We start from the raw sequence: 56,814 nt of genomic DNA on the forward strand, positions 1-56,814 counted from the left end.
CCGGACCTCGACGCCGCGCTCCTGCGCGAAGAGCGGTGCGTTGACGTAGCTGACCGTCTCGTCGACGACGTCCTCGAACACGCCCTTGAGCGCGGAGAGTTCGAGCACCTTGACGTCGTGCTGGGTGAGCTCGCCGTACACCTCGACGTCGAGCCGGACCGCGACCTCGCCCGCGAGCGCGGTGAAGATCCGGCCGAGCTTCTCGGCCAGCGGCAGACCCGGCTTGACGTCCTCGGCGATGACGCCGCCCTGGACGTTGACCGCGTCCGGCACCAGCTCGCCGGCCAGCGCGAGCCGTACCGACTTCGCGACCGCGATGCCCGCCTTCTCCTGCGCCTCGCCCGTGGAGGCGCCCAGGTGCGGGGTGGAGACGACGTTGTCGAACTCGAACAGCGGGGAGTCCGTGCAGGGCTCGGAGGCGTAGACGTCCAGGCCGGCGCCCGCGACGCGGCCCTCCTTCAGCGCGGTGGCCAGCGCCGCCTCGTCCACGATCCCGCCGCGCGCGGCGTTGACGATCCGGACCGACGGCTTGACCTTGTGCAGCGCCTCGTCACCGATGAGACCGAGCGTCTCGGGGGTCTTGGGCAGGTGCACGGTGATGAAGTCGGCGGTCTCCAGCAGCTCGTCGAGCGTCAGCAGCTTGACGCCCATCTGCGCGGCGCGCGCGGGCTGTACGTACGGGTCGTACGCGACGATCTTCATGCCGAAGGCGGACATGCGCTGGGCGACGAGCACGCCGATGCGGCCGAGGCCGACGACGCCGAGGGTCTTCTCGGAGAGCTCGACGCCGGTGTACTTCGAGCGCTTCCACTCGCCGTTCTTCAGCGCGGAGTTGGCCTGGGGGATGTTGCGCGCGGTGGCGATGAGCAGGCCGCAGGCGAGCTCGGCGGCGGTGACGATGTTGGAGGTCGGGGCGTTCACGACCATCACGCCGGCCTTGGTGGCGGCGGAGACGTCGACATTGTCCAGGCCGACGCCGGCGCGGGCGACGACCCGCAGCTTCTTCGCGACCGCGATCGCCTCGGCGTCGATCTTGGTGGCGCTGCGCACGAGGACGGCATCGACATCGGCGATCGCGGGCAGCAGCTCGGCGCGGTCCGCGCCATTGCACTGCCGGATCTCGAAGTCCGGTCCCAGGGCGTCGACGGTGGCGGGCGACAGCTCTTCGGCGATGAGTACGACAGGTTTACGGGACGAAGCAGTGCTCACGTGGTCCTCACTAGTCCTTTGCGGATGGCCGTCCCGACGGCCCAAGGCGGTGAAGGGGGGCAGCCGCGTGGAAGACGCACGACGCTGTGAGCCTACGGCGTTTGTTGCGGAGCAGTGTATCGGTGCTTGTGGCTCGCGCCGGTGCGGATGGGGGAACGTCACCCGCTCGGGGCCGGACATGTGGGCGCAGTCCGGGCGCGTGTCGCCCCCCGTCGACGGGCGGACGCGATCCGCCCGCCCGGCGACCGGGGGCAGCGGGGAGTCCCGGGGCGGTGGCCCCGGGACTCCCCGCACCTCGTCGGAGGTGTTACTCCTTGTCGTCCACCCAGCTCATCAGCTTGCGGAGCTTCTTGCCCGTGGTCTCCAGCAGGTGGTCCTCGTCGGCCTTCTTGTACTCGTTGTACTTCGGCAGACCGGCCTGGTACTCCTTCATCCAGTTGTTGGCGAAGGTGCCGTCCTGGATCTCGCCCAGGACCTTCTTCATCTCGGCCTTCGTGGCGTCGTTGACGATCCGCGGGCCGGTGACGTAGTCGCCCCACTCGGCGGTCTCGGAGACCGACCAGCGCATCTTCTCCAGGCCGCCCTCGTACATCAGGTCCACGATCAGCTTGAGCTCGTGGAGGCACTCGAAGTACGCGATCTCCGGCTGGTAACCCGCCTCGACCAGGGTCTCGAAGCCGGCCTTCACCAGGGCGGACGCACCGCCGCAGAGCACGGCCTGCTCGCCGAAGAGGTCGGTCTCGGTCTCCTCGGTGAAGGTGGTCTTGATGACACCGGCGCGGGTGCCGCCGATCGCCTTGGCGTACGAGAGGGCCAGCGCGAACGCCTTGCCCGTGGCGTCCTGCTCGACGGCCGCGATGCACGGCACGCCGCGGCCCTCCTCGTACTGGCGGCGGACCAGGTGGCCCGGGCCCTTGGGGGCGACCATGCAGATGTCGACACCGGCCGGGGCCTTGATGAAGCCGAAGCGGATGTTGAAGCCGTGACCGAAGAACAGCGCGTCGCCGTCCTTCAGGTGGTCCTTGACGGACTCCTCGTAGACCTGGGCCTGGATCGGGTCCGGGACGAGGATCATGATGACGTCGGCCTCGGCCGCCGCCTCGGCCGGGGTGACGACCCGCAGGCCCTGCTCCTCGGCCTTCTGCTTGGACTTGGAGCCCTCGTGCAGGCCCACCCGGACATCGACGCCGGAGTCGCGCAGCGACAGCGCGTGGGCGTGGCCCTGGCTGCCGTAACCGAGGACCGCGACCTTGCGGCCCTGGATGATGGACAGGTCGGCGTCGTTGTCGTAGAACAGCTCGGCAGCCACGTGAGGTATCTCCTTGTTTCCGGGTTTCCGGTTGTACGTCCCACCGTATGACGGGCGGGTGAGGGGGGGTAGCGGGAAGGGGGCTTCTGACCGGAACGGGTCTTCCGGCCAGGGGGCGCGTCAGGCCGACCGGTCCAGGGCGCGCAGGCTGCGGTCGGTGATGGACCGGGCGCCGCGCCCTATGGCGATCGTCCCGGACTGCACCAGCTCCTTGATGCCGAACGGCTCCAGCATCTTGAGCATCGCGCCGAGCTTGTCGCTGCCGCCGGTGGCCTCGATGGTGACGGCCTCCGGGGAGACGTCGACGGTCTTGGCGCGGAAGAGCTGGACGATCTCGACGATCTGGGAGCGGGTCTCGTTGTCGGCGCGGACCTTCACCAGCACGAGCTCGCGCTGGATGGCGTTGCTGTCCTCCAGCTCGACGATCTTCAGCACGTTGACGAGCTTGTTGAGCTGCTTGGTGACCTGCTCCAGCGGCAGCGACTCGACGTTGACGACGATGGTGATGCGGGAGATGTCGGGGTGCTCGGTGACGCCGACCGCGAGGGAGTCGATGTTGAAGCCGCGGCGGGCGAACAGGGCGGCGATCCGGGTGAGGATGCCGGGGGTGTTCTCCACCAGGACGGAGAGCGTGTGCTTGGTCATGTCTGACTTCCTCGTCGTCCTCAGTCGTCTTCGTTGTCGCCGAAGTCCGGGCGGACGCCGCGCGCCGCGAGGATCTCGTCGTTGGAGGTGCCGGCGGCGACCATCGGCCAGACCATGGCGTCCTGGTGGACGATGAAGTCCACGACGACCGGGCGGTCGTTGATGGAGTTGGCCTTCTCGATGACCGCGTCCAGCTGGGCCGGGTCCTCGCAGCGCAGCCCCACGCAGCCCATGGCGTCGGCCAGCTTCACGAAGTCCGGGACCCGCGTCCCGGCGTGCGACTCGGTGCCGTCGGACTCCGGGCCCGCGTGCAGCACGGTGTTGGAGTAGCGCTGGTTGTAGAAGAGGGTCTGCCACTGGCGGACCATGCCCAGGGCGCCGTTGTTGATGATGGCGACCTTGATGGGGATGTTGTTCAGGGCGCAGGTGACCAGTTCCTGATTGGTCATCTGGAAGCAGCCGTCGCCGTCGATGGCCCAGACCGTGCGGCCGGGCGCGCCGGCCTTGGCGCCCATGGCGGCGGGCACGGCGTAGCCCATGGTCCCGGCGCCGCCGGAGTTGAGCCAGGTGCGGGGCTGCTCGTAGTCGATGAAGTGCGAGGCCCACATCTGGTGCTGGCCGACGCCGGCCGCGTAGATGGTGTCCTTCGGCGCGAGCTGTCCGATGCGCTGGATGACCTGCTGCGGGGAGAGGCTGCCGTCGTCGGGCTGGTCGTAGCCCAGCGGGTAGGTCTCGCGCCAGCGGTCGAGGTCGGCCCACCAGGCGCTGTAGTCGCCGGTGTGGCCGTCGGCGTGCTCGGCGTGGATCGCGACGATCAGGTCGGCGATGACCTCGCGGGCGTCGCCGACGATCGGCACGTCGGCGGCGCGGTTCTTGCCGATCTCGGCGGGGTCGATGTCCGCGTGGACGATCTTGGCGTACGGGGCGAAGGAGTCGAGCCTGCCCGTGACGCGGTCGTCGAAGCGCGCGCCGAGGGCGACGATCAGGTCGGACTTCTGCAGGGCGGTGACGGCGGCGACGGAGCCGTGCATCCCCGGCATGCCCAGGTGCTGCGGGTGGCTGTCGGGGAAGGAGCCGAGGGCCATCAGGGTGGTGGTGACGGGGGCGCCGGTCAGCTCGGCGAGGACCTTGAGCTCCGCGGTCGCGCCGGCCTTGAGCACGCCGCCGCCGACGTAGAGCACCGGGCGGCGGGCCTGGGTGATCAGCTTGGCGGCCTCGCGGATCTGCTTGGCGTGCGGCTTGGTCACCGGGCGGTAGCCGGGCAGGTCGGTGTGCGGGGGCCAGCTGAAGGTGGTGCGGGCCTGGAGGGCGTCCTTGGCGATGTCGACGAGCACCGGCCCGGGGCGGCCGGTGGAGGCGACGTGGAACGCCTCGGCGATCGTGCGCGGGATCTCGGCGGCGTCGGTGACCAGCCAGTTGTGCTTGGTGATCGGCATGGTGATGCCGCAGATGTCCGCCTCCTGGAAGGCGTCGGTGCCGATCGCCTTGGAGGCGACCTGGCCGGTGATCGCCACCAGCGGGACGGAGTCCATGTGGGCGTCGGCGATCGGGGTGACGAGGTTGGTGGCGCCCGGACCGGAGGTGGCCATGCACACCCCGACCTTGCCGGTGGCCTGCGCGTATCCGGTGGCGGCGTGACCCGCGCCCTGCTCGTGGCGGACCAGGACGTGGCGGACCTTCGAGGAGTCCATCATCGGGTCGTACGCCGGGAGGATCGCACCGCCGGGGATCCCGAACACGATCTCGGCCCCGACCTCCTCGAGCGAACGGATGAGGGACTGCGCACCCGTGACGTGCTCGACGGTGGCGGGCTGGTGCGCCGCGCCGCTACGGGCCCGCGGCTGCGGATGGTGGGCCCCGGTGGCCTGCTCGGTCATCGACATTCTCTTCTCGAAGGATTCGACGGATGATTCGACGGATGAGGATTTGGGCGGTTCTGCGTGGTTCCGCGTAGTTCTAGTGCAACAAAAAACCCCTCGTGCCGTGAGGCAAGCGAGGGGAGCGCGCCGGGAGTGGTCAGCAGGGCCTGGGAGGGTGCCTGCTTCAGCCGACGCGCTTTCCAAGTACGAGAATTCGGGTGCGCATGGCTCTGACCCTCCACCCGGCGCACATGGAGTGTCAAGTGGGTGGGACGGGCGTCTCATTATTTGAACGCAATGGAGCATGGGCAAGCGATCCGGCGCCGCCTCCGGACCCCGAACGGACGCTCGACGGCAGCCCGGCCTTGACCGGCAGCACACCGCCGACCAGCACGTTCGTGCCGCTCGCGGCCGCGCCGGGCACCGGATAGGCACCCAGGTCGAGGGTGTGGCGCAGGCGATGCTCGTCGAGGGGTCCGGAGAACGCCGCGCCCAGTCCGTGGGTGCACCCCATGGCCCGCAGGGCGAGCGCCTGCTCGTACGCGTCGACGCCGTCGGCCACGGACTGCATGCCGAGGTCGGTGGCGATCCGCAGCAGCCCGGCGGTGATCTTGTGCAGCCGGGCGGACTCGACCACGCCGTCGACCAGCCCGCGGTCGAGCTTGAGTGTATCGATGGGCAGCCGGCGCAGGGCGCTGATCGCGGCATAGCCGCTGCCGAAGCCGTCCAGGGCGATCCGTACGCCCAGTCGGCGCAGGGCCACGAGCCGCCGCTCCAGCTCGTCCAGCGGCACCCGGGGGTCGCTTCCGGACAGCTCCAGGACGAGCGAGCCGGAGGGCAGGCCGTGCCGGATCAACAGCCCTTCGAGGTACTTGGGCGGCAGCGACTTGTCCATCAGGCGGGTGGCGGACAGGCGTACGTACACGGGCGCGGAGTGGCCCGCGCGGCAGCGCTGGGCGGCCTGCTCGACGGTCTTCTCGATCGTCCAGCGGCCCAGCTCGGCGGCGCGCGCGCCCTCGTCGCCGCGCTCGCTCTCGGCCACCCGGAGGTACTCGGCGGGGGTGAACAGTATCCCCTGGGTCGAGCGCCAGCGGGGCTGGGCGGCGACGGCGGTGATCAGGCCGGTCTCCAGCTCCACGATCGGCTGGTGGAGCAGTGCGAACTCGCCTTCGTGCAGGGCGGTGCGCAGCCGCGTGGCCAGCTCGGCGCGGCGCACCACGTCGGCCTGCATCTGCGGGGCGTAGAGCTCGACGCGGCCCTTTCCGGCCTGCTTCGCGCGGTACATCGCGAGGTCGGCGTTGCGCATCAGGGCGCCGGGGGTGATGCCGGGCTCGGCGAAGGCGACGCCGATGCTGGCGGCGACGCGGACCTCGGTGCCTCCTTCCACGCGGTAGGGCTGGGAGAGGGTGAGCCGCAGCCGGTCGGCGATCTCGTGGATGCGGTACTCGCGGGCGGCGGGGTCGCGGGTGCCGTCACCGATGATGAGCGCGGCGAATTCGTCGCCGCCGAACCGGGCGGTGCTGTCACCGGCCCGTACCGAGTCCTGGAGCCGGCGGGCCGCCTGGACCAGCAGCTCGTCGCCCGCCTGGTGGCCGACGCTGTCGTTCACCGCCTTGAAGCCGTCGAGGTCGATGAAGAGCACGGCCGTGCCGGCGTCGGTCGCTCTGCGGCCGGTGAGGGCCTGCTGGACGCGCTTGGTGAACAGGGCCCGGTTGGGCAGGTCGGTGAGCGGGTCGTGCTCGGCGGTGTGCTGGAGCTGGGCCTGGAGCCGGACCCGCTCGGTGACGTCCCGGCTGTTGAAGATGAGGCCGCCGTGGTGGCGGTTGACGGTGGACTCGACATTGAGCCAGTCGCCGTCGCCGGACCGGAAGCGGCATTCGATCCGGGTGGTCGGCTCCTCGGCGGGTGGCGCGGCGAGGAAGCGCCGGACCTCGTGGACGACCCTGCCCAGGTCCTCCGGGTGGATCAGCGAGGCCAGTTCGGAGCCGACGAGGTCCTCCGCCTCGCGGCCGTAGACACCGGCGGCGGCGGGGCTGACGTAGCGCAGTATGCCGGTGGGCGCGGCGATCATGATGACGTCGCTGGAGCCCTGCACCAGGGAGCGGAAGTGGTTCTCCTTCTGGGCCAGTTCCTGGGTGAGGGAGATGTTGTCGAGCAGCATGATGCCCTGGCGGATGACCAGGGCCAGGACGACCGTGCAGCCGGTGAAGAGCACGACGCGGTCGACGCGGTGGCCGTCCAGGACGTTGTAGAGGATGCCCAGGGTGCAGACGGCGGCGGCGAGATACGGGGTGAGGGCGGCCAGCGAGCCGGCGATGGGCCGGCTGGGGTGGTGCGGGTGGTGGACGGCGCGGCCGGACTTGGCGGAGTCGTCCTCCTTCTCACGGGCCACCCAGGGGGCGTACGCCATCAGCATGTAGCCCGCGAACCAGCCGGCGTCGAGGATCTGGCCGGAGCGGTACTGCTCGCGCAGCAGGGGTGAGGTGAACAGGGCGTCGCACAGGACGGTCAGGGCGAGCGCCGCGATGGCGGTGTTGATGGCGGAGCGGTTGGCGGTCGAGCGCCGGAAGTGCAGGGCCAGCACCATGGACACCAGGGCGATGTCCAACAGGGGGTAGGCCAGGTTGAGCGCGGCCTGGGCGACGGTCTCGCCCTGGAAGTGGGCGGTGTGCGCGAGGGCCAGGCTCCAGGAGAGCGTCAGCAGCGAGCCGCCGGTCAGCCAGGCGTCGAGGGCCAGGCAGACCCAGCCGGCGCGGGTGACGGGCCGGCGGGCGAGGACCAGCAGGCCGATGATGGCCGGCGGCGCGAAGAGCAGGAAGCAGAAGTCGGCCGGGGACGGGCTGGGGACCTCGCCGCCGAGAACGACCTCGTACCAGCCCCAGATGGTGTTGCCGAGGCCGGCCATGGCGGAGGAGACCGCGAACAGCAGCCAGGCGAGCCGGAACCGGGTCTTGCGCGTGCGTCCGTACCAGAAGCAGGAGACGGCGGCGAGGGCGGCGGCGCCGCCGAGGCCGAAGTCGCTCATGGCCTTGGCCAGCTCCTTGGAGCCCCAGCCGAGGGCGGCGCCTGTCGCATAGCCACCGCACACGAGGGCGAGCAGCATCTGGGACGCGAGCTGGGGTCCGCCGGCGGGCCGGCGGGGCAGCGCCGCTCCGGGGGCGCTCACCGCGCCGCCGTCCCGGTCGAGGGCCCACCCCGGGGCCCGGTCCAGGAGCGCCTCTGCCGTGGGAGCGGGATCGCCGCACAGCGATGCCCTGGTCGGTGCGTGAGCCGCGTCGGGTTGATCGTCCATTGGCCGTGCATCGCCCGTCGCCCCCCTCGAGTTCCGGTACTTCGCTGCGGCCGTACGGTGCGCGGCCCAGCCCCCGTCGGGACGATACACCAGAGTCGTCACTCAGGGACATAGCTCATATACGTAGCGTAATCGCCGAGGGCGTTATGGACACTCAGTGCAGTCGAACGGTACCTCTACGTGGTAACTAGGGTGCGGCGACTACGACATTTTGCAGGGGCGCGTCCAGGGCGAATCTGGCCAGTTGATCGTGCAGCAGTCGCTTGGCGCGGGGCAGGAAAGCCGAAGAAGGTCCACCCACATGGGGGGTGATGAGCGCTCCCGGCGCACTCCACAAGGGGTGTCCGGCGGGCAGCGGTTCGGGGTCGGTGACGTCGAGGGCCGCGCGCAGCCGGCCGCTCTCCAGCTCGGCCAGGAGGGCCTTGGTGTCCACGATGGCGCCGCGCGCGATGTTGACCAGCAGTGCGCCGTCCCTCATCCGGGCGAGGAACCCCTCGTCGACGAGACCGCGGGTGTCCTCCGTGAGCGGCGTCGCGAGGATCACCACATCGGCGTCGGGCAGCAGACCGGGCAGGTCGCCGATCCCGTGGACGGGACCGTGGTCGCTCTCGCGCGGGGTGCGCGCGACGCGCGCGACCCGCGCGCACTCAAAGGGCGCGAGCCGGTCCTCGATGGCGCGGCCGATCGAGCCGTAGCCGACGATGAGCACGGACTTGTCCGCGAGCGCGGGCCGGAAACCCTGTCGCCACTCCTGCGCGTCCTGCGCCCTGACGAACCCGGGGATGTCCCGCAGCGAGGCGAGCGTGAGGGCCAGGGCCAGCTCGGCGGTGCTCGCGTCGTGCAGGCCACGGGCGTTGCACAGCAGGGTGCCGCTCGGCAGCAGGGACAGGGACGGCAGGATGTGGTCGAGACCGGCGGTGAGGGTCTGCACGACGCGCAGGCCGGTCATGGCCGCCAGGGGGCGCACGCACACATCGGAGCGGGTGACGTACGGGGGGACGTAGAAGGCGCAGCGCGCGGGGTCGGTGGGGTAGTCCGGTTCGCCGTTCCAACAGGCGTACTCCAGGTTCGCGGGGAGCCCTTCGATCTCCTCGGGTGGGATGGGCAGCCAGACCAGGGGGCGGGCAAAACCGCTGTCATCTGCATTCATGCCTGGAGGCTATGCGAAGCGGGCCGGCCGGCAGAGGTTAGTTTGGGGGCGAGGAACGGGAGGGGTACGGCCGGTGGAGCGCAGGACAATCGGTGCGACGGCGCTCGAAGTCGGGGCGATCGGCCTGGGGTGCATGCCCATGCACTGGGGATACACGGCCTCCCAGCAGAGCGGCGAGGGCGCGCTGCGCACGGTGCACGCGGCGCTGGACGCCGGTACGAGCCTGCTGGACACCGCCGACATGTACGGGCCGTTCACCAATGAGCTGCTGGTGGGGCGGGTGTTGCGGGAGCGGCGCTCGGAGGCTTTCGTGTCGACGAAGTGCGGGCTGCTGGTGGGCGAGCAGCATGTGGTCGCCAACGGGCGGCCGGGCTATGTGAAGCGGGCCTGCGACGCGTCGCTGCGGCGGCTCCAGACGGATGTCATCGACCTCTACCAGCTGCACCGGCCCGATCCGGAGGTGCCGGTGGAGGAGACCTGGGGGGCGATGGCGGAGCTGGTCTCCGCGGGCAAGGTGCGGGCGCTGGGCTGGTGCGCGATCGGGGCGCGGGCGCAGCGCCGCTCGCGGGCCGGGCTGTACGACGCGACGATCCGCCAGCTGGAGCGCGTGCAGCAGGTCTTCCCGGTGAGCTGTGTGCAGGCGGAGTTGTCGGTCTGGTCGCGGGAGGCGCTGACGTCGCTGGTGCCGTGGTGTTCCTCGCGCGGGGTCGGGCTGCTGGCGGCGATGCCCCTGGGGAATGGTTTCCTCAGTGGCACGCTCACGCCGGGCCAGGGCTTCGAACCGGCCGACCTGCGGGCCCGGCATCCGCGGTTCACGGCGGAGATGATGGCCGCCAACCAGCCGATCGTGGCCGGGCTGCGGCGGGTGGCGCGGCGCCGTGGCGCGACGGCCGCGCAGGTCGCCCTGGCGTGGGTGCTGGCGCAGGGGCGGCATGTGGTGCCGGTGCCGGGCACGAAGAAGGACCGATGGGCGGTGGAGAACGCGGGCGCGGCCCAACTGCGGCTGACACCCGAGGACTTCGCGGAGATAGCCACGCTGCCGAGGGCGATGGGGTCGTGGGAGTGACGGGGCCCGGGTAGGGAGCGGTGCGCGCGAGGGGTTCGTACGGCACCGAGCCGGCCTGGGCGTTCTCCTACGGCGGGACCGCCGCCGCGAGAGGTTCGTACCGACGGCTCGGGCGACCGGCCCGTACGAACCGGTCGCGTATGAGGCCCGCCCCGTACGGCGGGTCGGGTGCCGGTGGGCGTGTATAAGGAACAGAGCCGCGCCGCAGCGCCCCCGGCCGGCCCGCGCCCCGCTTCCGGCGAGAGGATCGAACCATGCGACGCGTGACACGCCCCCGCGTCCCCGCCCGCGCCGGCCGGGCCGTCACGGCCGTGCTGGCCGCGTCCGTGCTCCTGGCGGTGGCGGGTTGCTCCGACGACGAGGGTTTTCCGGGCGAGGGGCCGCGGTCGGGGCCGGCGAGCGGGCCGTCCGCCTCCGCCGGTCCCTCGACGCCGGCGCCCGCCGCGCCCGCCAAGGGCTCGGTGAAGGTCGTCCGCACCCTCACCACCAAGCTCTCCTCGCCGTGGGGCGTGGCGGCGCTGCCCGACGGCGACCTGCTGGTGGGCTCGCGCGACACCGGGAAGATCATCCGGGTGTCGGTCAAGGACGGCGCGCAGAGCGAGGTCGGATCCGTTCCGGGCGTCGCGGCCGGCGGCGAGGGCGGACTGCTGGGCCTGGCCGTCTCCCCCGACTTCCGCTCCGACCACCTGCTGTACGCGTACTTCACCACCGACGACGACAACCGCGTCGCCCGCATGCGCTACGACGACCGCAAGCCCGCGGGTCAGCGGCTCGGTGCGCCGGACTCCATCTTCCGGGACATCCCCCGGGGCACCGTCCACAACGGCGGGCGGATCGCCTTCGGCCCGGACGGGATGCTCTACGTGGGGACGGGCGAGAGCGGTGAGCGCGGTCTGGCCCAGAACGCGGAATCCCTCGGCGGAAAGATCCTCCGGATGACCCCCGACGGCCGCCCCGCGCCCCGCAACCCGGGCACCGAATCGGTGATCTACTCCTGGGGCCACCGCAACGTCCAGGGCCTGGCGTGGGACGCGGACAAGCGGCTGTGGGCCACGGAGTTCGGCCAGGACACCTACGACGAGCTGAACCTCATCGAGCCGGGCAGCAACTACGGCTGGCCGAGCGTGGAGGGCAAGAGCGGCAGGCCCGGCTACCAGGACCCCGTCGAGCAGTGGAAGACCGCCGATGCCTCCCCCAGCGGCCTCGCCTACGCCAAGGGCTCGCTGTGGGTGGCGGGGCTGCGGGGCGAGCGGCTGTGGCGGGTCCCGCTGCGGGGCGCGAAGCCGGTCGCCCCGCCGCAGGCGTTCCTGACCGGTGAGTACGGGCGGCTGCGTACGGTCGTCGCCACGGGCGACGGCGGGCTGTGGGTGACGACGAGCAATACGGACGGCCGTGGCAAGCCGGGCGCGGACGACGACCGGATCCTGCGGCTGGAGGTCCGCTGAGACGGGGACGGGCCGACGCTTCCGATCGCGCTTACCGGGTTCGTACGCCCGTCCCCGTACACTGGAATGTCAGTGCCGCGACGGGAGTTGAGATGTTCAACCTGATGGAGGAACTGTTCGCGCCGGGCCGTAAGCACACCGAGGACGAGCGCAACCGCCTGGAGCTGGTCCGTGACGACATCGGCGACGCCGACCCCGGGAACGGCCCGATAGACCTCGACTCGGGCCATGTCGTCATACGGCCCCGGCAGGGCTGAACGCCCTCTCCCGGGGCCCGGTCAGGGAGCCCTGGAGGCACCGACCAGCAGCACCTCGGACTCCTCCTTCGGCAGCCGTACGGGGATCACCACGGGCTCGACCGGGGCGACCGGCTCCGCCGGCGGTTCGATGCTGATGCGCGGCAGCAGCCGCTCCAGCCGGGCCGGGAGCCACCAGTTCGCGCTGCCCAGCATGTGCATCAGGGCCGGGACCAGCAGCGTGCGCAGGACGAAGGCGTCCAGGGCGACGGCGGAGGCCAGGCCGATGCCGAACATCGCGATGACGCGGTCGCCGCTGAGCACGAAGGCCAGGAAGACCGAGATCATGATGACGGCCGCGGAGTTGATGACGCGGCTGGTCTCGGCCAGGCCCACCCGTACCGCCCGGGTGTTGTCGCGGGTGGCCAGCCACTCCTCGTACATCCGGCTCACCAGGAAGACCTGGTAGTCCATGGAGAGGCCGAAGAGGACCGAGACCATCACGACGGGCAGGAAGGGCTCGATGGGGCCGGCGGCGCCGAGGCCCAGGGATTCGCTGCCCCAGCCCCACTGGAAGATCGCGACGATCACGCCGAAGGAGGAGGCGACCGCGGCGATGTTCATCACCGCCGCCTTCAGGGGGATGCCGATGCTGCGGAAGGCCAGGAGCAGCAGCAGGCAGCCCAGACCCACCACCGTGCCGACGAACAGCGGCAGCTTGCCGAGGATCATGCTCGCGAAGTCGTCGTAGCTCGCGGTCAGGCCGCCGACCCGCACGTCCACGCCCGTGCCGTCGGTGGCCTTGGGCAGGACGGTGCCGCGCAGCCGTTCGACGAGGTCGCTGGTGGCGCCGGACTGCGGTGAGGTGGTGGGGACGACGGTGATCACGCCGGTGTCGCCGCTGCCGTTGACCGTCGAGGGGGTGACGGAGGCGATGCCCTCGGTGTGGCGCAGGGTGTCGGGGAGGCGGTTGAAGGCGAGGCGGTCGGCGGCGCTGTCGAGGTCGGCGACGAGGGTGAGGGGGCCGTTGACGCCGGGGCCGAAGCCCTTGCCGAGCATGTCGTACGCCTGGCGGGTGGTGGAGGTCGCCGGGTTGTTGCCCTGGTCGGAGGTGCCCAGGTGGAGGGAGAGCGTGGGCAGGGCGAGGACGAGCATGACGGCCGCGGCCACCGTGCCCAGCAGCTTGGGGTGGCGCTCGACGAACGCCGACCAGCGGGCGGCGAGCCCGGTCGGTGCCTCCGGGCGCGGGCCGCGCTCGGCGAGGCCGCGGCGCTCGCGGCGGCTGAGCGCCCGGTGGCCGATCACGCCGAGCAGCGCGGGCAGGAGGGTGACGGAGGCGGCGACGGTGAGGACGACGGTGAGCGAGGCGGCTATCGCGACGCCGTTGAGGAAGCTGAGCCGCAGGATGAGCATGCCGAGCAGCGCCACGCAGACGGTGCCGCCCGCGAAGACGACGGCGCGCCCGGTGGTGGCGACGGCCCGTTCGGCCGCTTCCTGCACGGACAGTCCGGCCCGCAGGCCCTTGCGGTGCCGGGTGACGATGAACAGCGCGTAGTCGATGCCCACGCCCAGGCCGATGAGGGTGCCCAGCATGGGCGCGAAGTCGGCGACCGTCATGAGGTGGCCGAGCAGGACGGTGCCCATGGCGGCCGTGCCGACGCCGACGAGTGCGGTGGCGATGGGCAGCAGGCTGGCGGCGAGCGAGCCGAAGACGACGAAGAGCACCACCGCCGCCACGAGGACGCCGATGATCTCGCTGAGGTGGCCGCTCTTGCCCTCGGTGGTGGCGATGGAGCTGCCGCCGAGCGCGACCTGGAGGTCGTCGGTCGCGGCGCTCCGCGCGGTCTCGACGACCTTCTTGACCTGGGCCTTGTCCGGGTCGCCGCCGTCGGCGGCGAAGGTCAGGGAGGCGTAGGCGGTGTGTCCGTCGGGGCTGACGCGGGACGCGCCGTCGGCGCCGTAGGGGCCGCTGACGCCGGTGACTCCGGGGAGGTCCGCGACCTGGCGCAGCACGGCGGTCATGCGCTGCTCGACGTCGTCGGCGCGCACGGTGCCGGAGGCGGTGTGCCAGACGATGCTGTCGTCGCCGCCACCGCCGGGGAACGCCTTCTGGAGGAGGGCGGTCGCGTGGGCGGATTCGGTGCCCGGTACGCCGTAGTCGTTGGAGTAGGCGGAGCCGGCGACGGTGGCGGCCGCGCCGGTGCCCAGGAGGGCGACGAGCCACAGCACGATCACGGCGGAACGGCGGCGCAGGCACCACCGGGCGAGTGAGGTCAAGATCCCTGCTTCCGGGATATCGCGTCGGGCTCGCCGGGAGATGACCCGTGGCTTCCGAGCGCTTGAACTACTGGGCGGAAGGCCCCGTCGACACGCGGGATGCGGGTGGGACCTCTGTTGACCCACTGTGGCAGGGGAAAAAGATCCTTTGTCCCTTTTGTGGTTTAGGCCACACAGGGGAAGGATTCACCCGGGGGACGGATGATGTTCAGCCGCTGACCGACTCCCCGCCGTTCTCGATGTGCCCCATCAGCCGCCGCTTGAAGGTCCGGTCCTCCGCGACGCCGACCAGGAGGTCGTACCAGCCCTCCGCCCGGCCCGCCGCGTGCGGCAGGGTCCGTGTCGCGCCGGGGGCGAGGGTGACGGTACGGGGTCGCCCGGTGCCGTATCCGTGGACGGCCAGGGTGACGGTCAGACTCGTACGCCCCCGGTTGACCAGGGTGAGGTGCAGCTCGCGCTCGCCGGCGTCGAGGCGGGTGGCCAGGCGCAGACCGGCGGCGGCGCCCCGGGCCGTGCCCTCGAACTCGCGCCGGAAGCCGTTGGGGCCGGTCACGGTGAAGGCGTACGCACCCTTCCTCACCGGTACGTCCCAGGTGGCGCCGGTCTGCACGTCGCGGTGGCGCGGCGTGGCGTACTCCCCCGCGTACGGATAGAGCGCGAAGTGCGCGCTGGAGCGGCCCCCATTGCGCAGCCGCAGCCGGAAGAGCTCACCGGTGAGCTCGCCGTCCGCGTCGGGCTGGTAGGGCAGCGGGCGCGCCGGGCGGGTGCCCGGCTCCTGGAGTGGCATGTGCTGCTCGGCGGGCGGCCTGGGGTTCCACCGCTCGGTGAAGGGCGGCACGGCGCCCGGCTTCGCCACCGAGGGCGGGCGGCGGCCGCGGGTGAAGTCGAAGGCGCTGGTCAGGTCGCCGCAGACGGTCCGCCGCCAGGAGCTGATGTTGGGCTCGCGGACGCCGTGGCGGCGCTCCAGGAAGCGGGTGATCGAGGTGTGGTCGAAGACCTCGGAGCAGACGTAGCCGCCCAGCGACCAGGGCGAGACGACGAGCATGGGCACCCGGATGCCGAGGCCCACCGGTCGGCCCTGCCAGAACTCGCCCTCGGTGCCGGCCGGGGGCACGGGCGGCGGCACGTGGTCGAAGAAGCCGTCGTTCTCGTCGTAGGTGATGAACAGCGCCGTGTGCCGCCAGACCTCGGGGTTGCGGCCCAGCGCGTCGAGGACCTTGTAGACGATGGAGGCGCTGGCCACGGGCGAGGACGAGCCGGGGTGCTCGGAGTCGGCGGCCGAGGGGACGAGGTAGGAGACCTCCGGCAGCGTGCCGGCGGCCACGTCCGCGGCGAACGCGGTCGCCAGGGAGCCGGGCTCGCCCCGGCGCAGGGCGCGCCGGTAGAGGGTGCGCTCGGTGTCGGTGAGCGCGGCGACGCCCTCGTCGAGGAGGGCCAGCAGGCGCTTGCGGCCCGCCTCGTCGGCGGCGGCCACCTTCTCGTGGAAGGCGGTCATGGTGCGCACGCCGCCGACCTTGGCGAGGGCCTTGCGGGCGACGGCCTTGAAGGTCGCGAAGAACTCCAGGTTGTTGTCGGTGAAGTTGTCCCACTCCTGGTAGACCTGCCAGCCGACGCCCGCCTTCTGGAGGCGCTCGGCGTAGGTGGTCCAGGTGTAGCCGGGATGGGTGTCCTCGGCGTACGCGTCGTTGCCGACGGCCCGCTCGCCGCCCGCGCCGGGCTCGAAGCCGGTCCAGCCGCTGACCAGGTGGTTGCGGTTGGGGCTGGTGGAGGAGTGGATCGAGGAGTGGTAGGCGTCGCAGACGGTGAAGGTGTCGGCGAGCTCGTGGTGCAGGGGGACGTCGGCGCGGTCGTAGTGGGCCATGGTGGCGGGCGTCTTGGCGGCGATCCAGCCGTCCATCCAGCCGTCGCGCCATGCCTTGGCGCCGCCGTTCCAGCTGTGGTCGAGGGCGCCGATGTACTGGAGGTCCTTGTGCTGGGCGGCCGCCGCGGCACGCACCCCGAAGGGGAGGACGGGGCCGGAGGGGCCGGGCTGCTCGAAGACGGTGCCGCCGCCGGGCAGCCGGACGGCATTGCGGTCGCCGAAGCCGCGTACGCCGCGGAGCGTGCCGAAGTAGTGATCGAAGGAACGATTCTCCTGCATGAGGACCACGACGTGCCGGATGTCGGCGAGACCCTCGCGCGCGCTCTTCGGAGCGGCGCCACCGGCCGCGATCACCTTCCGGAGGGACGGCGGCAGCAACGAGCCGGCCGCGGCGAGCGCGGCGGCGCCGGCGCTGCCACCGAGCGCGAGGGCGCGCCTGCGGGATACCGCTCCGCCGCCCGTCCCGCCGCCCGGCGTCTCCTCGTCCGCGCGCGGAATCCCGTGTGCCACGATCGGCCTCCCAGTCGACGGCCCACGGTCCGGATCACTCCATGGGTACCCGCGGGACGGTAGTGGCGGCGGGTGGCCGAGGGAAGTCCCCCGGCCGACCCGGCGGTGAACAGCCGCCGGTCGCACGCGTCATGTCACCTCAGTCGCGTACAACGCTCCGATCGCGTACGTCTCTCCGAACGCGTCTGTCGCTGCCGTCGCGTACGTCGCTCCCGTCGCGTCAGCGGGTCGACTGCCAGCTGTGCGCGACGTCGACGACGACGCGGTCGCCCCACTGGAAGACCCGGAACGGCAGCTTCCCGCGCACGCCCAGTCCGATCTGGGTGTCACCCTCGAAACTGCTGGCGTAGCGGGTGTCCTGGAACGTCCGGTAGCCGCTGAGGTTCACGCCCGGCAGCGGCTGTCCGGCGCGCCCGGGATAGGTGGGCTTGCCGGTGTACGGGTCGTAGCTGGGCGCGGCCACGCGGACCTCCAGGATGGCCGCGCCGCCGACCGGAATCGGGTCCCCCGAGCCGTCCTGGTACAGCGTGTCGACATAGCTGACGCGGTAGCCGATCGGGCGGCCGCCGGTGGTCCTGACATCGAAGACCATGCGGTCGTAGCACTCGTGCTGCCCGGTCCTGATGCCGGTCAGCGGCTTGTACGCGGTGTCCGTGCTCGCCTTGGGGAGGCTCCCCCAGCCGGCGTCACAGCTCGCCGTGAGCGCGGTTTCCGTGTCGAGCGCCGTCGCCGGGACCACCGTCGCGGTCAGTCCGGCGCCCGCCAGCACGAGCGCGGCCAGCGCTCTGCTCCACCGTCGCATAACTACCCCCAGACATCGAGTACGAGCACCCTGTGGGCCCGCACCGTGCGATCATGCCGGACCGTTTCCACAGCCGGGATGCATACGGGTGAATTCCGGCCAACTACGGCCGACTTCAGGCGGTTTCGGTAATAAGACAGGCGGTTCTACGGCTCGCGGGAGGGCGCCCGTACCGGGCCGGAACACGGCGATGGCCGCCCCTCGCGAGAGGGACGGCCATCACACAGGAGGCGGCGGGAGCGTCAGCCCTCGACGCCCAGCTTCTCCAGGATCAACTCACGGACGCGCGCCGCGTCCGCCTGACCGCGGGTGGCCTTCATGACCGCGCCGACGAGCGCGCCCGCCGCCGCGACCTTGCCGGAGCGGATCTTGTCGGCGATCCCGGCGTTGGCCGCGATCGCCTCGTCCACGGCCGTGCCCAGCGCGCCCTCGTCGGAGACGACCGCGAGGCCGCGCTTCTCGACGACGGTGTCCGGGTCGCCCTCGCCCGCGAGCACGCCCTCGATGACCTGGCGGGCCAGCTTGTCGTTGAGAGCGCCCTCGGCGACCAGGGCGCACACGCGCGCGACCTGCTCCGGGGTGATCTCCAGGGCGGTGAGGTCGGTGCCGGCCTCGTTGGCCCGGCGGGCCAGCTCGCCCATCCACCACTTCCGGGCGGAGGCGGAGTCCGCGCCCGCCTCGATGGTGGCGACGATCAGGTCGACGGCACCGGCGTTGAGGATCGACTGCATGTCGTGCGCGGAGACGCCCCACTCCTCGCGCAGCCGGTTGCGGCGCACGCGCGGCAGCTCGGGCAGCCCCGCGCGGAGCTCCTCCACCCACTCCCGGGAAGGAGCGACCGGGACGAGGTCCGGCTCGGGGAAGTAGCGGTAGTCCTCGGCGTTGTCCTTGATGCGACCCGCCGTGGTCGACCCGTCCTCCTCGTGGAAGTGCCGGGTCTCCTGCACGATCGTGCCGCCGGAGGACAGCACCGCCGCGTGCCGCTGGATCTCGAAGCGCGCCGCGCGCTCGACCGAGCGCAGCGAGTTGACGTTCTTCGTCTCCGAGCGGGTGCCGAACTTCTCGGTGCCGTTCGGGCGCAGCGAGAGGTTCACGTCGCAGCGCATCTGGCCCTGCTCCATGCGGGCCTCGGACACGCCGAGCGCCTTGATGAGCTCGCGCAGCTCGGCGACGTACGCCTTGGCGACCTCGGGGGCCCGCTCGCCCGCGCCCTCGATCGGCTTGGTGACGATCTCGATGAGCGGGATGCCGGCCCGGTTGTAGTCGAGCAGGGAGTGGGACGCGCCGTGGATACGGCCGGTGGCGCCGCCGACGTGCAGCGACTTGCCGGTGTCCTCCTCCATGTGGGCGCGCTCGATCTCCACGCGGAAGATCTCGCCGTCCTCCAGCTGGACGTCCAGATAGCCGTTGAAGGCGATCGGCTCGTCGTACTGCGAGGTCTGGAAGTTCTTCGGCATGTCCGGATAGAAGTAGTTCTTCCGGGCGAAGCGGCACCACTCGGCGATCTCGCAGTGCAGCGCGAGACCGATCTTCACGGCCGACTCGACGCCGATCGCGTTGACGACCGGCAGCGAGCCGGGCAGGCCGAGGCAGGTGGGGCAGGTCTGCGAGTTGGGCTCGGCGCCCAGCTCGGTGGAGCACCCGCAGAACATCTTGGTCCTGGTGCCGAGCTCGACATGGACTTCGAGGCCCATGACGGGGTCGTAGGACGCCAGGGCGTCCTCGTACGACACCAGATCAATGGTGGTCACGGAAAACTAACCTCTCAGTCCGCGAGGACGTCGTCGCTGCTCATCCGGCGCAGTTCGCGCACGAGCAGGGCGACACCGGTGGCGATGGCGGCGGCGGAGACGATGGCGTCCACGAGCTGGAGGGTGTCCTGCTCGCCCTTGGCCTTCTTCGCCTGCTTGATGACGCTCACGGCGCCGAAGAGCGTGGTGCCGATGGACAGGTACGTGCCGGGCTTGGACTTCTTGAAGCCCTTGGCCTTCGCGAGCTTGCCGGTCTTTTCGGTCACAGTGACGGTGCCTCCTCGAGCAGCGGGTGCCCCCAGCGGGCGTTGAACGCGGCCTCGACCGCGGCGCCCACTCGGTAGAGCCGGTCGTCGGCCATGGCCGGCGCGATGATCTGCAGACCCACGGGCATCCCGTCCTCGGGTGCCAGACCGCAGGGCAGCGACATCGCGGCGTTGCCGGCCAGGTTGGTCGGGATGGTGCACAGGTCGGCCAGGTACATGGCCATCGGGTCGTCCGCGCGCTCGCCGATCGCGAACGCGGTGGTCGGCGTGGTCGGCGAGATCATCACGTCGACACCGCCTTCCCCGAACGCCTTCGCGAAGTCCTGCGTGATGAGGGTGCGGACCTTCTGGGCCGAACCGTAGTACGCGTCGTAGTAGCCGGAGCTGAGGGCGTACGTACCGAGGATCACGCGGCGCTTGACCTCGTCGCCGAAGCCGGCCTCGCGGGTGAGGGCGGTGACCTCCTCGGCGGACTTCGTGCCGTCGTCGCCGACCCGCAGGCCGTAGCGCATGGCGTCGAAGCGGGCCAGGTTGGAGGAGCACTCCGAGGGCGCGATCAGGTAGTACGCGGCCAGGGCGAGGTCGAAGGACGGGCAGTCCACCTCGACGACCTCGGCACCGAGCTCCTTCAGCAGCTCGACGGACTCGTCGAAGCGCTGGAGGACACCGGCCTGGTAGCCCTCGCCGCGGAACTGCTTGACGACGCCGACGCGCATGCCCTTGACGTCGCCGTTCCGGGCCGCCTCGACGACCGGCGGGACCGGGGCGTCGATGGAGGTGGAGTCGAGCGGGTCGTGGCCGGCGATGACCTCGTGCAGCAGGGCCGCGTCCAGGACCGTACGGGCGCAGGGGCCGCCCTGGTCGAGGGAGGAGGAGAAGGCGACCATGCCGTAGCGGGAGACCGCGCCGTAGGTCGGCTTGACGCCGACGGTGCCGGTGACGGCGGCGGGCTGGCGGATGGAACCGCCGGTGTCCGTGCCGATGGCGAGGGGGGCCTCGTAGGCGGCCAGGGCGGCGGAGGAGCCGCCGCCGGAACCGCCGGGGATCTTGGTGAGGTCCCAGGGGTTGCCGGTGGGTCCGTACGCGCTGTTCTCGGTCGACGACCCCATGGCGAACTCGTCCATGTTGGTCTTGCCGAGGATGACGACGTCCGCGTCCTTGAGCCTGCGGGTCAGGGTCGCGTCGTACGGCGGGATCCAGCCTTCGAGGATCTTGGAACCGACGGTGGTCGGGATCCCCTTGGTGGTGAAGATGTCCTTGAGCGCGAGCGGGACGCCGGCCAGCGGGCCGAGCTTCTCGCCGCGGGCCCGCTTCTCGTCGACGGCGCGGGCCTGCGCGAGGGCTCCCTCGCGGTCGATGTGCAGGAAGGCGTTGACCTTCTCGTCGACGGCCTCGATACGGGCCAGGTGCGCCTCGGTCACCTGGACGGCGGTGACCTCGCCCGAGGCGATCTTCGCGGCGATCTCCGCCGCGGTCAGCTTGATCAGTTCAGCAGTCATGGTCAGTCCTCCCCCAGGATCTGCGGCACCTTGAAACGCTGCTGCTCCTGGGCCGGGGCGCCGGACAGCGCCTCCTGCGGGGTCAGCGACGGACGGATGTCGTCCGGGCGCATGACATTGGTCAGCGGCAGCGGGTGGGACGTCGGCGGTACGTCCTGGTCGGCGACCTCGGAGACGCGGGCGACCGCGCCGATGATGTCGTCGAGCTGTCCGGCGAAGTGGTCGAGCTCTTCGTCCTTGAGCTCCAGACGTGCCAGCCGGGCGAGGTGGGCGACCTCCTCGCGCGTGATGCCAGGCATGCGATCCTCAGGGTTTCGTGACGGTTTTCCGGGCGGGTTATTGGCCCAATCCTATGGCTCCGCGACGACTGCCCGCGAAACGGTTTCGCTGCCGCTGGGCTGGGTGGGGTTCCGGGTGACCCCCGTACGGGTTCCGGCTGCGCCGGGGCGTCGCTTGTCGCGGGTGTGTCCCCGGCCTCCCCGGCCTGCGGCCGGGCTTGCGGCGCGTCGGGCTCCGCGGGGCTGGGCGGTCGGGCACCGCCGGGCTGGGGGGTGTGGGGCGCGGCCCCGATCTGCGGGCCGCCTTCGGGACGGGGCTCGCCCGGCCTGCGGCGCGTCGGCTGCGTCTGAGGTGGCGGGGCACCGCCGGACTGCGGTGTGGGGGTTGCGCGCCGCTGCGGCGGAGGTACGGGGCCGGGCCCCGATCTGCGGCCCTCCCTCGGAGCGGGGCGCGCCCGGCCTGCGGCGCGCCGCTGCGGCGGGGGGGGTGGGGCGCGGCCTTGATCGGCGGCCCACCTTCGGGGCGGGCGCGGCACGGGCTGTGGGTGGTGCTTCGGGCTGCGCCCGGAATGGTTCCGCGCTGCCGGGCGCGCTCTTTCCCGCCGCGGCGGCGGTCAGCCACCGGGGACGGGGACCGGCGGTGCCGGGCGGCAGTGTCACGTGCCGCGCCCGAAGGGCCGTCGGCACAAGCCCGGCCCGCTCATCCCGCCGCGGCGGCGATCGTGGAGGCCGGCAAGGCCCCCGGCGCGGCCCGGGCCGCTACGTGACCGCGTCCTCCTCCGCCGGAGCCTGCGCCGCAGGCGCCACCGGCGCGACCGCAGGCAGACGGTTGTTCTCGCCGCGGTGCCAACCGCTCTCGCTGCGCAGGCGGAGCCACGCCGTCATCTCGTCCGGCGGCATCGCGGCGGCGACGAGCCAGCCCTGGACCGCGTCGCACCCCAGGTCGCGCAGGCGCTCCCAGGTCTCGTCGTCCTCGACGCCCTCGGCGACCACGAGCAGGCCGAGGGAGTGCGCGAGGTCGAGCGTGCAGCGCACGATCTCCGCGTCCTCGTTGTCGATGGCGAGGCGGGCGACGAAGGAGCGGTCGATCTTGAGTTCGCTGACCGGGAGGCGGCGCAGGTGGACCAGGGAGGAGTAGCCCGTCCCGAAGTCGTCGAGGGACATCTTCACGCCGTGGCCCGTCAGCCCGGCAAGGGTGTCCGCGGCGCGCTGGGGGTCCTCCAGGAGGACGTGTTCCGTTATTTCCAGCTGCAAGGACCCCGGCGGGACACCGTGCCGGGCCAGCCGCGCCGCGACCGAACCCGCGAACCCGGGGGTGTGGACGTCGCGCGGCGAGACGTTGACGGCCACCGGCACCTCCAGGCCCATCGCCCGCCACTTCGCGACCTGACCGAGCGCGGTCTCCAGGACGTACTCGGTCAGCCGGGGCATCAGCCCGGAGGACTCGGCTATCGCGATGAACTCGTCCGGCGAGACCCTCCCCCGCTCCGGGTGGACCCAGCGGACCAGCGCCTCCAGGCCCTCGACGTGCCCGTCGAAGCCGACCTTCGGCTGGTAGTGCAGCTCGACGTCGCCCGCGTCCAGCGCGCGCCGCAGGTCGCCCAACAGGCCCAGCCGGTCACGGGTGTTGCCGTCGCGCCGGGTCTCGTACACCTCGACTCCGCTGCGGTCCCGCTTGGCCTGGTACATCGCCACGTCCGCGCGCTGCAGCAGGCCCGCCGCGTCGAGCGCGTGGTCGGGGTAGACGGCGACGCCCGCGCTGGCCTCCAGCACGAGGGTGAGCCCGTCGAGGTCGAGCGGCGAGCCGAGCGCCGCGACGAGCGAACGCGCCACGCGCTGGGCGCTGGTGAGGGAGTCGGCGGTGGGCAGCAGCACCGCGAACTCGTCGCCCCCGAGCCGGGCCGCCTCCGCGTCGCGCGGCAGGGCCAGCCGCAGCCGCTCGGCTATCTGCAGGAGCAGCCGGTCGCCGGCGAGGTGGCCGAGGGTGTCGTTGACGGACCGGAAGCGGTCGAGGTCTATGAGGACGAGCGCGGCCCTGGTCCCGGCCCGCTCGGCCTCGTCGAGCGCGGTCCAGGTGCGCTCCAGCAGCCACTGGCGGTTGGGCAGGCCGGTGAGGGGGTCGCGGAGCTGTTCCTCGGCGCGGGCGCGGGCGATCCACAGCGTGGAGTCGAGGGCGATGAGCGGGACGGCGAACAGCGGCAGCAGCAGCGGCATGTGGTCGGCGACGACGGCGATGAGCGGGGCGATGCCGAGCAGGGCGCCGCCGACGAGGCCCTGTCGTACGAGCGCGGTGCGGGCGATGCTGGTGAGACCGGCGCTCGGGGCCATGGAGTACCAGAGCAGGGCGCGGGTGACCACGAGGTACAGGAACGCGGCGAGGGCGATCCTGGGGACGGCGGTGAGCGGCCAGTCCTCGGGGAGCCAGGGGTTCTCGACGCTGGCGACGACCCCGCACAGGGCGAGGGAGAGGGCGGCGGCGCCGATGCCGAGGATGTCGACGGCGCCGTGGAGTAACGCCTGCCGCCAGCGGTGGCGGCGCGCGGTGGCGACGAGGAGGACGACGGCGATGCTGATCAGGACGGCGGGGAGCCAGCCGTAGAGCATCAGGACGGCGAGGGTGAGGGCGGCTCCGGAGCCGGTGCCGCCCCACCAGCGGTCGCGGCCGAGGGCGACGAGGTGGGCGACGATGAGGCCGGTGAGGGTGGCCAGTGACCAGCCGACGGTATGGCCGGGAAATATCGCGTGTCCGTCGATGAGCACGCGGCAGATCCCGGCGGCCAGCGCGAGCACGGCCACGGTGACACAGACCGTCGGCAGCGCGGGCGGAGGAACCCGGCGCAGCCGAGATGCCGGTTCGGCGCTGTCGGTGGGTTTCATGCCCGTCCCTCTCACAGCCGGCGGTGCCCGCGCCACGGCAGGCGCACATCTCAACAGTAGGCCGCAGAAGGCTACGGCGGGCAGCGATCGGCAGCGGTTGCCCGATTGGGATACGGCCTCTTGTAGCCATCTGGTAAGCGCTGTAGGGGTGATGCCCACTGACTATGCGGGCATTACTCCAGTGGGGTGGCGACCTTGGTTCGGGCGCCGGTCGTGATCCGGGTGGGGCAGGGGTCGGCGGGGGTGCCGCACGGGGCGCGGCATCCTCGCCGGCGCACTCCCCCGGCCCGCCGCGAGCCACCCCCGCCGCCGCGTCGACGGCGCGTCAGGGCTGCGCCACAGCCGCCTCACGAGCGGCGTCGGGCCCCTCGTTGAGCAGCACGGCGAAGCCGTCCTCCTCCAGCACGGGAACCTTCAGCTGCATCGCCTTGTCGAACTTCGAGCCGGGGTTGTCCCCGACGACCACGAAGTCGGTCTTCTTGGAGACCGAGCCCGTGACCTTGGCGCCCTGGCTCTGCAGGGCCTCCTTCGCCCCGTCGCGGGTGTACGAGGCGAGCGTGCCGGTGACGACCACGGTCAGCCCGGCGAGCGGCCGCGGCCCCTCGTCCTCGCCCTTGGACGTGTCCTCGAAGCGGACGCCCGCGGCCCGCCACTTCTCCACGATCTCGCGGTGCCAGTCCTCGGCGAACCACTGCTTCACGGACGTCGCGATGGTGCCGCCGACGCCCTCGACGGCCGCCAGCTCCTCCTCGCTCGCCTCGGCGATCCGGTCCAGCGAGCGGAACTCCCGGGCGAGTGCCTCCGCCGCGACGGGCCCCACATGGCGGATGGACAGGCCGGTCAGGAAGCGGGCCAGCGGGCGTTCCTTGGCGGCCTGGATGTTCTCCAGCATCGCCAGGGCATTCTTCTTCGGCTCACCCTTTTGATTCGCGAAGAAGGTGACGACCTTCTCCTCACCCGTCTTGGGGTCGCGCTTGGGGAGGCCGGAGTCCATGTCGAGGACGTAGGACTTGATGGGCAGCAGCTCCTCGATCGTCAGGTCGAAGAGGTCGCCCTCGTTCAGCATCGGCGGGGTGGCGGGCTCCAGCGGCTGGGTGAGGGCGGTGGCCGCGACATAGCCGAAGTTCTCGATGTCGAGGCACTTGCGGCCGGCCAGATAGTACAACCGCTCGCGGATCTGGGCCGGGCAGGAGCGGGCGTTGGGGCAGCGGAGGTCGATGTCGCCCTCCTTGGCGGGCTGGAGGCCGCTGCCGCACTCGGGGCACTCGGCGGGCATCACGAACTCCCGCTCGGTGCCGTCCCGCAGATCCACCACCGGGCCGAGGATCTCGGGGATGACGTCGCCGGCCTTGCGCAGCACGACGGTGTCCCCGATGAAGACGCCCTTGGACTTGACCACGTCCTGGTTGTGCAGGGTGGCGAACTCCACCTCCGAGCCCGCGACCGTGACGGGCTCCACCACGGCGTACGGCGTCACCCGGCCGGTGCGGCCCACGCCGACGCGGATGTCGACCAGCTTGGTGTTGACCTCCTCCGGGGCGTACTTCCAGGCGATGGCCCAGCGCGGCGCGCGCGAGGTGGAGCCGAGGCGGCCCTGGAGGGGCACCTCGTCGAGCTTGACGACGACGCCGTCGATCTCGTGCTCCATCGAGTGCCGGACCTCGGGGTCGCCGTAGTGCGCGATGAACTTCCGCACGTCCTCCAGCGAGTCCACGACCTGGGCGTGCGCGGCGGTCGGCAGGCCCCACTCGCGCAGCAGGTCGTACGCCTGCGACTGGCGGTCGATGGCGAAGCCCTGCCGGGCGCCGACGCCGTGCACCACCATGTGCAGCGGGCGGGAGGCGGTGACCCGGGGGTCCTTCTGGCGCAGCGAACCGGCCGCGGCGTTGCGCGGATTGGCGAAGGGCGGCTTGCCGGCCTCCACCAGGGCGGCGTTGAGCGCCTCGAACTTCTCCATCGGGAAGAAGACCTCGCCGCGCACCTCCACCAGCTCCGGGACGCGGTCGCCGCGGAGCCGGTCGGGGATCTCGGCGATCGTGCGGACGTTGGGCGTGATGTCCTCGCCGGTGCGCCCGTCGCCGCGGGTGGCGGCGCGGGTCAGCCGCCCGTGCTCGTACGTCAGGTTGACGGCGAGCCCGTCGACCTTCAGCTCGCACAGGAAGTGGTACGAGGCGCCCTCGCCTACCTCCTTGGCGACGCGGTCGGCCCAGCCGGCGAGCTCCTCGTCGTCGAAGGCGTTGTCGAGGGAGAGCATGCGCTCGCGGTGCTCGACGGCCGTGAACTCCGTCTCATAGGCCCCCGCGACCTTCTGGGTCGGCGAGTCGGGGGTGCGCAGCTCCGGATACTCCTCCTCCAGGGCCTCCAGGGAGCGCAGCTGCCGGTCGAACTCGGCATCGCTGATGACCGGGGCGTCCTTCACGTAATACCGGAAGCGGTGCTCCTCGATCTGCTCGGCGAGGCGCGCGTGCCGCTCCCGCGCCTCCGCGGGTGCCGTAGCAGGCGACGTCTCCGCCGCGAGCCTGTCGCCGTGCTGTCCGCCAGCCACCGTCTCGTCCTCCCGTTGTCCCATGGGCGAGCCCTTGAGCGCCGTCACTCAGGGTTGTCCGCGAGCGATCTCGCCGCCCGGACGCAGTGCGCGAGGACCGTACGGGCATATGCGGGCGAAGCGCCCGCAAGCCCGCACGACGGGGTGACCACCACGGACTCCGCGAGAGCCCCCGGCGACAGCCCCAGCCTGCGCCACAGCGTCCTGACACCCATGACGCTACCGGCAGGGTCTGACAATGGGCCGTCCACGCCCGGCACCACGCCCACGAAGAGCTTGGCGCCCGCCTCCACGGCCTCACCGACCGCTTCTTCCTCACGCTCGGTGAAGAGGGAGAAGTCGAACGAGATGCCCTCGACACCGGCCCGGCGCAGCAGCGCGAACGGCACGGCGGGGGCGCACGAGTGGACGATCGGGGGCGCGCCCGTCATCTCCCGCGCCACGGTCACCAGGTCGCGCAGCCCGCCCTCGACGACGGCCCGGTCGACGGCCCGGTAGGTGCGGTAACCGCTGGCGCTGCGCACGTGCCCCGCGAGGACGGCGGTCAGCGACGGCTCGTCCAGCTGGAGCACCACCCGTGCGCCGGGCACCCGGCGGCGTACGTCGGCGAGGTGGTCGCGCAGCCCCTCCGCGAGCGACGCGGCCAGGTCGCGGCAGGCGCCGGGGTCGCCCAGCGCGGCCTCGCCGCCGCGCAGTTCCAGTGCGGACGCCAGGGTCCAGGGGCCGACGGCGGAGACCTTGAGCGTGCCCTCGAAGCCCTGGGTGTGCTCCTCCAGGGCGTCGAGGTCCTCGCCCAGCCAGGAGCGGGCGCGCTTGGTGTCGCGCCCGGGCCGGTCGCTGATCCGCCAGCCGCTGGGCTCCACGTGCGCGTAGACGTCCACCAGCATTCCGGCGGTCCGTCCGATCATGTCCGCGCCGGGCCCGCGGGCGGGCAGTTCCGGCAGGTACGGCAGGGCCTCCAAGGACCCCGTAACGGTCGCGGCGGCCTCCCGGGCGTCGCCTCCGGGCATCGATCCGATCCCGGTGGCGACCCCGGTGCCCCAGCTGAAGTTGCTCTTCTCGCTCACGCTGGAAGGGTACGGGGCGCGGCCGCGCCGACCCGGCGGGCGGGCCCCGCGCGGCTCAGCGGCCGGGCCGGACCGACACGTCGTTGATCTCGGCGTCGCGCGGCAGGTCGACCGCCATCAGGATGGTCGTCGCCACCGACTCGGGGTCGATCCACCGGGAGGCGTCGTACTCCTTGCCCTCCTGCTGGTGGACCTTCTCCTGCATCGCCGTCGCCGTCCGGCCCGGGTAGACGCTGGTGACCCGTACGCCGTTGCCGTGCTCCTCCTGGCGCAGCGAGTCGGCGAGGGCCTTCAGGCCGTGCTTGCTCGCGGCGTAGACGCCCCAGTTGGCGTGGGCGTGCAGCCCGGCACCGGAGTTGACGAAGACGACGTGCCCCTTGCTGATCCGCAGCTGCGGCAGGAAGAGCCGGGTCAGCTCGGCGGGGGCGATGAGGTTGGCGGCGAGGGTGCGGTTCCAGGTGGGGGTCGACAGGTCGCCGATGTTCCCCAGTTCGCATACGCCCGCGATGTGCAGGAGCGAGTCGGCGCGGTCGGGCAGGGACTGCTTGCTGAGCGCCCAGGCGATGCGGTCGGGGTTGCCGAGGTCGGCCACGATGGTCCGGGCGCCGGGGAACCGGGCGGCCAGCTCCTTGGCCCGGCCCGCGTCCCGCGCGAAGAGGTACAGCTCGTCGCCGCGCGCGAGCAGCCGGTTCGTGACGGCCTCTCCGATACCCGATCCGGCACCGGTGATGAGATGTGTTGCCATGTGTCCCACTCTGCCCTACCGGAGCCCGGCGGACTCCTCCAGGTAGGCCAGCGCCCCTACGCCGTCCTCGGCGAAGAACACGAGCTCGGTCAGGGGCAGCGGCAGGAAGCCCTCGTCCTCCATGCGCTGGAACTGCTGCCGCAGCCCGTCGTAGAACCCTGCGGTGTTCAGCAGCACCACGGGCTTGGTGTGGATGCCGTGCTTCTTCAGCTCCAGGATCTCCGTGGCCTCGTCCAGCGTCCCGGTGCCGCCGACCATGACGACGATCGCGTCGCCCCGCGCGAGCAATCCCGCCTTGCGCTCGGCCAGATCCTTGGTGATCACCATCTCGTCGGCGTTCTTGCGGGCGCTCGCCGCGAGGAACTCCACCGATATCCCGACCAGCCGCCCACCGGCGGCCTGCACCCCGTCCGCCATCACCTTCATCAGCCCGGACTCCGAACCACCCCACACCATGGTGTGCCCGCCCCGGCCGATGAGTTCGGCGAACTCGCGGGCGGCGGAGGTGTAGCGCTCGTCGAGGTCGGCGGCGGAGCAGAAGACGGTGATGTTCATGGACGTCACCGTACGCGGTCGCCGCCACCGGGCCGACTTGGTCGGTTTTCGGCCCATCCCTGTCCCTGTTGCGGCCCCGTTCAGTTGCGGCTTCGTCACAGACGCCCAGCTGGTTTGGAGGCTTGTAAACACGTTGTTAGCCTGACGTGCGCTCGTCAAGAGGCAGGAAGCCGGCAGGTGACGGGTATGAATTCAAGCCACTCTTCGGGGGAGTTCTCAGCGTGAAGCTTCGTCATGTCCGCGCCGCCGCGGTATTCGGAATCGTCGTCGTCGCCCTCACCGGCGCCCGCGGCCACCACGGCGGAAGCTGCGGCGGATCCAGCCACAGCTCGTCCTCCTCCACCTCCGGCGGGTCGACCACCACCGGGGGCACGACCTCCGGCGGCACGACGGGCGACCTGACCTCGGGCGGCACCACCACCGGCGGCACGACCGGCAGCACGTCCAGCGGTACGACCGGCGGCACGACCGGCATCACCACGGGCGGCAGCGGGAGCAGCGCGAGCGCCTCGCGCGACCTCAAGATCGCCAGCTGCGACTACAGCGACGCCCGCGGCATCACCGCGAAGATCAGCATCACCAACCCCAGCGCCACGGACAACTACACCTACACGTTCTCGGTGAAGTTCACCGACTCCAGCGGCACGCTCATCGGCACCCGCAACCGCACCATGCCCTACGTCGGCCCGGGCAAGACCGAGACGCAGGACGTCTCCCAGGTGTACGTGCCGAAGGCGGGCACCGTGGCGAGCGGCAAGTGCGCGGTCGACAACGTGACCCGCACCAAGTCGTAACGGTCGGCACCGCCGCCCGGGTCAGGCGCTTCGCGCCGCCCGCGCGGCGGCCGACCGCTCGGTCGCCGCGATCGTCGCCGAGCCGACGACGCGCGTGCCGTCGTACAGCACGATCGCCTGGCCGGGGGCCACGCCGCGGACCGGCTCCGCGAAGCTCACCCGCAGCTCGGAGCCGTCGACGAGCTCGGCCGTCACCGGCGTCTCGCCGCCGTGGGCGCGCAGCTGGGCGGTGTACGCACCCGGGCCCGCCGGGGCCACCCCGCACCAGCGCGGCTTGATCGCGGTCAGGGCGGTGACGTCCAGGGCCTCCACCGGGCCGACCGTGACGGTGTTGCTCACCGGGGAGATGTCCAGGACGTAGCGCGGCTTGCCGTCGGCGGCCGGGTGGCCGATGCGCAGGCCCTTGCGCTGGCCGATGGTGTAACCGAAGGCGCCCTCGTGGGTGCCCAGCTTCATGCCCGACTCGTCGACGATGTCGCCCTCCGCCTTGCCCAGGCGGGAGGCCAGGAAGCCCTGGGTGTCGCCGTCGGCGATGAAGCAGATGTCGTGGCTGTCGGGCTTCTTCGCCACGGCCAGGCCGCGCCGCTCCGCCTCCGCGCGGATCTCTTCCTTCGTGGTGAGCGTGTCGCCCAGCGGGAACATCGCGTGGGCGAGCTGCTTCTCGTCCAGGACGCCGAGGACGTAGCTCTGGTCCTTGGCCATGTCGCTCGCGCGGTGCAGCTCGCGGCTGCCGTCGTCCTTGAGCACGACGGTCGCGTAGTGCCCGGTGCAGACCGCGTCGAAGCCGAGGGCGAGCGCCTTGTCGAGCAGCGCCGCGAACTTGATCTTCTCGTTGCAGCGCAGGCAGGGGTTGGGCGTGCGCCCGGCCTCGTACTCCGCGATGAAGTCCTCGACCACGTCCTCGCGGAAGCGCTCGGCGAGGTCCCACACGTAGAAGGGGATGCCGATGACGTCCGCGGCGCGGCGGGCGTCACGCGAGTCCTCGATGGTGCAGCAGCCGCGCGCGCCCGTACGGAAGGACTGCGGGTTCGCGGACAGGGCGAGGTGCACACCGGTCACGTCGTGGCCGGCCTCGGCGGCGCGGGCGGCGGCGACGGCGGAGTCGACGCCGCCGGACATGGCGGCGAGTACGCGGAGTCGCTCGCGCTTGCGGGGGGCCGTGGGGTCGGGGGCGCCGGGGAAGTCAGTCATAGCTGTACCAGGGTACGGGGTGCGCTCCGCGCGGGGTGGGGTGGATCTTGGCTTGGCCACGTGGGTACGTACGTACCGGTCAGGGATGTCCTCAAGCGCCGGACGGGCTGGTTTTGGGCCGGGCCACGGGGCGTGTGCGGGTCAGGGATGCCCTCAAACGCCGGGCGGGCTGGATTTGGCCCAGCCACGGAGGCGTGTGCCGGTCACCGATGCCCGGGGTCCGGGGCGGAGCCCCGTGGGAACCGGGGCGGCACCCGCACGCGTTCTGCACCCCAGGGGGCACACATTGGAACAGCAGCAGGCACGCGGCATCAGTCGGCGCGGGCTGATGATCGGGGTCGGCAGCGCCGTACTGGCCGTCGGCGCAGCCGGGTACGCCGCTCAGAACGCCGTCGAGCGCCGACGCGAGCGACCCCGCGTGGACGGCGAGATCGACCACCCCGGCGCCGAATGGGTCGCCGCCTCCTCCGCGAACTGGCGGCGCGCCGAGCGGCCGGCCGACTACGCCGTCGACCGGGTCGTCATCCACGTGGTCGAGGGCAGCTACGGCGACGCCCTCCAGGTCTTCCGCGACCCCTCGCACCGGGCCGCCGCGCACTACGTCGTGCGCAAGGACGGGCACATCGCACAGACCGTCCGCGAGCTGGACGTGGCCTTCCACTCCGGGAACCGCGCGTTCAACGAGCGCAGCGTCGGGATCGAGCACGAGGGTTACGTGGACCGGCCCGGCGGCTTCACGGACGCGATGTACACGGCGTCGGCCCGGCTGACGGCCGCGATCTGCGCGCGCTACGCGATCCCGGTGGGCCGGGACCGCATCGTCGCCCACTCCGAGGTGCCGGGCGCGGACCACACCGACCCCGGTCCGCACTGGGACTGGGGTCGGTATCTGGAGCTCGTACGGGCGGCGGCCGCTAGCTGAGGCCGGCCGTGCGGGCCCGCTCCACCACCGGTCCGATGGCCTCCGTCACCGCGCGCACGTCCTCCTTGGTGGAGGTGTGGCCGAAGGAGAAGCGGAGCGTGCCCCGGGCCAGGGACGGGTCCGTGCCGGTGGCAAGGACCACATGGCTGGGCTGGGCCACGCCCGCCGTGCAGGCGGAGCCCGTGGAGCACTCGATGCCCTGGGCGTCGAGGAGCAGCAGCAGGGAGTCGCCCTCGCAGCCGGGGAAGGAGAAGTGGGCGTTGGCGGGGAGCCGGCCCGCGGGGTCCGGGTCGCCGCCGAGGACGGCGTCCGGGACGGCGGCGAGCACGCCCTCGACGAGCTCGTCGCGCAGGGCGCCGATCTCGCGGGCGTGGTCCTCGCGCCGCTCGGCGGCGAGCGTGCCGGCGACCGCGAAGGCGGCGACGGCGGGCACGTCCAGCGTCCCGGAGCGCACGTGCCGCTCCTGGCCGCCGCCGTGCAGCAGCGGTACGGGCGCGTACTGGCGGCCCAGCAGCAGGGCGCCGATGCCGTAAGGGCCGCCGATCTTGTGGCCGCTGACGGTCATGGCGGCCAGGCCGGAGGCGGCGAAGTCGACGTCGAGCTGGCCGAACGCCTGCACCGCGTCGGCGTGCAGGGGTATGCCGAACTCGGCGGTCACGGCGGCGAGTTCCCGGACCGGCATGACCGTGCCGATCTCGTTGTTGGCCCACATGACGGTGGCGAGGGCGACGTCGCCGGGGTCGCGGGCGATGGCCTCGCGCAGGGCGTCGGGGTGCACCCGCCCGTAGGAGTCGACGGGGAGGTACTCCACGGTCGCGCCCTCGTGCTCGCCGAGCCAGTGGACGGCGTCGAGGACGGCGTGGTGTTCGACGGGGCTGGCGAGGACGCGCGTACGGGCCGGGTCGGCGGCGCGGCGGGTCCAGTACAGGCCCTTGACGGCGAGGTTGTCCGCTTCGGTGCCGCCGGCGGTGAACACGACTTCGCTGGGGCGCGCGCCGAGCGCCGCCGCGAGGGACTCGCGCGACTCCTCGACGGTACGGCGCGCGCGCCGCCCGGCGGCGTGCAGCGACGAGGCGTTTCCGGTGAGGGCGAGCTGGGCGGTCATCGCCTGCACCGCCTCCGGGAGCATCGGGGTGGTGGCGGCGTGGTCGAGGTAGGCCATGGTGGGCTCGATTCTACGAGCTGGGGCGCGGCGGCGTACCGGGCGTTCCCGGTCTCGCGCGGAGCGGTGCTTGCGCTGGAGTGCGCTCCAGCTCCTACGGTCGTGGCATGACCGAGAAGAGCAGTGCGCACGACGACGTCCGGCAGGCCCGTTTCGACCGTGGTCTGGAGGTTCTCCAGCGGGTCGACGGCGAGGCCGGGCAGCGCGTCGTCGACTCCCTGTCCGACATCTCCCCGGAGCTGGGCCACCAGATCGTGGCCTGGGGCTTCGGCGAGATCTACGCCCGCCCCGAGCTGGCGCCGCGCGACCGCCAGCTGGTGACCCTGGGCATGCTGACGGCCCTGGGCGGCTGCGAGGCCCAGCTGGAGGTGCACGTCAACGCGGCGCTGAACGTGGGGCTGACCCCGTCGGAGGTCGTGGAGGCGCTGCTGCACTCGGCGGCCTACTGCGGCTTCCCCCGGGCTCTGAACGCCACGTTCGTGGCGAAGAAGGTCTTCGCCGAGCGCGGCCTGCTGCCCGCCGGGCCCGCGGCCGGCTAGGCGGTGTCCCGCGGGTCATGTGAGCGGGCGCTGCGGGCCGTGTCGTGCGCACCACCGCTGCGCGGCGGTGTCCTCGATCTGCCCCAGCTATCGCTGGGGGTCCCCCGACGGGCTTGTTTCGGCTGAGTCCAGCCACAATCAGCCCGTCCGGCGATCGAGGACGCGCCCACAGGGCGCTCGCCGCCGCAGGCGGCAAAGACGGCCCGCAGCCAAGGACCCGCCGGACACCGGCTAGCCGCGCGGCGCCACCGCGAGCTGGCGGGACTGGGCGACGAGGCGGTCCTCGCTGTCCCAGACCTCCGCGTCCTCCTCCAGGAAGCCGCCGGCGAGGTTGCGCGTGGTCATGGCGACGCGCAGCGGCCCGGGGGCCGGGCGGCGGCGGATGTGGGCGGTGAGTTCGACGGTGGGGACCCAGCCGGTCATGCCCATCTCGAAGGTGGTGGGCGGCAGTGCGTCGACGGCCAGGAGCAGGGAGAGCGGGTCGTGGGGGCGGCCGTCCGCGAGGCCGAACCAGCCACGCGTCTCGCCCTTGCCGCTCGGCCGGCCGGAGAGCCAGTTCGCCGTGTCCGGGTCGAGGCGGATGTCGACGCGGCGGGTGAGCTCGCTGACCATGTGGTCCGGGACGCCCTCGCGGCCGAGGCAGTGCTCGTGCGGGGGCATGGCCGGCGGCTTGGCCGTGGTGCGGGTGTCGTCGCTGAGCCCGTCCAGTTCGCCGTAGGTGGCGAGGACGCGGATCCGCTCGACCTCGGTGCCGTCCTCCGCGAACTGCAGGAGGCTCGCCTGGCCGGTGGAGAGCCGGCGGCCGGTGCGGACCAGCTGGGTGCGGACGACGGCGGGGCCGGGCCGGGAGGTGGACAGGTAGTGGGCGGTGACGGTGAAGGGGTCCGGGTGCGGCAGGGCGGCGCCGAGGGCGCGGCCCACCATGGCGAGGAGGTAGCCGCCGTTGGCGGCGCCGAGGATGGTCCATCCCTCGGAGACGTCCGCGTCGTGGACGGCGGCGCCGTCGCGCTCCGCGTCGGGCCGCGGCCGGACGGCGGTGTCCCGGTCGAACTCACTGTTACCGATGGTTGCCTGTGCCATGATCCGACGCTACACCGGAAGGTTACTGATGGGTAGGGTCTACGTGAAGGTTCAACCGGAACCCCCTCGTGCCCGTTCACACCTCCTCGGCCGCCGCGCTCCGCCGGTGCCAGGCGCGCGGCGCCCGCCAGTGGAACCGCATCGCCAGCAGCCGCAGCACGAAGGCCGTCAGGACCGGGACCGTGCTGGTCGTGGCGTTGAGCGAGTCGAAGCGGATCAGCAGCGCGGCCATCGTCGCGCCGACCATCGCGGGCACCGCGTACAGGTCGCGGTCCCAGCGCAGCAGCGAGGGCACCTCGTGCGCGAGTATGTCGCGCAGGACGCCGCCGCCGACCGCCGTGGCCAGCCCGAGGGTGGCGGAGGAGGTGAGGCCGAGCCCGTGCCCGTACGCCTTGACCGTGCCCGCGACGCAGAACAGGCCGAGCCCGGCGGCGTCGAAGACCCCCACGGCCTTGGTGATCCGCTCCACCTCCGGGTGCAGGAAGAAGACGATCAGCGTGGCGAACAGCGGGGTCAGGAAGTAGCCGAGGTCGGTGAAGGCCGCGGGCGGCACCGCCCCGATGACCAGATCCCGGAACAGCCCGCCGCCCAGCGCCGTGACCTCGGCGAGCACCGCCATGCCGAAGACGTCGAAATTCTTGCGTACGGCGAGCAGCGCACCCGAGATCGCGAAGACGAAGATCCCGGCGAGGTCCAGCGAGTGCTGGACGGAGGGGCTGAACAGATCGGTGAGCACGCGACATTCTTACCCGTCCCGCACGGATATCCGGACGCGCCTGCTCCACCGCTCGCCCCAGGGCTCACCCCGGGGCGTTCTCCGGGTGGTGGCAGGCCACCTGGTGCCCCGGCTCCAGCGCCACCAGCGGCGGCTCCTGCTGCTTGCACACCTCCGTCGCCTTCCAGCAACGGGTGTGGAAGCGACACCCCGACGGTGGTGAGATCGGCGAGGGCACATCGCCCTTGAGCAGGATCCGCTCCCGCTTCGTACGCCGCTTCGGGTCGGGCACCGGCACCGCCGAGAGCAGCGCCTTGGTGTACGGGTGCATCGGCTTCTCGTACAGGGACTGGCGGTCGGTCAGCTCCACCAGCTTGCCGAGGTACATCACCGCGATCCGGTCGGAGACGTGGCGGATCACCGACAGGTCGTGCGCGATGATCACGTACGTCAGGCCCATCTCCGTCTGGAGGTCGTCCAGCAGGTTGACCACCTGCGCCTGGATCGACACGTCCAGCGCGGAGACCGGCTCGTCCGCTACCACCAGCTTCGGCTTGAGCGCCAGCGCCCGCGCGATGCCGATGCGCTGGCGCTGACCGCCGGAGAACTCGTGCGGATAGCGGTTGTAGTGCTCGGGGCTGAGGCCGACCAGCGCCAGCAGCCGCTGGACCTCCTTCTTCACCCCGCCCTCGGGCGTGATGCCCTGGAGCCGGAACGGCGCGCCGACGATCGTGCCGACCGTGTGCCGCGGGTTCAGCGAGGAGTACGGGTCCTGGAAGATCATCTGTACGTCGCGGCGCATCGGCCGCATCCGCGCCACCCCGAGGTGGGTGATGTCCCGGCCCTCGAACTCCACCCGGCCCGCGGTGGGCTCCAGCAGCCGCGTGATCAGCCGGCCCATGGTCGACTTGCCGCAGCCGGACTCCCCCACCACGCCCAGGGTCTCCCCCGCGATGACGTCGAAGGTGAGACCGTCCACGGCCTGTACCGCGCCGACCTGGCGGCGCAGCACCCCCTTGGTGATGGGGAAGTGCTTGACCAGGCCCTCGACCTTGAGGAGGGTCTTCGGCCCGTCGGCCGCCTGCTGCTCGGGGATGGTCATCTCATGGTCCTTCACAGCTTGGGCGCGATCTCTTCGGTCCAGATCCGGGTCCGCTCCTCCTGGGACATGTGGCAGGCGGAGTGGTGCCGGCCGCCGTCCTCGCCGGAGACGAGCCGCAGCTCGGGCCGCTCGGTGCGGGTGACGCCGTCCTTGGGTACGTCGGCGTAGGGGCAGCGCGGGTTGAAGGCGCAGCCGGACGGCACGTTGATCAGGCTGGGCGGGGAGCCCTTGACCGGGATCAGCCGCTCGGTCTGCGCGCGGTCGATGCGCGGCATCGAGCCGAGCAGGCCCCAGGTGTAGGGGTGCTGGGGCTCGTAGAAGACCTTCTCCGCCGGGCCGCGCTCCACACAGCGGCCGCCGTACATCACCAGGATGTCGTCGGCGAGCTCGGCGACGACCCCCAGGTCGTGGGTGATGACGATGACCGCGGAGCCGAACTCCTTCTGCAGATCGCGGATCAGGTCGAGGATCTGCGCCTGTACGGTCACGTCCAGCGCGGTCGTCGGCTCGTCGGCGATGAGCAGGTCGGGGTTGTTGACCAGCGCCATCGCGATCATCGCGCGCTGGCGCATCCCGCCGGAGAACTGGTGGGGGTAGTCGTCGACCCGGCGGTCCGGCTGCGGGATGCCGACGCGGTCCAGGAGCTCGACGGCGCGCTTGCGGGCGGTCTTCTTGTCCACGTCGTTGTGGACGCGGTACGCCTCGACGATCTGGTGGCCGATCGTGAAGTAGGGGTGCATGGCCGACAGCGGGTCCTGGAAGATCATCGCCATCTCGCGGCCGCGCAGCCGCCGCACCTCGTCGGGGTCGGCGGTCATCAGCTCCTTGCCGTCCAGCCAGATCTCCCCGGAGATCCGGGCCTTGCCGCGCCCGTACTGGCCGACGGTGTGCAGGCCCATGATGCCGAGCGAGGTGACCGACTTGCCGGAGCCGGACTCGCCGACGATGCCGAGGGTCCTGCCCTTCTCCAGCTGGAAGGAGAGCCCGTCGACGGACTTGACCAGGCCGTCGTCGGTGGGGAAGTGGATCCGCAGGTCCCGCACGTCGAGATAGGCGGTGCCGGACGCGGGGGCCGCCGCCACGGGCTCGCCGACGGCGCCCTTGTCGGCGGGCGTGCCGGGGGTGTTCCCCGGGCTGGGCACGGTCGTCATGAGAGCCTCACTCGGGGGTCGATCACGGCGTACAGCAGGTCCACCACGAGGTTGGCGAAGACGACGGCGGACGCCGTGATCAGCGTGACCCCCAGGATCATCGGCAGGTCGCGCTCGTTGATCGCCGAGACCGCCGCCGCGCCGAGGCCGGGCAGGCTGAACGCCGTCTCGGTGAGGATCGCGCCGCCGACCAGCGCCCCGAGGTCCATGCCCAGGACGGTGAGGATCGGGGTCATGGTGGAGCGCATCGCGTGCTTGCCGATGACCACGGGCTCGCGCAGCCCCTTGGCGCGGGCGGTGCGGATGTAGTCCTCGCCGAGGACCTCCAGCATGGTGGCCCGGGTCAGTCGCGCGTACATCGCCGCGTACAGGAAGGCGAGGGTGACCCAGGGCAGGATCAGTCCGCCGAACCAGCCGGCCGGGTCGTCCCCGAAGGAGACGTACTCGCCGCCCACCCAGCCGAGCTTGTACTTGAAGACCGCGAGGGAGAGCAGCGCGGTGAAGTAGATCGGCAGCGAGACACCGCTGAGCGCGATGGTCATCGCGGTGCGGTCCCACAGCGTGCCGCGCTTGAGGGCGGAGACGACACCGGTCAGGACGCCGCCGGTCACCCACAGGAGGCAGGCACCCGCCGCGAGGGTCAGGGTGACGGGCAGCCGGCTCTTGAGCTCGGGCCAGATCGGCATGTCGTGGCGGAAGGAGTAACCGAAGCAGGGGGCGGGGCAGTTGATGGTCTGCCCGCCACCGGTGTAGTCACGGCCGGCGAAGAGTCCGGAGACGAAGTCCCAGAACTGTTCGAGGATGGGCTTGCCGAGCCCCAGCTTCTCCCGGATGCCCTCGATGGCCGCCGGGTCCGCTTGCTTGCCGACGTACATCAGAGCGGGGTCGGTTCCGGTGAACTTCGGAATCGCGAAGAAGATGCCGAAGGTCACGAGGATGACCACGAGCAGCATCACGATGACGGCGAACAGTCGCCTGACGATATAAGCGAACACAGCGGTCGGCCCGGCGGCGGCCGGGGAGCACCCCCTCGCGGAGGGCTCCCCGGCCGCCGCGCACGGCCATCACCTGCCCTTCGGGCCTAGCGGCGGGCGCGCCGGCGGAGCGGACGGACGGTCACTTGACGACGCCGAGCGAGGAGTAGTCGTAACGGCCGTTCCAGGCGTCGGCCGTGTAGACGTTGGTCAGCCGGGAGCTGCGCCAGATGATGTTCTTCTCGTAGGTGAAGGGCAGATACCAGGCGCCCTCCATGACCTTCTTGTTGGCCTCCTGGTAGAACTTCCCGGCCTTCTCGACGTCGGTCTCCGCGATGCCCTGGTCGAAGAGCTTGTTGACCTCGGGGTCGTCGAGCTCGGGGTAGTTCTGGTTGCCGCTCTGCTGGATGAAGCGGCCGTCCGCGATCGGCTGGAGGTAGCCCTGACCGCTGGGGAAGTCGGCGCCCCAGCCCATGATGATGATTCCGTAGTTCTTGGACTTGACGTTCTTCGGCGAGCCGATGATGCCGGTGGACTGGGCGCCGTCGTACTTGTCGATCTGCGCCTCGATGCCGATGGCCTTCAGGGACGCCTGGAGCGACTCGGCGGTGGCGACCTCGGCGGGCTTGTTGTTGCGGACCGCGATGGTGGTCTTGAAGCCCTCCGGCTTGCCGCAGGCCTTCAGCTCCTCCTTGGCCTTCGCCGGGTTGGGCGCGCCCTGCTTGAGCTCGTAGGGGTCGTAGCCCGCGTCGTAGCCCTTGACGGCCGGCGGCAGCATGCTGGTGCCGATGTCGCCGCCCGCCTGGGCGCCGCCGCGCGCGGTCTGGAGCGACTTGTGGTCGGCGCCGTAGATGACCGCCTTGCGGCAGTGCTCGTTGTCGAAGGGCGCGACGGTCTTGGGGAAGGCGGCGTAGCGGATGAAGCCGGTCTGCGGGTTGTCGACGTTGTCCTTGTGGGACTTCAGCGCCTTCTGGCGGCCGGCCGAGCCCATGCCCGTGGCGTTGAGGTCGACGTCGTAGTTGCCCGAGAGCAGCCGGTTGTCCATGTCGTCGGCGCTGGTGATCAGCGTGACCGAGATCTTGTCCGGCAGGGCCTTGCGGACCGGGTCGGACGCCTTGTTCCACTTGTCGTTGCGGACCAGTTCCAGGCCCTTGTTCGGGCGGTACGAGACGAATTTGTACGGCCCGTTGGAGAAGGGTTTGAGGGCGTAGCGCTCCGCGGTGTCCTTGTCCGGGCGGACCGGGGAGGCGGCGGGCAGCGCCAGCATGCGCAGGAAGTCGCCGTTGGGCTTGGGGAGTTTGAAGACGATGGTCTTCTCGTCCGGCGTCTCGATCGCCTTCAGGCCCAGCTTGTCCTTGCTCTCGTCCTTGTACGGACCCTTGTACTCCTTCTCCGGGTCCAGGGTCTGCATCAGCCAGGTCGGGCCGCCGGAGATCTTGTCGGTCGCCCAGGTGCGCTCGATGCCGTACTTGATGTGCTGGGCGGTGACGGGCTGGCCGTCCTCCCACGTCAGGCCCTCGCGCAGGGTGAAGGTATAGGTCTTCTTGTCGTCCGAGATCTTGCCGGTGTCGGTGGCCATGTCCGGCACGACCTCGGAGCTCTGCGGACCCGGGGCCGGCTTCGGGGTGACCAGGGTGCGGGAGTAGTAGCGGGCGAAGTCCCACATGAATCCGTAGTAACCGCGCTGCGGGTCCCAGGAGTCGGCGTCCTGGGTGCCGATGAACTTCAGCTCGCCGCCCTTCTTGTCCGAGGAGGCGGCGATCTTGCCGATGCCGGCGTTGAAGCCCGCGGCCTTGCCGTCGCCGCCGCCGTCGCTCTTCCCGCCGCCGCCACAGGCCGCGGCGGTGGAGACCAGGGCCGCGACCACGAGAGCCGCCCCCGCGGCGTTCCTCCGCCTCGAAGTTCTTTGGGTAGTCAAGATGTCGCGACCTCCGTGAGTGACGCCGCCCGGGGAATCGGGCCGACGGATTCGGAAACGGCCTCCTGACGGATCGACAGGGGCGGTCGGATATATGGCTCTTGCTGAGAACGGGCCCGGTGCGGGCGCTAGCGCGAACCCTTGGGGTCCAGCGCGTCCCGTACACCGTCGCCGAAGAGGTTGAAGGCCAGGACGGTGACGAAGATGGCGAGACCCGGAATGATCATGTAGAGCGGGTCTGCTTCGTAGTGGTCGACGGCCCTGGAGAGCATCTCGCCCCACGAGGCCGTGGGGGGCTTGACTCCGGTACCGAGGAAGCTCAGGGCGGCCTCGGTGAGCACATTGGTGGGGATCATCAGCGTGGTGTACACGGTGATCGGCGCCACCAGGTTGGGCAGCAGCTCGCGGAAGAGGATGTACCCCCGGCCGGCGCCCAGGCTGCGCGCGGCCTCGACGTATTCGCGTTCTCGGAGCGACAGCGTCTGACCTCGGACGATGCGCCCGATGTAGGGCCAGCCGAAGAAGCCGATCACCGCGATCAGCACCCCCATGCGCACGCCCGAACCGGTCAGCCCCCACAGGGAGTCGGGGACCACCGAGACCAGCGCGATGATGAACAGCAGCTGCGGGAAGGCCAGCAGCAGGTCCATCAGGCGGCTGACGACCGCGTCCACCCAGCCGCCGAAGAAGCCGGCGACGATGCCGAACAGCGTGCCCAGGACGACGGCGACCACGGCCGAGAGGAACGCCACGAGGAGCGAGACCCGGGCTCCGTAGACGATGCGGCTGAACACGTCGCGGCCGTTGGTCGGCTCGACGCCGAGGAGGAAGTCGCCGTTGATGCCGCCCCAGTCGCCCTTGGGGGTGGAGAAGAGGGGGTCGATCTCCTCCTCGTGGAACTCGTTCGGCGGGTGGCCCAGCAGGTCCACGATCAGCGGTGCGAAGATCGCGACCAGGACCAGCAGCAGGACGACGGCCCCGCCGGCCAGCGCGAACTTGTCCCGCTTGAGCCGTATCCAGGCGATGCTCCAGGGTGAGCGGCCCTCGATGGCCTTCGCCGGGACGCCGGCGGCGACGTCGACGGCCGCGGTCTCGGCCGCTCCCGTGTCGTGCAATGGTGCCGTCATCGTCTGGTGGACCCCTCTCGGCCGGTGCTGTCCGGCCCAACGCCCGCCGCTGAAGCGGCTGGTTCACATCACTGGTGCGAATGGTGCGATGGTGCGGGGAAGTTCACGCGGAGCAGGTCGTACCCGGGACCGAAGTCCTTGTGGGCGGGAGTCTTCAACGCCTTCGCGATCACCCGCCAGACCTGACCGGCAATGGATGCGCAACCGTGATGTGTGGAGGGAGGTTCCGTTATACGGACAGTCCTGATCCGTCAGCGGATCAGTACGCGCCGGTCCGCGGTCCGCCCTGCGGGGGGTAGCCGTAGCCGGCCGTCGGGGCGGGCGCGGCGCCGCCATAGGCGTCACGGTCGAAGAAGGGACGGGCGTTGGCGCGCATCCACATCGCGACCGGGTCGTGCTCGTCGGCCATCGCCACGGTGGACACCGGCAGCCCCTCCGGCACCACGCCGATCGACTGCTGCATCATCAACCGCACGGATTCCACTGCGGCTTGGGAGGTGTCGTAGAGGTCGAGTCCGATCGCCAGATACGGGCTGCCCAGCGCGGGCTGCACCCAGGCGCGGCGCAGCGTGCGCACCGCGGGCGTGCGGTGGGCGTTCTGCCCCAGCAGGGCGTAGAACTGCGGGATCTCGATGGCCGGCTCGCTCAGCAGCAGCGGCCCGGCGGGCAGCCGGTCCATGCCGGCGGCGATGCGCCGCAGGTCGAGCCAGGGGATGCCGACGCCGCCGCCGGGGGCGTGCGGGTTGAGCCACAGGCCCCAGCGGTCGGGGTAGAGGGCGCTCGCGACGGCCCGGCCCGTGATCACCTCATGGGCGCGGTTCCAGCCGCTGGCGGCGAGCTCCTGCGCGGAGGTCACGCACGGGGCGTAGCCGAGGCCGTCGACCTCCATATTGCCGTACTGGGCGTCGGGCGAACCGGCCTGGCCGTGCCAGAGCAGCATCCACACGCTGCCCTCGGCGAGGGCGTGCAGCAGCGCCTCGTACGCGTCGTACCGGCCGGGCGCCACTTGGCGCAGCATCTGCTCCACGCCGCTCTCCGCGCCCGCGCTCACCTGGGTCCGCCTCTTCTCTCGGCTGTCTCGTCCCCGCGTCGGGGCGCGGCGACGCACCCCCTGCGGTCATCCAACCAGCTTACGAGCCCGCGGCGGCGGGCATGGGAGGAGTCACAGGTCACGGTCGTAGAACGGCCGGACCCGTTCGCGCATCCAGTCGCCGACCGGGTCGCGCGCCACGTCGAGGAAGACCAGCTGTACGGGCCAGGGCACGGGCACGGTGCCGAGGGCGCGGCCGAGGGCCTCCATGACGGCGGTGCGGCTGCCGGGGTCGGGCAGGTCGAGCTCGACGCCGACGAACAGCGCCGGGGCGCCGCCCTCGACGCTGGCGAGGGTGCGGCGGGCGGTGCGGACGACCTGGGCGGCCGTGAATTCCAGGCCGGCGGCGGCGAGGAAGGCCGTGGGCTCGTCCTGCCAGTCGGGCTCGAAGAGGCGGACGCGGCCGCCGGTGGCGTCGCCGTCGAGGGCCGTGCGGCCGGCCCGGCACAGCTCGGCGACGGCGCCGGGCGGCAGGGGCACGCCGACGGTGCCCTCGGGGTTGACGACGATGCCCACCTGCGGCGGCAGGCCGCGGGCGAACTCGACGGCCGGCGCGACGGTGAAGGACATCCGGTCGCCGACGACCCGCAGGAACTCGCCCTCGGAGCTGAACACCGGTACGTACGCCGCGCCGTCGAGCTCCAGGGTCGGCAGGTCGAGGTCGGGGCTGTCGGGGCCGCCGCCGTTGGGCAGCGGGATCCAGACCTGGCTGCGGCCGAGCACCTCGACGATGCGCGGGCCGGCGCCGGGCGTGCCCAGGGAGGCGTCGAGCACCCCTTCGAGCTCGTTGGCGGGCCATCCCTGGGGGGCGCCGCCCGGGACCGTGGGCAGGCCGTAGTGCTGGGGGGTGTTCATCTCGTCCAATGCCGTCCAACCACCGTCTCGACAAAGCCGCAACCGAACCCTAACGGCTGCACGCCCGGAGGTCCCCGCCGACCACCGGAATCGGTGCCGACGGCGCAGGTCAGGCGGGATGCCCGGGACGCGTGAGGCGGTACGCAGCGTAGGCGTCGGGTTGCGCACCGCTGTCGGCGCGCACACGGTGATCGATGCAGCTGTCCGGCAGTCGCACGACACGAAGGGAAACACCGAGCATGCGCCTCAACAAGCTCACCTCCACCGCCATAGCCGTCGCCACCTGCGGATCCCTCGTCCTGGGCGCGACCGGCGCCGCTTCGGCCGCCGGCGAGCCCCGCCCCGGCGCGGCGCCGGGGCCCAAGGCCGCGGTCGTCCAGCAGCAGCTCGACGCCGCCGGCACGCTGGGCGAGACCTTCACGCTGGTCTCCCGGATCGGCAAGGAGACGCGGGCGAAGACGCCGAACCAGAAGACGCTCAAGTCCCTCCAGGAGCAGCTGCGGAAGTCGGCCGATCAGCTGGCCCAGTCGGCCAGGAAGACCATGCCCACACCCAGGGCCGCGATCGGCAGAGCCGCGCCGGACCCCGTCGTGGAGCTCAAGAAGGCGCTGGACAAGCTGGTCAGGGACGTCGAGAGGCTCGTCGCCGACGTGGGCCGGAAGGACGTGGCGGCGGCCACGGCCCATGCCGCGGTCGCGGTCCTGGACCTCAAGGACATCCTGGCGAAGGTCCCCGCGTTCCTGACGGCCGCGGCCCAGCCGCCGGCGCAGCCGGCCGGCTAGGGGCCACGGCGGCCGGAGCCTGCGGTCAGGGCTCCCGGGGACCCGGCCGGAAGCTGATCGCGCGCAGGGCGTCCGCCGCCGCCCGGTCCATGAGGACCACGGACGCCGCTCCCCGCGGCAGCCGCCCGGCCGCCGCCTCGGCCGCCAGCCGCGCCATCGCCCGCCGGTGCCGCCCGAAGGCGTACGCGGAGACGCCCCGGCCGCGGGCCCGCTGCCCCGCGAGCGCGACGCCCGGCGCCACGTCCAGCAGCAGCAGGTGGACGGCGCCGCCGCGCCGCCGGGCGCCGCGCGCCGCCCAGCGGCGGATCCAGCCGCGCTGCCCGCAGTCGTGCACGACCGCGCTGGCGTCGGAGCACAACGCGCGGCGCAGCGCGGCGTAGTGGACCAGGCGGACGAGGGGGCGGTAGACGCCGTACGGCAGCCAGTGCGGTGTGCGGCGCTCCAGGCGCTCACGGGCGTCCTGGGAGTCGACGCACCAGACGAGGCCGTCGCGGCCGTCGAGGGCGGGCACCGTGCGCCGGATCAGCGTGGACTTGCCGCTGCCGGGCAGCCCGGAGACGATGAGCAGGTCGCCCGCCGGAAAGCGCAGCTCGGCGCGGCCCGCGCCGCCGCGCAGGTCCAGCACGCCGGGCGGCCCGTGCCCGTACGTCTCCGCCGCCCCGTCGCCCGTCGTATGCGCGGGCTCCGATGGTGCGGGCTCCGCTCGTCTCACGTCCGTGCCCCGCGTCCCCACGGTGATCGACCTCCCCCGGTCAGGTCCCTGCCCCCTACCCAACCAATGTAAAGAAAAGGTAATGCAATTCGGGGGGCTGCGGGCAGTCCACCGCCCGCCGGTCCGTGCAATGATGTGCGCGCCAAGAGCACATCCAACTGCATACCGGCCGCTCGAATCCGCGCGGGAGAGTTCCAGCCATCGTGCTGGACGCCGAAGGAGCAAGTCCCTCCCTTGAATCTCTCAGGCCCCGTACCGCGCGGGTGAGGCAGATCTGAAAAGCGGGCCGCCGTGCGCGGTCCCACCCAAGGTGCAAGCCGGGGTCCCGCGTGTCGTCGCGGCTCCGGTGAACCTCTCAGGTTCCGATGACAGATGGGGAGGATGTCCTCACCGCCATGCCTGGGAGCCCACACCATGACCGACGCCCCTCGCCGTACCGCCCTTGACGCGCTGCATCGCACGCTCGGCGCCACGATGACCGATTTCGCCGGCTGGGACATGCCCCTGCGCTACGGCAGTGAGCGCGACGAGCACGTCGCGGTGCGCACCCGCGCCGGCCTCTTCGACCTCTCCCACATGGGCGAGATCACCCTCACCGGCCCGCAGGCCGGGGCGGCCCTGGACCACGCCCTGGTGGGCAACCTCTCGGCGCTCGCGGTCGGCCGTGCCCGCTACACCATGATCTGCGACGCCGAGGGCGGCATCCTCGACGACCTGATCGTCTACCGCCTGGCGGACGCGGAATACATGGTCGTCGCCAACGCCTCCAACGCCCAGGTGGTGCTCGACGCCCTGACCGAGCGCGCCGCCGGCTTCGAGACGGACGTCCGCGACGACCGCGAGAACTACGCGCTGCTCGCCATCCAGGGCCCGGAGTCCCCGGCCATCCTGAAGTCCCTCACGGACGCCGACCTCGACGGTCTGAAGTACTACGCGGGCCTGCCGGGCACGGTCGCGGGTGTGCCCGCGCTCATCGCCCGCACCGGCTACACCGGCGAGGACGGCTTCGAGCTGTTCGTCGCGCCGGCCGACGCCGAGAAGCTGTGGCGGGCGCTGACCGACGCGGGCACCGAGGCCGGCCTCGTGCCCTGCGGGCTCTCCTGCCGCGACACGCTGCGCCTGGAGGCGGGCATGCCGCTGTACGGGCACGAGCTGACCACCGCGACCACCCCGTTCGACGCGGGCCTGGGCCGGGTCGTGAAGTTCGACAAGCCGGGCGACTTCGTGGGCCGGGCGGCGCTGGAGGCCGCCGCCGAGCGCGCCGCGACGAACCCGCCGCGCAAGCTGGTCGGTCTGATCGCGACCGGCCGCCGGGTGCCCCGCGCCGGCTACCCCGTCGTCGCCGACGGCCGGGTCGTGGGCGAGGTCACCTCCGGCGCCCCCTCCCCCACGCTCGGCAAGCCGATCGCCATCGCGTACGTCGACGCCGAGCACGCCGCGCCCGGCACAGAGGGTGTGGCGGTGGACATTCGCGGTAGCCATGAGTCGTACGAGGTCGTCGCGCTGCCCTTCTACAAGCGCGAGCGCTGAGACCCCCTCATCCCACCTGTCAAGACCCGTTGCACAAGCATCCACGCGCGTACAGGAGAATCTAGCCATGAGCAACCCCCAGCAGCTGCGCTTCAGCAAGGAGCACGAGTGGCTGTCGGCCGTCGAGAACGGCGTGGCGACGGTCGGCATCACCGAGTTCGCGGCCAACGCGCTCGGGGATGTCGTCTACGCCCAGCTCCCGGCCGTCGGCGACACCGTCACCGCGGGCGAGACCTGTGGTGAGCTGGAGTCGACCAAGTCGGTCAGCGACCTCTACGCCCCGGTCACGGGCGAGGTCGTCGAGGCCAACCAGGACGTCGTGGACGACCCCTCGCTGGTGAACTCCGCCCCCTTCGAGGGCGGCTGGCTGTTCAAGGTGAAGATCACGGACGAGCCGGAGGACCTGATGTCCGCCGACGAGTACACCGCCTTCGCCGGCTGATCCCGCCCCTCCGCCTCCGCCCAGGAAGTCCAGGAAGAACTCATGTCGCTTCTGAACAGCTCCCTCCATGAGCTCGACCCCGACGTCGCCGCCGCTGTCGACGCCGAACTCCACCGCCAGCAGTCCACCCTCGAGATGATCGCCTCGGAGAACTTCGCTCCGGTCGCCGTCATGGAGGCCCAGGGCTCGGTCCTCACCAACAAGTACGCCGAGGGCTACCCGGGCCGCCGCTACTACGGTGGCTGCGAGCACGTCGATGTCGTCGAGCAGATCGCCATCGACCGGATCAAGGCGCTCTTCGGCGCCGAGGCCGCGAACGTCCAGCCGCACTCCGGTGCGCAGGCCAACGCCGCCGCGATGTTCGCGCTGATCAAGCCCGGCGACACCATCCTGGGCCTGAACCTCGCCCACGGCGGTCACCTGACCCACGGCATGAAGATCAACTTCTCCGGGAAGCTCTACAACGTGGTCGCGTACCACGTCGACGAGCAGACCAACGTGGTCGACATGGACGAGGTCGAGCGCCTCGCCAAGGAGCACCGCCCGAAGCTGATCATCGCCGGCTGGTCGGCGTACCCGCGCCAGCTGGACTTCGCCGCCTTCCGCCGGATCGCGGACGAGGTCGGCGCGTACCTGATGGTCGACATGGCCCACTTCGCGGGCCTGGTCGCCGCGGGTCTGCACCCGAACCCGGTGCCGCACGCGCACGTCGTCACCACCACCACGCACAAGACGCTGGGCGGCCCGCGCGGCGGTGTGATCCTCTCCACGGCGGAGCTCGCCAAGAAGATCAACTCCGCTGTCTTCCCCGGTCAGCAGGGTGGTCCGCTGGAGCACGTGATCGCCGCGAAGGCCGTTTCCTTCAAGGTCGCGGCGAGCGAGGAGTTCAAGGAGCGCCAGCAGCGTACGCTGGAGGGCGCCAAGCTCCTCGCGGAGCGGCTGGTCCAGCCGGACGTGGCCGAGGTGGGCGTCTCCGTCCTCTCCGGCGGCACGGACGTGCACCTGGTCCTGGTCGACCTGCGCAACTCCGAGCTGGACGGTCAGCAGGCCGAGGACCGCCTCCACGAGGTCGGCATCACGGTCAACCGCAACGCCATCCCGAACGACCCGCGGCCCCCGATGGTCACCTCGGGTCTGCGGATCGGCACGCCGGCGCTGGCCACCCGGGGCTTCCAGGCCGAGGACTTCCGCGAGGTCGCGGACATCATCGCCGAGACGCTGAAGCCGACGTACGACGTGGACGCCCTGCGCGGCCGCGTCACCGCCCTGGCGGACAAGCACCCGCTGTACACCGGACTGAAGTAACCCCGCGGTACCGGATCGACCCGCTGGTCCGGGGCACTGGGCACACTGGAAGGTGAGCCCGGTGCCCCGCACCGTGTCGGCGCACCACCCCCTGTACGACCCGCACCACCCATGTACCACCGACCCGAGGGAGCAGCCACCGTGGCCATCTCCGTATTCGATCTCTTCTCGATCGGCATAGGCCCGTCCAGCTCCCACACGGTCGGCCCGATGCGGGCCGCGCTGATGTTCACGCGCCGCCTGAAGAACGAGGGCCTGCTGGCCCACACCACCTCCGTGCGCGCCGAGCTCTTCGGCTCCCTGGGCGCCACCGGCCACGGCCACGGCACCCCCAAGGCCGTCCTGCTGGGCCTGGAGGGGCACTCGCCGCGCACCGTGGACGTCGAGCTGGCCGACGCCGAGGTCGAGCGCATCCGCCGCACCAAGCGGCTGCGACTGCTCGGCGCGGAGATAGGCTCGGACCACGAGATCGACTTCGACGAGCCGACCCAGCTGATCCTGCACCGCCGCCGCTCCCTGCCGTACCACGCCAACGGCATGACACTCTTCGCGTACGACGAGACGGGCGCGCCCCTGCTGGAGAAGACGTACTACTCCGTCGGCGGCGGCTTCGTCGTCGACGAGGACGCGGTCGGCGAGGACCGGATCGTCCTCGACGACACCGTGCTGAAGTACCCCTTCCGCACGGGCGACGAGCTGCTGCGCATCTCCCGCGAGACGGGCATCTCGATCTCCGGCCTGATGCTGGAGAACGAGAAGGCGTGGCGCACGGAGGAGGAGATCCGCGAGGGGCTCCTGGAGATCTGGCGCGTGATGCAGGCGTGCGTGGCCCGCGGCATGTCCCGCGAGGGCATCCTGCCGGGCGGCCTCAAGGTCCGCCGCCGCGCCGCCAACTCCGCCCGCCAGCTGCGCGCCGAGGGCGACCCGCAGGCCCGCGCGATGGAGTGGATCACCCTCTACGCCATGGCGGTCAACGAGGAGAACGCCGCCGGCGGCCGCGTGGTGACCGCTCCCACCAACGGTGCCGCGGGCATCATCCCGGCCGTCCTGCACTACTACATCAACTTCGTCCCCGGCGCGGACGAGGACGGCATCGTCCGCTTCCTCCTCGCCGCGGGCGCCATCGGCATGCTCTTCAAGGAGAACGCCTCGATCTCCGGCGCCGAGGTCGGCTGCCAGGGCGAGGTCGGCTCCGCCTGCTCCATGGCGGCCGGCGGCCTGGCCGAGGTCCTCGGCGGCAGCCCGGAGCAGGTCGAGAACGCCGCCGAGATCGGCATGGAGCACAACCTCGGCCTCACCTGCGACCCGGTGGGCGGACTGGTGCAGATCCCGTGCATCGAGCGCAACGGCATGGCCGCCGCCAAGGCCGTCACCGCCGCCCGCATGGCCCTGCGCGGCGACGGCCGCCACCACGTCTCCCTCGACAAGGTCATCAAGACCATGAAGGAGACGGGCGCGGACATGAAGGTCAAGTACAAGGAGACGGCGCGCGGCGGCCTCGCGGTCAACGTCATCGAGTGCTGATCGGGGGGCCCGGCGGGGACCGCCGGGCCGTCCTGGAGCTCGTCAGCCCTTCTTGCGGGCGTTGAGCGCGTCGCCGGCCTCCAGTGTGGAGGCGACCTCCTTGGCCGGGGGCGCCTCGATCTTCGGGGCGAAGCCGTAGTCCGAGTACTCCCAGGTCGAGCGGTATTCGCCCTTGGAGCCCTTGCCGGACACCGACGTCTTGAGGGTCAGGCCGTCCTGGTCGATCCACACGCCGAGGTCGACCTTCTCCAGGCCGTGCTCCTTGTGGGTCTTGACGAAGTCGTCGCGGTCCGCCTTCTTCAGCAGGTCGCCCTCATAGCCGGCCAGTTCGGCGACGACGACGGTGCCGCGGTAGTGGCCGGCGCGGCGACCGCCCACCGTCTCGTCACCGACCTTCCTGACGTCCTTGGCCGTGGCGAGGGCGCCGACGAGGCGGGTGAAGGGCTCCTCGATGCCCGGGTCGGGCGCGCCGTTGAGGTCGAGCTTCAACCACTTCTTGCCCGGGATCAGGGTGGGGTCCTCCACGTACATCACGTTGTCCTTCGTGAGGACGTGGCTGATGCCGTCGGGGGCGGTGTCCGTCTTGGGGCCCTTGCCCCTCATGTCGCTGGCATCGGGCTTGCGCTGGATGATGTTCTCGCTCGTGGAGTCGCCCGTCTCGTCCTTCTCCGTGCCCTTGGAGCGGAACGTGTTCTGCTCCATGCCCTTGCGCACGGCCGCCTTGAGCACGGTGGCCGGGTCGGCCTCCTTGGCGGCACTGCCCTTGCCGCCACCCTTGGCCGAGCCCGCGGAGGCCGAACTCGCCGCTTCCGCGCCCTTGCTGTCACTCCCGCACGCCGTCAGACCCATGAGCACGGCCGCCCCCGCGACCGCCACGACGTACTTCCGCATCGCCTTCAAAGTTTTTAGTGTCCTTTATTACCACTTGATCAAATTAGGGCGACACTATCCCACTTGGCGCAGACGCTCCCCACGCATTACGGAGATCACGTGTCCGGAAACGCCGTGTCATTGGTTGACCGCCAAAAGTAATGTCGGCTCCCTCTTTCCGTGCCGCGCACGTTCCGTGCCCACACCACGAGGAGCACCGCCATGGGCCAGCCCGCCCGCGCCACCGCCGCGATCCTCGGCGCCGTCACCGCCACCCTCGCCCTGACGGCCCCGGCCGCCACCGCGGACACCCCCGCCCCCGCCACCGCGCTGCGGATTCACAACAGCGCGTACGGCGGCTGCCTCACGGCGCAGGAGTCCACGTACCACGACCCCCGGGGCGCGCGGCGGCCGTGGCTCGTGGCGCTCCAGCCGTGCGGCGGCGACCTGACAGCCCGGCAGTCCTGGAGATACAGCTCGATCACCCACCAGTACACCTCGGTGGCCGAGCCCTACCGCTGCATCGACCGTCAGGGCCCGCTGCTGGTGACGGCGCTCTGCGACGCCGACGCGCCCCTCCAGCGGTTCCGCGCCGAGCCCGCCGCCGGCGCCGACCGCCGGAAGATCGTCTCGGAGGCCGACGGCCGGCTGTGGGAACAGGACGCCCGCCGCTCCGGCCCGTCCCGTGACGCCATGGGCGAAGGCGTCCGCACTTGCCCGGGCGCCGCCACGGTCTCCCCGGCGCGGAAGTGGCGGATCGACCCCGCCTAGGCGGGGCGGCCCGGGCTCAGGCGCCCGCGCTCGTCTCCCTGCCCAGCCACGCGAGGTATTCGTCGCTGCCCGCCGTGATGGGGGTGGCGATGATCTCCGGGGTGGCGTAGTCGTGCCGGCCCTTGATGTGGGCCTCCAGCTCGGGGTAGCGGGCGGCGGTGGTCTTGTAGAGCACGCGCCACTCGGTGTCGCTCTCGACCTTGCCCTGCCAGTGATAGAGGCTGGTGACGGGCCCGTCGATCTGCGCACAGGCGGCGAGCCGCCGGTCGATGGCGGTCGTGGCCAGGAGCCGCGCCCGCTCCTCGCTGTCGGTCGTCGTCATCACGGCGATGTACTGGGCCTCGGGCATGCCGCCGACGCTATCGCAGCGCGGGGCGGCGTTGTCAGTGGTGGCCGTTACGCTCACGAGCATGAGTTACGCAGACCTGCGCGAACTCCAGAGCGCGCTCAATACCGCCTCGGACATCGCCTTCTCTCTCGACGCCGCGCCGGCGGCCCATGAGGCCGATCAGCTCGTGGACGCCCTGCGCAGGGCGCTGTCCGCGGCGAGCGCCCTGGGGGCCAGTACGGCCGCGACGGGCTGCGCGGAGCATCCGCGGGGCGCCGTCGATCCGCTGTACGGCGACAAGGAGGATCCTCTTCCGCCCGGCTGGGGGCGGTGCCTGCTGTGCAACGACCGGCGGCGGCGGGCCAGCGCGCAGCGCCGTGGCTGGCGCTGACCCGGTGCCGTGCCGGTGGCCGGGTCAGCCGTTGAGGGAGGCCCAGAACTCGTCGAAGGACAGCACGCCGTCGCCGTTGCCGTCCTTCTTGTTGATGATGGCCTGGGCCACGGTCTCGGTGACGTTGAAGTCGCCGAGCTGAGCCATCACGCTCTTGTACTCGGCAGCGGTGATCAGGCCGTCGCCGTCCGCGTCGAGCCGCTCGAAAGCCTCTCGCGCCTCGGCCTTGCGCGTTTCGATATCGGCCATGTCGGCCTCCCCTTTGTGTGCTGGTGTGACCGGCACAGATTAGCGGCCGCCGTTGACGAGGCGGATATAGCGGTCCCAGTTCCAGTGCGGACCGGGGTCGGTATGCGTGGATCCGGGGACTTCGGCATGGCCGATGATGTGTCCACGGTCCTTGGGAATGCCGTAGCGGTCGCAGACGGCGGCGGTCAGCCGGGCGGAGGAGCGGTAGAGCGCGTCCGTGAGGTATTCGGGGCGGTCGATCCAGCCCTCGTGCTCGATACCGATGCTGCGGGTGTTGTAGTCCCAGTTCCCGGCGTGCCAGGCGATGTCCTTTTCTCGTACGAACTGCCCGATATAGCCGTCGGAGGAGGCGACCATATAGTGCGCCGAGACCTTCGCCCGGGGATCCTGGAAAATCCTCATGGCGTCATGAAAGGTCTCCTGGGTCACATGGACGACGACCAGGCCGACGGGGTACGCGTCCGGTCGGCCGGAGACCGTGAAGTTGGCGCCGTCCGCCGGTATCCAGTGGGTGGGCGGATACCGGCCGGACGTCGAGGCACCCGCCGCGCCTCCCGCTCTTTGCGCGCGCTCCGCGTTCTCTGTGTTCTCTGGGTTCTCCGTGTTTTCCATGGGGGGCTCCCGGGTGCAGGGTCACTCACCGGCGACTGCGGCAGGGACATGACACTGCACCCGGACCCGCCCCGCAAGCACCGGCGCGACCTCCGCATAGAAATAAGAGATACCGTCGGTTCATTCATGGAATGCAAGGCGGGTGTTGCATCTCACCTTGGATTGGCGAGGCAACTTTCCCGACTTGCCCGACTCTGCCCTGATAGTTGCTTTGGCGTGAACCCACCCCGTCTGCCATAGTCGACGCCACGACCCCCATTGACCCGGGCCAGGTCGTCCACATCCGCCGCGGAACACACCCCATTTCTCCGCGGCGGACCCGAAGAGGCCCCCGGCCGTCGCATTCCGACGCATGGGGGCCTCTTCGTTTCACCCGTGGGGCCGGGCCGTCCTCAGCGGTCGGCGACCCTCATCTCGAACCAGGTCGTCTTGCCCCGCGCCAGCAGGTCCACGCCCCACCGGTCGGAGAGCTTGTCCACCAGGAAGAGTCCGCGCCCGCTGGTGTCGAGCTCGCGCACGGGCATCAGGCACGGCAGTCCGCGGGAAGGATCGCGGACCTCGATCCGCAGCCAGCCGCGACGCCGCCGCATCCGCAGGCCGAAGAACCTCGCCCCGGTGTGCCGGACGGCGTTGCCGACGAGCTCGGAGACCAGCAGCACCGCGTGCTCGGCCAGTTGGGCGGACAGGCCCCAGTGGCGCAGGACCACCGACTGGGTCAGCCGGCGCGCGGCCACGGCCGACTCGGGGCGGGAGGGCAGCCGGACTTCGGCGAGCGTGGGGTCGCCGAACAGGTCGAGCGCCTTGAGCGCCAGTTCATCCTCTACGGACGGCGTCCACCGGACAGCGGCCGTGCCACCCCGCTGTCGCGGATGCTCCGTTCCTTCCAGGCCCGCCATGCACCCCATCATGGCCGCCGTAAAGACGCCACGGGCTGGAACGAGGGGATTCGATATACCGGAATCGCCCCCTCCAAGGGGCCTCGCCGACATATGCCATGGGCAGGCGGTTCCCCGAAAAACCGATACTGACCTGCGGTGACCATACGCCGGTGAAAGATCGCCCGAGCTGGGCCGACGGGCGCCTCCGAGGGTTGCGCGCACGCCGCGGAATTCCCCCACAAGAGGCAATCCACAGCGGTCGCGGAACCGGCCGCTCCGTCGGCCCACCGGGCATTTCGGCGTCAACCCACCGACATTCAGACGAACTTGGCCTTGCCGGGCCCGTCCTCGACGAAACTGCGCATGCCGATCTCCCGGTCCTCGGTCGCGAACAGGCCCGCGAACCAGTTGCGTTCGATGGCGAGACCGGTGTCGATATCGGTCTCCAGACCGGTGTCCACCGACTCCTTGGCGGCGCGCAGGGCGAGCGCGGGACCGGCGGCGAGCTTCGCCGCCCAGGCGTGCGCCTGCTCGTACACCTCCGCGGCCGGCACGACCCGGTCGACGAGGCCCAGGGACAGCGCCTCCTCGGCCCTGACCTGGCGGCCGGTGAAGATGAGGTCCTTCGCCCTGGACGGCCCGACGAGCCGGGCCAGGCGCTGGGTGCCGCCCGCGCCCGGGATCAGGCCGAGCAGGATCTCCGGCTGGCCGAGCTTGGCGTTGTCGGCCGCGATCCGGAAGTCGGCGCAGAGCGCGAGCTCGCAGCCGCCGCCCAGCGCGTAGCCGGTGACGGCGGCGACGACGGGCTTGGGGATCCGCGCGACGGCGGTGAACGAGTCCTGGAGGCCCCGGGACCGCGCCACCATGGCGGCGTGGTCCATGTCCCGCATCTCCTTGATGTCCGCGCCGGCCGCGAAGACCTTCTCGCCGCCCCAGATGACGACGGCCCGGACATCCTCGCGGCGGGTCGCCTCCTCGGCGAGCTCGCGGATCCGGTCCTGGGTGGCGATGTCGAGCGCGTTCATCGGCGGACGGTCCAGGCGGATGGTTCCGACGCCCTCGGCGACCTCAAGATGCACAGTCATGACAGCAGGTTAGTACCGGTTAACGGACAACGGCCCGGTGCACTGCGTCACAGTGCGCCGGGCCGTTCGCCTTCGGCCGGGGCCGGAGAGCCGGAGGAGGCGTCAGTTCCCGGCGGTCCACTCGGACCAGGACATGTTCCAGCCGTTGAGGCCGTTGTCCGGCTGGATCGTCTTGTCCTCGGAGTTCTTCACGATCACGACGTCGCCGACGAGGGAGTTGGCGAAGAACCAGGCGGCCGGCGTGGACGGGTCGCCGCCGCCGCGCTGGTCGAACAGGCCCACGCAGCCGTGGCTGACGTTCTCCGAACCGAAGGTGGACTCACCCGACCAGTAGTTGCCGTGCAGGAAGGTGCCGGAGGTGGACAGGCGCATGGCGTGCGGCACGTCCTTGATGTCGTACTCGCCGCCGAAGCCGACCGTGCGGCCGTCCATCCGCGTCACGTCGTGCTTCTCGCTGATGACCATCTGGCCGTTGTACGTGGAGTGGCCCGGGCCACCGGCCGAGATCGGCACGGTCTTGAGGGGCTTGCCGTCGCGCACGACGGACATCTGGTGGCTCGCGGCGTCGACGGTGCTCACCTGGCTGCGGCCGACGGTGAACTTCACGGTCTTGGTCTGCGTGCCGTACACGCCCTTCTGGCCCTGGACGCCGTCGAGGTTGAGCTGGACCGTCACCTTGGTGCCGGGGGCCCAGTACTTCTCGGGCCGGAAGTCGAGGCGGTCGTTGCCGAACCAGTGGCCCTTGACCGGCACGGACGGCTCGGCGGTCACCTTGACCGCGCGCTCGACGGCCTTGGGGTCCTCGATGCCGCGGCTGAAAGTGAGCGATACGGGCATTCCCACGCCGACGGTCTCGCCGTCCTCGGGCGTGAAGTAGCCAACGAAGGTGTTCTCGGGGGTGAGTGTCGTGAAGCTCGCGTGCTTGGCGGACTTCCGGCCCTTCTTGTCCTTGGCCAGGGCGTCCACCGTGTACTTGGTGGAGGCGGCGAGGTGGCGGGACGGCTGCCAGGCCGAACCGCCGTCGGTTATCTCGCCCTCCACCGTGTTGCCCTTGGCGTCGGCGACCTTGACGGAGGTCAGGCTGCCGTTCTCGGCGGTGACCTTCAGGGCGCCGCTCGTCGCGACTTTGGTGGCACCGTCATCGGGCGCGATCTTCACGGCCGCCTGCGAGGGCTTCCCGTCGTCGACCGGCCCGCCGCCCTTCTTGCCGTCGTCGTCCCCGCCCCCACAGGCGGTGACCAGCAGCAACAGCGCTCCGAGGAGCAGCGCCAGGAGGCTCTTCCCTCCGGTGCGCCCGGTGCGCCCTCTCGATATCGGCTGCGCGTTCACAACGGTCGTCTCCCCTCGCACGGCCCGCGGCCACGCGGCGCCCCCATTGAGCGCGACACCCGCGCTGTGGCGATAGATAACCACATGCCACGGACAGCGCAGACCCCGGGAATGTCACCGTTGAGTCCCAAATGAGAACGGT

General features: G+C 71.4%; 50 protein-coding genes and 1 riboswitch (1 of these 51 cut by a window edge). Of the genes, 13 read left to right on the forward strand and 37 right to left on the reverse strand.

Going from position 1 to position 56,814, the window contains the following annotated elements:
• From serA to ACZ303_RS10225, 6 genes are all read right to left on the reverse strand, one after another.
• Positions 1-1,209 carry the 5' portion of a phosphoglycerate dehydrogenase gene (gene serA / locus ACZ303_RS10200; protein ID WP_467337073.1) on the reverse strand. The gene continues 396 nt to the left of window position 1, outside the view, so only the first 1,209 of its 1,605 coding nucleotides appear in the window; it begins with the start codon at positions 1,207-1,209; the stop codon falls past the left edge of the window.
• A 307-nt stretch (positions 1,210-1,516) separates the two neighbouring features.
• A complete protein-coding gene (gene ilvC, locus ACZ303_RS10205; protein WP_467337075.1) occupies positions 1,517-2,518 on the reverse strand; it encodes a ketol-acid reductoisomerase in 1,002 nt (333 codons plus the stop codon).
• Between the two features lie 120 nt (positions 2,519-2,638).
• Complete coding sequence (gene ilvN / locus ACZ303_RS10210) at positions 2,639-3,163, reverse strand: acetolactate synthase small subunit (protein ID WP_467337077.1); 525 nt, start codon at positions 3,161-3,163, stop codon at positions 2,639-2,641.
• A 20-nt stretch (positions 3,164-3,183) separates the two neighbouring features.
• On the reverse strand, positions 3,184-5,040 hold the full coding sequence (locus tag ACZ303_RS10215) for an acetolactate synthase large subunit (protein ID WP_467337079.1): 1,857 nt from the start codon (positions 5,038-5,040) through the stop codon (positions 3,184-3,186).
• A 241-nt stretch (positions 5,041-5,281) separates the two neighbouring features.
• Entirely contained in the window at positions 5,282-8,188 is a 2,907-nt protein-coding gene (locus ACZ303_RS10220) for a putative bifunctional diguanylate cyclase/phosphodiesterase (RefSeq protein WP_467337456.1), read from the reverse strand.
• A 313-nt stretch (positions 8,189-8,501) separates the two neighbouring features.
• Positions 8,502-9,464 carry a 2-hydroxyacid dehydrogenase gene (locus tag ACZ303_RS10225; RefSeq protein ID WP_467337081.1) on the reverse strand — a complete coding sequence of 321 codons (963 nt, stop codon included), beginning with the start codon at positions 9,462-9,464 and terminating at the stop codon, positions 8,502-8,504.
• A 73-nt stretch (positions 9,465-9,537) separates the two neighbouring features.
• Here ACZ303_RS10225 and ACZ303_RS10230 point away from each other — a divergent pair, with 73 nt between their 5' ends.
• From ACZ303_RS10230 to ACZ303_RS10240, 3 genes are all read left to right on the forward strand, one after another.
• A complete protein-coding gene (locus ACZ303_RS10230) occupies positions 9,538-10,530 on the forward strand; it encodes an aldo/keto reductase (RefSeq protein WP_467337083.1) in 993 nt (330 codons plus the stop codon).
• A 254-nt stretch (positions 10,531-10,784) separates the two neighbouring features.
• Complete coding sequence (locus ACZ303_RS10235; RefSeq protein WP_467337085.1) at positions 10,785-11,975, forward strand: PQQ-dependent sugar dehydrogenase; 1,191 nt, start codon at positions 10,785-10,787, stop codon at positions 11,973-11,975.
• A gap of 92 nt (positions 11,976-12,067) precedes the next feature.
• Positions 12,068-12,232: a DUF6191 domain-containing protein gene (locus ACZ303_RS10240; RefSeq protein WP_467337087.1), complete on the forward strand. Its 165-nt coding sequence runs from the start codon at positions 12,068-12,070 to the stop codon at positions 12,230-12,232.
• Between the two features lie 21 nt (positions 12,233-12,253).
• Here the strand turns inward: ACZ303_RS10240 and ACZ303_RS10245 are convergent, their stop codons facing one another.
• The 12 genes from ACZ303_RS10245 to ACZ303_RS10300 all read right to left on the reverse strand — a co-directional run bounded on the left by ACZ303_RS10245 (position 12,254) and on the right by ACZ303_RS10300 (position 29,244).
• Positions 12,254-14,488: an MMPL family transporter gene (locus tag ACZ303_RS10245; RefSeq protein ID WP_467337089.1), complete on the reverse strand. Its 2,235-nt coding sequence runs from the start codon at positions 14,486-14,488 to the stop codon at positions 12,254-12,256.
• Positions 14,489-14,696: 208 nt separating this feature from the next.
• Positions 14,697-16,847, reverse strand: coding sequence for a phosphocholine-specific phospholipase C (locus ACZ303_RS10250; protein WP_467337458.1), 2,151 nt, complete (start codon positions 16,845-16,847; stop codon positions 14,697-14,699).
• A gap of 232 nt (positions 16,848-17,079) precedes the next feature.
• The gene (locus ACZ303_RS10255) at positions 17,080-17,661 is read right to left on the reverse strand and encodes an AMIN-like domain-containing (lipo)protein (protein WP_467337091.1); all 582 of its coding nucleotides are present in this window, start codon (positions 17,659-17,661) and stop codon (positions 17,080-17,082) included.
• Positions 17,662-17,903: 242 nt separating this feature from the next.
• Positions 17,904-19,412, reverse strand: a complete 1,509-nt coding sequence (gene gatB / locus ACZ303_RS10260) for an Asp-tRNA(Asn)/Glu-tRNA(Gln) amidotransferase subunit GatB (RefSeq protein ID WP_467337094.1) — start codon at positions 19,410-19,412, stop codon at positions 17,904-17,906.
• A 14-nt stretch (positions 19,413-19,426) separates the two neighbouring features.
• Complete coding sequence (locus ACZ303_RS10265; protein WP_215082649.1) at positions 19,427-19,678, reverse strand: hypothetical protein; 252 nt, start codon at positions 19,676-19,678, stop codon at positions 19,427-19,429.
• Positions 19,675-21,177, reverse strand: a complete 1,503-nt coding sequence (gene gatA / locus ACZ303_RS10270) for an Asp-tRNA(Asn)/Glu-tRNA(Gln) amidotransferase subunit GatA (RefSeq protein ID WP_467337098.1) — start codon at positions 21,175-21,177, stop codon at positions 19,675-19,677. Before gatA ends, ACZ303_RS10265 begins: the two co-directional genes overlap by 4 nt.
• 2 nt (positions 21,178-21,179) lie before the next feature.
• Positions 21,180-21,476, reverse strand: a complete 297-nt coding sequence (gene gatC, locus ACZ303_RS10275; RefSeq protein ID WP_467337100.1) for an Asp-tRNA(Asn)/Glu-tRNA(Gln) amidotransferase subunit GatC — start codon at positions 21,474-21,476, stop codon at positions 21,180-21,182.
• A 738-nt stretch (positions 21,477-22,214) separates the two neighbouring features.
• Positions 22,215-24,332: a putative bifunctional diguanylate cyclase/phosphodiesterase gene (locus tag ACZ303_RS10280; protein WP_467337102.1), complete on the reverse strand. Its 2,118-nt coding sequence runs from the start codon at positions 24,330-24,332 to the stop codon at positions 22,215-22,217.
• A 325-nt stretch (positions 24,333-24,657) separates the two neighbouring features.
• Entirely contained in the window at positions 24,658-26,901 is a 2,244-nt protein-coding gene (gene ligA, locus ACZ303_RS10285; RefSeq protein WP_467337104.1) for an NAD-dependent DNA ligase LigA, read from the reverse strand.
• Positions 26,902-26,921: 20 nt separating this feature from the next.
• Positions 26,922-27,944, reverse strand: a complete 1,023-nt coding sequence (locus ACZ303_RS10290; RefSeq protein ID WP_467337106.1) for a methionine synthase — start codon at positions 27,942-27,944, stop codon at positions 26,922-26,924.
• Between the two features lie 55 nt (positions 27,945-27,999).
• Positions 28,000-28,689 carry an SDR family oxidoreductase gene (locus ACZ303_RS10295; protein ID WP_467337108.1) on the reverse strand — a complete coding sequence of 230 codons (690 nt, stop codon included), beginning with the start codon at positions 28,687-28,689 and terminating at the stop codon, positions 28,000-28,002.
• A 15-nt stretch (positions 28,690-28,704) separates the two neighbouring features.
• Positions 28,705-29,244 (reverse strand): LOG family protein, encoded by a 540-nt coding sequence (locus tag ACZ303_RS10300; RefSeq protein WP_467337110.1) that lies wholly within the window; start codon positions 29,242-29,244, stop codon positions 28,705-28,707.
• Positions 29,245-29,465: 221 nt separating this feature from the next.
• On the opposite strand from ACZ303_RS10300, the gene ACZ303_RS10305 reads away from it, so the two are divergent.
• A complete protein-coding gene (locus tag ACZ303_RS10305) occupies positions 29,466-30,038 on the forward strand; it encodes a hypothetical protein (RefSeq protein ID WP_467337112.1) in 573 nt (190 codons plus the stop codon).
• 21 nt (positions 30,039-30,059) lie between these two features.
• On the opposite strand, the gene mnmA is transcribed toward ACZ303_RS10305, so the two are convergent.
• Complete coding sequence (gene mnmA, locus ACZ303_RS10310) at positions 30,060-31,229, reverse strand: tRNA 2-thiouridine(34) synthase MnmA (protein WP_467337114.1); 1,170 nt, start codon at positions 31,227-31,229, stop codon at positions 30,060-30,062.
• A gap of 328 nt (positions 31,230-31,557) precedes the next feature.
• Here mnmA and ACZ303_RS10315 point away from each other — a divergent pair, with 328 nt between their 5' ends.
• Positions 31,558-32,151: an N-acetylmuramoyl-L-alanine amidase gene (locus ACZ303_RS10315; protein ID WP_467337460.1), complete on the forward strand. Its 594-nt coding sequence runs from the start codon at positions 31,558-31,560 to the stop codon at positions 32,149-32,151.
• Here the strand turns inward: ACZ303_RS10315 and ACZ303_RS10320 are convergent.
• A complete protein-coding gene (locus tag ACZ303_RS10320) occupies positions 32,144-33,313 on the reverse strand; it encodes a cysteine desulfurase family protein (RefSeq protein WP_467337116.1) in 1,170 nt (389 codons plus the stop codon). The two genes, ACZ303_RS10315 and ACZ303_RS10320, sit on opposite strands and share 8 nt — an antisense overlap.
• 107 nt (positions 33,314-33,420) lie before the next feature.
• Between ACZ303_RS10320 and ACZ303_RS10325 the strand changes: the two genes are divergently transcribed.
• Positions 33,421-33,852 (forward strand): carboxymuconolactone decarboxylase family protein, encoded by a 432-nt coding sequence (locus ACZ303_RS10325; RefSeq protein ID WP_467337118.1) that lies wholly within the window; start codon positions 33,421-33,423, stop codon positions 33,850-33,852.
• 231 nt (positions 33,853-34,083) lie between these two features.
• Here the strand turns inward: ACZ303_RS10325 and ACZ303_RS10330 are convergent, their stop codons facing one another.
• From ACZ303_RS10330 to ACZ303_RS10370, 9 genes are all read right to left on the reverse strand, one after another.
• Complete coding sequence (locus ACZ303_RS10330) at positions 34,084-34,932, reverse strand: thioesterase family protein (protein ID WP_467337120.1); 849 nt, start codon at positions 34,930-34,932, stop codon at positions 34,084-34,086.
• A 76-nt stretch (positions 34,933-35,008) separates the two neighbouring features.
• Positions 35,009-35,668 (reverse strand): trimeric intracellular cation channel family protein, encoded by a 660-nt coding sequence (locus ACZ303_RS10335; protein WP_467337122.1) that lies wholly within the window; start codon positions 35,666-35,668, stop codon positions 35,009-35,011.
• Between the two features lie 64 nt (positions 35,669-35,732).
• Positions 35,733-36,749 carry an ABC transporter ATP-binding protein gene (locus tag ACZ303_RS10340; RefSeq protein ID WP_467337125.1) on the reverse strand — a complete coding sequence of 339 codons (1,017 nt, stop codon included), beginning with the start codon at positions 36,747-36,749 and terminating at the stop codon, positions 35,733-35,735.
• 11 nt (positions 36,750-36,760) lie between these two features.
• Positions 36,761-37,900 carry an ABC transporter ATP-binding protein gene (locus tag ACZ303_RS10345; protein WP_467337127.1) on the reverse strand — a complete coding sequence of 380 codons (1,140 nt, stop codon included), beginning with the start codon at positions 37,898-37,900 and terminating at the stop codon, positions 36,761-36,763.
• Positions 37,897-38,895, reverse strand: a complete 999-nt coding sequence (locus tag ACZ303_RS10350) for an ABC transporter permease (protein ID WP_467337129.1) — start codon at positions 38,893-38,895, stop codon at positions 37,897-37,899. The genes ACZ303_RS10345 and ACZ303_RS10350 overlap by 4 nt, the downstream gene beginning before the upstream one ends.
• Before the next feature lie 121 nt (positions 38,896-39,016).
• Positions 39,017-40,792 (reverse strand): ABC transporter substrate-binding protein, encoded by a 1,776-nt coding sequence (locus tag ACZ303_RS10355; RefSeq protein WP_467337130.1) that lies wholly within the window; start codon positions 40,790-40,792, stop codon positions 39,017-39,019.
• Between the two features lie 128 nt (positions 40,793-40,920).
• Entirely contained in the window at positions 40,921-41,919 is a 999-nt protein-coding gene (locus ACZ303_RS10360) for an ABC transporter permease (protein WP_467337132.1), read from the reverse strand.
• A gap of 259 nt (positions 41,920-42,178) precedes the next feature.
• Positions 42,179-42,937 carry an enhanced serine sensitivity protein SseB C-terminal domain-containing protein gene (locus ACZ303_RS10365; RefSeq protein WP_467337462.1) on the reverse strand — a complete coding sequence of 253 codons (759 nt, stop codon included), beginning with the start codon at positions 42,935-42,937 and terminating at the stop codon, positions 42,179-42,181.
• A gap of 144 nt (positions 42,938-43,081) precedes the next feature.
• A complete protein-coding gene (locus ACZ303_RS10370) occupies positions 43,082-43,864 on the reverse strand; it encodes an enhanced serine sensitivity protein SseB (RefSeq protein ID WP_467337134.1) in 783 nt (260 codons plus the stop codon).
• Between the two features lie 239 nt (positions 43,865-44,103).
• On the opposite strand from ACZ303_RS10370, the gene ACZ303_RS10375 reads away from it, so the two are divergent.
• Entirely contained in the window at positions 44,104-44,646 is a 543-nt protein-coding gene (locus ACZ303_RS10375; RefSeq protein WP_467337136.1) for a hypothetical protein, read from the forward strand.
• 25 nt (positions 44,647-44,671) lie between these two features.
• On the opposite strand, the gene ACZ303_RS10380 is transcribed toward ACZ303_RS10375, so the two are convergent.
• Complete coding sequence (locus ACZ303_RS10380) at positions 44,672-45,358, reverse strand: AAA family ATPase (RefSeq protein ID WP_467337138.1); 687 nt, start codon at positions 45,356-45,358, stop codon at positions 44,672-44,674.
• A 174-nt stretch (positions 45,359-45,532) separates the two neighbouring features.
• A riboswitch (glycine riboswitch) is annotated at positions 45,533-45,626 on the forward strand.
• A 146-nt stretch (positions 45,627-45,772) separates the two neighbouring features.
• On the opposite strand from ACZ303_RS10380, the gene gcvT reads away from it, so the two are divergent.
• The 4 genes from gcvT to ACZ303_RS10400 all read left to right on the forward strand — a co-directional run bounded on the left by gcvT (position 45,773) and on the right by ACZ303_RS10400 (position 50,159).
• Positions 45,773-46,888 (forward strand): glycine cleavage system aminomethyltransferase GcvT, encoded by a 1,116-nt coding sequence (gene gcvT / locus ACZ303_RS10385; protein WP_467337140.1) that lies wholly within the window; start codon positions 45,773-45,775, stop codon positions 46,886-46,888.
• A 67-nt stretch (positions 46,889-46,955) separates the two neighbouring features.
• The gene (gcvH, locus tag ACZ303_RS10390) at positions 46,956-47,330 is read left to right on the forward strand and encodes a glycine cleavage system protein GcvH (RefSeq protein WP_467337142.1); all 375 of its coding nucleotides are present in this window, start codon (positions 46,956-46,958) and stop codon (positions 47,328-47,330) included.
• Between the two features lie 42 nt (positions 47,331-47,372).
• Positions 47,373-48,635, forward strand: coding sequence for a serine hydroxymethyltransferase (gene glyA, locus ACZ303_RS10395; protein WP_467337144.1), 1,263 nt, complete (start codon positions 47,373-47,375; stop codon positions 48,633-48,635).
• A 141-nt stretch (positions 48,636-48,776) separates the two neighbouring features.
• Positions 48,777-50,159, forward strand: a complete 1,383-nt coding sequence (locus ACZ303_RS10400; protein WP_467337146.1) for an L-serine ammonia-lyase — start codon at positions 48,777-48,779, stop codon at positions 50,157-50,159.
• Between the two features lie 42 nt (positions 50,160-50,201).
• On the opposite strand, the gene ACZ303_RS10405 is transcribed toward ACZ303_RS10400, so the two are convergent.
• Positions 50,202-51,050, reverse strand: a complete 849-nt coding sequence (locus ACZ303_RS10405; RefSeq protein WP_467337464.1) for an SCO4651 family lipoprotein — start codon at positions 51,048-51,050, stop codon at positions 50,202-50,204.
• 201 nt (positions 51,051-51,251) lie between these two features.
• On the opposite strand from ACZ303_RS10405, the gene ACZ303_RS10410 reads away from it, so the two are divergent.
• Positions 51,252-51,800, forward strand: a complete 549-nt coding sequence (locus tag ACZ303_RS10410; protein ID WP_467337148.1) for a hypothetical protein — start codon at positions 51,252-51,254, stop codon at positions 51,798-51,800.
• 16 nt (positions 51,801-51,816) lie between these two features.
• Here the strand turns inward: ACZ303_RS10410 and cutA are convergent, their stop codons facing one another.
• On the reverse strand, positions 51,817-52,149 hold the full coding sequence (cutA, locus tag ACZ303_RS10415; protein WP_467337150.1) for a divalent-cation tolerance protein CutA: 333 nt from the start codon (positions 52,147-52,149) through the stop codon (positions 51,817-51,819).
• Positions 52,150-52,210: 61 nt separating this feature from the next.
• On the opposite strand from cutA, the gene ACZ303_RS10420 reads away from it, so the two are divergent.
• Positions 52,211-52,519, forward strand: a complete 309-nt coding sequence (locus ACZ303_RS10420; protein WP_467337152.1) for a hypothetical protein — start codon at positions 52,211-52,213, stop codon at positions 52,517-52,519.
• A 24-nt stretch (positions 52,520-52,543) separates the two neighbouring features.
• Here ACZ303_RS10420 and ACZ303_RS10425 read toward each other — a convergent pair whose 3' ends face one another.
• The 5 genes from ACZ303_RS10425 to ACZ303_RS10445 form a co-directional block, all read right to left on the reverse strand.
• Entirely contained in the window at positions 52,544-52,768 is a 225-nt protein-coding gene (locus ACZ303_RS10425; protein WP_467337154.1) for an EF-hand domain-containing protein, read from the reverse strand.
• A gap of 39 nt (positions 52,769-52,807) precedes the next feature.
• Entirely contained in the window at positions 52,808-53,380 is a 573-nt protein-coding gene (locus tag ACZ303_RS10430; RefSeq protein WP_467337156.1) for an N-acetylmuramoyl-L-alanine amidase, read from the reverse strand.
• Between the two features lie 392 nt (positions 53,381-53,772).
• Positions 53,773-54,276: an ATP-binding protein gene (locus tag ACZ303_RS10435; RefSeq protein ID WP_467337158.1), complete on the reverse strand. Its 504-nt coding sequence runs from the start codon at positions 54,274-54,276 to the stop codon at positions 53,773-53,775.
• A 299-nt stretch (positions 54,277-54,575) separates the two neighbouring features.
• Positions 54,576-55,343: an enoyl-CoA hydratase/isomerase family protein gene (locus ACZ303_RS10440; RefSeq protein WP_467337160.1), complete on the reverse strand. Its 768-nt coding sequence runs from the start codon at positions 55,341-55,343 to the stop codon at positions 54,576-54,578.
• Between the two features lie 102 nt (positions 55,344-55,445).
• Entirely contained in the window at positions 55,446-56,672 is a 1,227-nt protein-coding gene (locus tag ACZ303_RS10445) for a L,D-transpeptidase (RefSeq protein ID WP_467337162.1), read from the reverse strand.
• Positions 56,673-56,814 lie beyond the last annotated feature (142 nt).

Source organism: Streptomyces sp. NPDC023527, from assembly GCF_055560115.1.

What these genes read in the sequence shown, in the direction of transcription:
- ACZ303_RS10320 (WP_467337116.1), bottom strand. Translation starts at nt 33,313, where the DNA reads ATGGCCTACCTCGACCACGCCGCCACCACCCCGATGCTCCCGGAGGCG.
- ACZ303_RS10345 (WP_467337127.1), bottom strand. Translation starts at nt 37,900, where the DNA reads ATGACGACCGTGCCCAGCCCGGGGAACACCCCCGGCACGCCCGCCGAC.
- ACZ303_RS10325 (WP_467337118.1), top strand. Translation starts at nt 33,421, where the DNA reads ATGACCGAGAAGAGCAGTGCGCACGACGACGTCCGGCAGGCCCGTTTC.
- ACZ303_RS10235 (WP_467337085.1), top strand. Translation starts at nt 10,785, where the DNA reads ATGCGACGCGTGACACGCCCCCGCGTCCCCGCCCGCGCCGGCCGGGCC.
- ACZ303_RS10365 (WP_467337462.1), bottom strand. Translation starts at nt 42,937, where the DNA reads ATGCTGCGCCAAGTGGCGCCCGGCCGGTACGACGCGTACGAGGCGCTG.
- ACZ303_RS10370 (WP_467337134.1), bottom strand. Translation starts at nt 43,864, where the DNA reads ATGAACACCCCCCAGCACTACGGCCTGCCCACGGTCCCGGGCGGCGCC.
- glyA (WP_467337144.1), top strand. Translation starts at nt 47,373, where the DNA reads ATGTCGCTTCTGAACAGCTCCCTCCATGAGCTCGACCCCGACGTCGCC.
- ACZ303_RS10255 (WP_467337091.1), bottom strand. Translation starts at nt 17,661, where the DNA reads ATGCGACGGTGGAGCAGAGCGCTGGCCGCGCTCGTGCTGGCGGGCGCC.
- ACZ303_RS10280 (WP_467337102.1), bottom strand. Translation starts at nt 24,332, where the DNA reads ATGAAACCCACCGACAGCGCCGAACCGGCATCTCGGCTGCGCCGGGTT.
- ilvN (WP_467337077.1), bottom strand. Translation starts at nt 3,163, where the DNA reads ATGACCAAGCACACGCTCTCCGTCCTGGTGGAGAACACCCCCGGCATC.
- ACZ303_RS10215 (WP_467337079.1), bottom strand. Translation starts at nt 5,040, where the DNA reads ATGACCGAGCAGGCCACCGGGGCCCACCATCCGCAGCCGCGGGCCCGT.
- ACZ303_RS10405 (WP_467337464.1), bottom strand. Translation starts at nt 51,050, where the DNA reads ATGCGGAAGTACGTCGTGGCGGTCGCGGGGGCGGCCGTGCTCATGGGT.
- ACZ303_RS10225 (WP_467337081.1), bottom strand. Translation starts at nt 9,464, where the DNA reads ATGAATGCAGATGACAGCGGTTTTGCCCGCCCCCTGGTCTGGCTGCCC.
- ACZ303_RS10315 (WP_467337460.1), top strand. Translation starts at nt 31,558, where the DNA reads ATGATCGGGGTCGGCAGCGCCGTACTGGCCGTCGGCGCAGCCGGGTAC.
- ACZ303_RS10435 (WP_467337158.1), bottom strand. Translation starts at nt 54,276, where the DNA reads ATGGCGGGCCTGGAAGGAACGGAGCATCCGCGACAGCGGGGTGGCACG.
- gcvH (WP_467337142.1), top strand. Translation starts at nt 46,956, where the DNA reads ATGAGCAACCCCCAGCAGCTGCGCTTCAGCAAGGAGCACGAGTGGCTG.
- ACZ303_RS10410 (WP_467337148.1), top strand. Translation starts at nt 51,252, where the DNA reads ATGGGCCAGCCCGCCCGCGCCACCGCCGCGATCCTCGGCGCCGTCACC.
- ACZ303_RS10425 (WP_467337154.1), bottom strand. Translation starts at nt 52,768, where the DNA reads ATGGCCGATATCGAAACGCGCAAGGCCGAGGCGCGAGAGGCTTTCGAG.
- ACZ303_RS10375 (WP_467337136.1), top strand. Translation starts at nt 44,104, where the DNA reads ATGCGCCTCAACAAGCTCACCTCCACCGCCATAGCCGTCGCCACCTGC.
- mnmA (WP_467337114.1), bottom strand. Translation starts at nt 31,229, where the DNA reads ATGACTGACTTCCCCGGCGCCCCCGACCCCACGGCCCCCCGCAAGCGC.
- gcvT (WP_467337140.1), top strand. Translation starts at nt 45,773, where the DNA reads ATGACCGACGCCCCTCGCCGTACCGCCCTTGACGCGCTGCATCGCACG.
- ACZ303_RS10240 (WP_467337087.1), top strand. Translation starts at nt 12,068, where the DNA reads ATGTTCAACCTGATGGAGGAACTGTTCGCGCCGGGCCGTAAGCACACC.
- cutA (WP_467337150.1), bottom strand. Translation starts at nt 52,149, where the DNA reads ATGCCCGAGGCCCAGTACATCGCCGTGATGACGACGACCGACAGCGAG.
- ACZ303_RS10360 (WP_467337132.1), bottom strand. Translation starts at nt 41,919, where the DNA reads ATGACGGCACCATTGCACGACACGGGAGCGGCCGAGACCGCGGCCGTC.
- ACZ303_RS10300 (WP_467337110.1), bottom strand. Translation starts at nt 29,244, where the DNA reads ATGAACATCACCGTCTTCTGCTCCGCCGCCGACCTCGACGAGCGCTAC.
- ACZ303_RS10330 (WP_467337120.1), bottom strand. Translation starts at nt 34,932, where the DNA reads ATGGCACAGGCAACCATCGGTAACAGTGAGTTCGACCGGGACACCGCC.
- ligA (WP_467337104.1), bottom strand. Translation starts at nt 26,901, where the DNA reads ATGGGACAACGGGAGGACGAGACGGTGGCTGGCGGACAGCACGGCGAC.
- ACZ303_RS10295 (WP_467337108.1), bottom strand. Translation starts at nt 28,689, where the DNA reads ATGGCAACACATCTCATCACCGGTGCCGGATCGGGTATCGGAGAGGCC.
- ACZ303_RS10420 (WP_467337152.1), top strand. Translation starts at nt 52,211, where the DNA reads ATGAGTTACGCAGACCTGCGCGAACTCCAGAGCGCGCTCAATACCGCC.
- ACZ303_RS10430 (WP_467337156.1), bottom strand. Translation starts at nt 53,380, where the DNA reads ATGGAAAACACGGAGAACCCAGAGAACACAGAGAACGCGGAGCGCGCG.
- ACZ303_RS10440 (WP_467337160.1), bottom strand. Translation starts at nt 55,343, where the DNA reads ATGACTGTGCATCTTGAGGTCGCCGAGGGCGTCGGAACCATCCGCCTG.
- ACZ303_RS10340 (WP_467337125.1), bottom strand. Translation starts at nt 36,749, where the DNA reads ATGACCATCCCCGAGCAGCAGGCGGCCGACGGGCCGAAGACCCTCCTC.
- gatC (WP_467337100.1), bottom strand. Translation starts at nt 21,476, where the DNA reads ATGCCTGGCATCACGCGCGAGGAGGTCGCCCACCTCGCCCGGCTGGCA.
- gatA (WP_467337098.1), bottom strand. Translation starts at nt 21,177, where the DNA reads ATGACTGCTGAACTGATCAAGCTGACCGCGGCGGAGATCGCCGCGAAG.